The sequence below is a fragment of the Labrenzia sp. R5_0 genome (assembly GCF_017743835.1).
Taxonomy (GTDB): domain Bacteria; phylum Pseudomonadota; class Alphaproteobacteria; order Rhizobiales; family Stappiaceae; genus Roseibium; species Roseibium algicola.
In genome coordinates this window covers 402062-458086 of sequence record NZ_JAGHRK010000004.1, presented here as the reverse complement: position 1 = coordinate 458086, position 56025 = coordinate 402062, and the positions used below count along the sequence as shown (strand labels likewise).

Here is a 56025-nt window from a genome sequence, read left to right as displayed (position 1 = left end):
CGCCGCCGACGGCGTCAAACGCGTAAGGACCGAAGGAACCCATGAAACCGCCGTCAACGCCGGTGTACATCAGGTTGTAGCCGGTGATCCAGAACATCAGGCCAGCGATGGCGTAGAGCGTAATGTTCTTCAGGCACTGCATCGAAACGTTCTTGGAGCGGACGAGACCTGCTTCAAGCATTGCGAAGCCGGCGGCCATCCACATGACCAGGAAACCACCGATGAGGAACAGCAGCGTATTGAAGATATAGGCAACCTCGGGAGAGACTGCGGCTGGAGCTGCAGCGGCAGCCTCGGTATCCTGCGCAAGCACCGGCAGAGCCGTAAGGCTCAGCAGAGCCAGCGCCGTCGCGCCCTTAGCGACTAGTTTTTTCATGATACGTTTCCTTACCTAAATCACAGAGCTTCGGCGTCGGTTTCGCCGGTACGGATGCGCACGACCTGATCGATCGAATGAACGAAGATCTTCCCATCCCCGATCTGGCCGGTCTTGGCAGCGCCGGAAATCACTTCGACGACCTTGTCGACGGAGGCGGCATCCACAGCGACTTCAATCTTCAGCTTCGGCAGGAAGCTGACGGCATACTCGGTGCCGCGATAGATTTCGGTGTGCCCCTTCTGGCGGCCATAGCCCTTCACTTCAGTCACCGTCAGCCCCTGGATGCCGATGCTGGTCAAGGCATCGCGCACTTCGTCGAGCTTGAACGGCTTGATGATGGCCATCACTATTTTCATTGCTCGTTCCATTCCCCTTCTTAGCGCCCCTTCCCGTCGAAGAAGCTCGGCCTACCACCCCGGAAACTGCGCCTGGTTCTGTCCCCCTCTGGAAGGATCTTCTCAGGTCTTCGGCTTCACCACGTGTCGTGGCCCCGGGCCGGTGTCGGCTCTTACTAATCAAGGACCGTGCCAACTTGGCTTTTTCGGAGAGTCTTTCGCGGAATCCCGCGGTTTTGCAGTGCAAAAAACGCCAGAGCCAACTTTGTGACATAAATGGGATGGCGGCTTTTCAGGCAGTTTTTCTGCCCATTTTTTGCACATCGCATACTTTGAGGGTTAAAAATTGTGCACAAAAGACCGGCAATCGCTCCTCGCATAAAAATGCGGCACCTGACCCGGTCAACAAAGTTACGGCAGTGCAAATGGCCGTGCTTCGCCACTGCGGCGGCAGCCCGCCGCGAAAGCAGCTACTGCCTTAGTGCGGAGGCACAATCCGTATCTCAAGTTCCAGGTGGAGAATTGGCGCTGCACGCCTGTTTCCCCCCTCCCCAGAGAAAAGGCCGCCACATCGAATAAGTTCGAGCTTGTTCGGGATCCTGGAGTATACTTTTCAGACGCAACCCTGGCAGATGCAGCCATTAGTTGCTTTGCCATTTTCAATGACCCCATCCCAACGGACCAACCGGCAGAGGCTGAAATGAGACACAGTGCCAAGCTAGCGGCCATCGCCCTTTCGTTCTTGCCGGGTCTTGCGAACGCGCAGGACGTGGCCGACACCATCTATTCCGGCGGTCCCATCCTGACCATCAATGACGGCCAGCCCAAGGTTGAAGCCGTCGCGGTGAAAGACGGGCGAATACTGGCGGCAGGAACGTTGGCCGATATTTCGACCTTTAAGGGCGAAACGACGGAGGCGTTCGATTTGAACGGCCGGACGATGCTACCGGGGTTCGTAGATAGCCACGGACACGTGGTCATGGGCGGAATTCAGGCCCTTTCGGCGAACTTGCTTGCGCCGCCGGATGGCAACGTCACGGATATCGCCAGCTTGCAGGCAACGCTGAAAGCCTGGGCGGAGAAGAACGCTGCGACAGTCGACAAGGTGAAGATGATCATCGGCTTCGGCTACGACAACGCACAACTGGCCGAACTCCGCCATCCGACACGTGAGGATCTCGACGCGGTCTCGACGGAAGTCCCGATCGTGATCGTGCATCAGTCAGGCCACCTCGGTGTTGCCAATTCCAAGGCGCTCGAACTCGCAGGGATCACCGCTTCGACCGAAAATCCGGAAGGCGGTGTCATTCAGCGCTCTTCGGATGGAACTCCCAATGGCGTTCTTGAAGAATATGCCTTTTTCAATGTGCTCATCCCGCTGCTCGGAACTCTGGGGCCGGAAGGACTGTCTGCTTTCGCAGAAGCCGGAGCAGACCTCTGGATGCGCTACGGATATACGACCGCACAGGATGGCCGCTCTTCCGGGGCGGTGGTCGAAGCCTTGAAGGCGGTGGACGCGGACAAGGGCCTTCCGGTGGACGTTATCGCCTATCCCGACGTGCTCGAAGCGAAGGAATACATCGCCCAGCATGTTTCGCGCGACTACGAAGGCAAAGTGCGCGTGGGCGGATGCAAGCTGACAATCGATGGCTCGCCACAAGGCTTTACCGCCTTGCGAGACCGGCCTTACTACGATCCCGTCGGCGATTATCCTCCCGGTTATGCCGGTTATGCGTCGGTGACGATGGAAAAGGTTCAGGACGCCGTGAACTGGTGCTACGAAAACGGCATCCAGATTATCACGCATGCCAATGGCGAAGGCGCCTCCGACATGCTGATTGCCGCCATTGGCGCGGCCCAGAAAAAATATGGAGACCCCGGCAACCGGCCGGTGCTCATCCACGGCCAGTTTCTGCGTGAAGACCAGGTGGACAGCTACAAGCGGCTTGGCGTCTTCATGTCCCTGTTTCCCATGCACACCTTCTACTGGGGCGATTGGCACCGAGACCACACGGTTGGCCCGGTGAACGCGGACAATATTTCGCCAACTGGCTGGGTGCGCGAACGCGGCATGAAGTTCGGCTCCCATCACGATGCTCCCGTCGCCTTCCCGGACAGCATGCGTATTCTCTCAGCGACGGTCACACGGCGCACCCGTTCGGGCGACATCCTCGGCCCGAGCCAGCGGGTAGACGTCATGACCGCCTTGAAAGCCATGACCATCTGGCCCGCGTGGCAACAATTCGAGGAAAACGACAAGGGGTCGATCGAAGTCGGCAAGCTGGCCGATTTCGTTCTGCTGTCCGAAGACCCGACGGCGATCGATCCGGAGAAGCTGGCCGGGATAAAGATCGAAGGGACAGTGAAAGGCGGCAATCTGGTCTATGACGCACAGAAAGACAGCCGTCGGGGCGACCTCTCCCCGCAATTTCCGGTCTTCGGTAATCCGGAGGCCGCGCATCATCTGATGCATGCAATGTATGACGGCTTGAGCGGTGCTTCCAATCAGTAAGCAGACCGCATGCTGCGTCGGGACGGCTTCCGAAGGCCGTCCTGAAGACATGGCAACTCGGTCAATGCCTCAACCGCAGAAGCAGCTCCCGGGCAGATCCTCAGGCTGAGAAGCCGCCGCTTTCCAGATAGGCGATTTCTTCCGGTGTCGATTGCCGGCCGAGAACGGCATTGCGATGCGGAAAGCGGCCGAAGCGGCGGATGACGTCGAGGTGGATCAGCGCGTAGTGATAGAGTTCCGTGTCGCCAAGGACGCGGCACAGGTCAACAGACCTTTCCTGGTGCGCCATGTCTTCTGCGTGCTCGAACGGCAGGTAGAAAAAGCCGCGCGCCTCCTTGGGAAACGCCCTGTCAAAACCACGATCAAGCGCTTTTTCGGCGACCTCTACGGCCTTCGGGTCCGCCCGGAAAGCCTTGGGGCTGCCGCGGAAGACATTGCGCGGAAACTGGTCAAGCAGGATCAGGAGCGCGAGCGCACCATCGGCCGTATCCGCCCAACCATCGAGCTTGCCCTCAGCCGCATTCTCGATAGCGGCCAGGAACCTGTCCCGGCACAACTTGTCGAACTTGTCGTCCTTTGCGAACCATTTCGCCGGCCCGGCGTTCCACCAGAAATCGAGAACGTCGAGGGAGGTGATCGGCTGGTCTGTCATGGCGGCAATTTCCGGAGATGAAGGAGTGGAAGGGGTGCGATCCGTTCCTGCCAGCTTCACTTGCCCGCTGTCAACGCGCCGCAGGCCAATGTCTGCCAGTTGACCTGGTGTTGCCGTGTCTGGGCATCCAGAAAGCCACTGTCCTTCAGGGCGGTCATTTCCTGCCTGAACGCCTCGACCAGCGCGGGATCCGTCCCCTGGCTGAACACGGCCCACAGCGGGTTGGCAAGTGCTTCGACAAAGACCACCGGCTGCAGCAGGCTGCCGTCATATCCCTGCTTGCAGGCGCTCGCCTCTGCCAGGAACCCAGTCAGCGGCAGCACATCGATCCGCTCCAGGTAAAGCATCTCGATACCTTGGTGAAAATCGGTGATCGGCATCAGGTTCCCGGTTTTCTCGAACCCGAGCTGTTTGAGGTGGGACAGAAGATTGGAGCCGTCCTGAACACCGATCCGCACCTTCTGATCACGCAGGTCCTCGACCGTGTCGGCTTCGATCCTCGGTCTGGTCGAGAGCTGGTAGAAATTCTGCCCATAGGGCGAGACCTCGCCCAGCCAGATGAATTTATCTTCTCGCTCCGGCGTTCGCGACAGCGAGAAAAAAAGCACATTCGGCATGGTTTCGGCCAGGAGCATTGCCCGCTTCCAAGGCAGGAATTCGTAAGCGCCGATCTTCAGCGGGATTGTTTCCCCGACCCGCCTGGCAACTTCGAGCATATAGGCCGTGACATAACCGTCCGGCTTGCCCGCGTTGTCCCATTGCAGCGGTGCGAAACTCTGGGTGACGAACTGGATTTCGGCTGGGTCTGCCTTTGCCGGGCCGGCAACAAGCGACAGGGCCGCGGCCGCAAGCATGATTGCGCTCCGGAGTCCTGCTTTCATTCCTGCACCATGCAATCGTCCCGCACCTTTGAAAAAGCCGTTTCTCGCAGTTAAACCCTGCCGGCGGATTGCGGGTGCGCTATTGCGACAGCCGTCAATCCGGAACCGGACCTACCTGGCCTCAAGTCTGGAACGGTTTTCATCCCTGTACCCCGATGACACCGGCAAATCAGGCTAGTTTTGACTTCCTAATCTTGTATGAATGGCCAACAAAGGGAAGAAATTTCGACCCGCCACCGGCGCCCCTGAAACGGAGACTTTGTTGACGACCGGAACGACACTCGATCTGAAGGGCCTGAAATGCCCGCTGCCCGTGCTCAAGACCCGCAAGGCCCTCACCCGGTTATCCAGCGGCGAGCAACTGACCGTTTTGACCACGGACCCGATGGCGGAAATCGACATTCCCCATTTCTGCAACGAGCAGGGCCATACCTTGCTGGAAGCAGAGCGCATAGAGGGCGGCCACCGTTTCGTGCTGACCAAGGGCGGCTAGATCAACAAACGATCAGCACCCGGCTTGAAGCGTCACTGCATCTTGCCGGCAATCTTGTCGATATCCGCCGCAAGCTGGAGGTCCAGTTTGCTGAGACCGCCAACGTCATGGGTCGACAGGGTGATATCGACACTGCGATAGACATTGAACCATTCGGGATGGTGGTTCATCTTTTCCGCCACCAGCGCGATCTGGGTCATGAAGGCAAAGGCTTCGCGGAAGTTGTGAAACTTGAAGGATTTCGATATCGCCTCCCGGTCTTCGCACATGTGCCAGCCCGGCAGATCGTTCAATCCGGCGGCGCGGTCTTCCGGCTTCAGTCGTTCAACCATCTGGTCCTCCTGTTTTGCGTAACGGCCCGGCTCGAAAACGAGCCGTCTGCCTGCCGTGCACCTAATCCAGTTCTGTGTCAGCCCAATGGCGGGCTGCCAGCATCCGCTTGGCGCCTGTTTCAAGGATAACCCGCTTGCCCCACGCCGTCCTCTTCGTTTGCCTTGGCAACATCTGCCGGTCGCCACTTGCGGAAGGCGTCTTCCGGGACATTGTGCAGGAGGCTGGACTGGCAGACAGTTTCGTGGTCGATAGCGCGGGAACCGGTGCCTGGCACATCGGCAATCCACCGGACCCACGCTCCATCGAGATAGCCGCGCGGCATGAGGTCGATATCTCCGCCCAAAGGGCACGGCAGGTGCGGGCAGATGATTTCCGCCGCTTCGACACCATCGTCGCCATGGACAGGGACAATCTCGCGGCCCTCAAGCGCATGGGCGGAGCGAGCAGCCCCCGGCTACGATTGCTTTTGAACAGACCGCCGCAGGATGTTCCCGATCCCTATTACGGCGGCCCGGACGGCTTTGAACAGGTGTACCAGCTCGTGCGCACTGGTGGTCAACGTCTCTTTCAGGACCTGATGACGAGCGCCTGACAAAGCCAGGCACGCTGCTTGACCACACGACAAGCCGGGGATTGCCGGGCACGGGTTCATAAATCCGTCTCAGACACCGGTGTATGGGTGTCTGATCTGCACGACTTCCTTGGCACCAAAATGAAAATTCTGTGGTGGTCTCTTGCGGCCGCGCTGATCCTGGCCGGGCTGGTAACGGTCTGGCTGCCGATCCCGACCGGCGTCCCCCTGCTTGCGCTCGGCATGATTGTCATTGTCGGCACGAACCGGAGTGCGGCACGCATGCTGCGCAGCCGAAGACGCAAGACGCCGCCGCTCAACGATGCCATTACCTGGGTGGAAGACCGCTCGCCCTTGCGCTTTGCCCGCATCCTGAAACGCACAAGACCACGCAAGAAGTAGGGTGTTTGTCAGCGTTCGGCAAAAACGCGACCGATGCCGCGAAGTGCCCGTCGGACCCGAACCGCCAGCCGTTGCAACACCCGCTGCAAGCGCCGCCCCTTCACGGTGAACCACTCGTCAAGCTGGCGATCGCTCACCAGCGGTGGGGTCTTGCGATAAAGCAGATGGTGGATCGCCAGGATCAGGAGCAGCGTCACGCCCCAGGACAACAGCGTATCGGACAGGAAGTGCCCGCCGAAAGCCACCCGATTGGCTGACAGGATCAGGCCGAGCGGGATCAGAAAGACGAGTGCGCCTTTGCGCCAGGTTGCGGGCACCAGCAAGGTAATTGCCGCCACCAGCCACATGGCAGCCGACCCTTCCCCGGACACAAACGAACAGTTGCTGTCGCAATAGTTCGAGATTTTCCAGACCGGCTGGTACGGCAGATCCCCACCGAAGATCTCGACATTGCGGGGCCGCGGGCGGCCCCAGTTGTCTTTCAGGATCAGGTTGACCAGAACCCCTGGTCCAAGGATCAGCGTCGACAGCAGGAACACCGGCTGACGCAGTGGCATTAGCGGCTGACGGCCCGGCACCAGCAGCTTGATGAGCAGAACCGCCACGCAGACGATCGCGATCACCCGGACAAGAAACGGTCCAAGGTGCCGGACATCGCGCAAGAACGCGACGTTCTCGGCCTTGAAGCCCTCATCGCCAAAATGGAAAAGCCCGCTCGCCCAGAGATCGACGCCGGGAAAGGCCAGAAAGAACAGGGACACAAGGCAGATATAGAGCCCAACGCACACCATCGAATGGTTAATGCACCAGATGGATAGTTTGCTCAGTCCGGTCTTGGGATTATGCTGCTGGGGCTGGGTTTGCATCATGGCTGCTCTTTAACGCATCCAATTGCCCGATCCAATCCCTTCCTGAAACCGGCCGGTTCAGATTTTGCGGAGATGCGGAATGTGAAAAACAGTCAGCCGCCTGCGGCCCCTACCGGCACGAATATAGTGTCATTGCGGCAGGACCGGAAACCGGTGGTGGAATTCTGGTACGAGTTTGCATCCACCTACAGCTATCTCTCGGCCATGCGGATCGAAACGCTTGCAAGCGACTATGGCGTTGAGATCGCCTGGCGGCCATTTTTGCTCGGTCCGATATTCAAGAAGCAGGGCTGGCCAACCTCTCCCTTCAACCTGTATCCCGCCAAGGGCCACTACATGTGGCGCGACATGGAAAGGCTTTGCAGACAATACGGCCTGCCGTTCACCTTGCCGTCTCCCTTTCCCCAGGACGCACTGCTGGCCGCCAGGATCGCACACGCAGCACAGAACCAGCCCTGGATAGGGGCCTTTACCCGTGCGGTCTTCATCGCTGAATTCGGACAGGGACTGAACATCGCCGACGAAAGCCTGATGGCCGAACTGCTGCTGGAAATCGGCGCTCCGGCCCGGACGGCCCTGTCGACCGCCCACAGCCGGGAAAACAAGATAAGTCTGCGCGCAGCCGTTACCGAAGCCGAGAAACTCGGCATCTTCGGCGCACCGAGTTTCGTCATTCCAGGCGGAGACCTCTACTGGGGCGACGATCGGCTGGAACAGGCCCTCGAGGCAGCCGGAAACCTGGTTGAAACAGACGCCTGAAGACCGCCTCGCATTCATCCGACATCCCAACTCAAAACCCGGCTTGCGGGACCCGAGATCGAAGGCTATATACGAAACATATACGTTTCATATAACCAGCCATTTCGGGAGACAGTCATGGGCATCGTCAAGATCGACGAGGGTCTGCACGAGGAAATCCGCCGAGCCAGCACCGTCATGTGCCGCTCCATCAATGCGCAGGCCGAATTCTGGATGAAGATCGGCATGCTCGCCGAGGCAAACCCGACCCTGTCCTTCAGCGACATCATCAAGATGCAGCTCGAAGCAGCGCAGGCTCCCTCGGCAGATGCGGCGGTTGCCTGACATGGTCAAGACCCCGGACGAACTGGAACTCATGCGCAACTCGGGCAGGTTGCTTGCCTCCGTCTTCGAGATGCTCGATGGCGTTGACCTTGCCGGAATGTCGACACTCGCCGTCAACGACATGGTGGAGCGTTTCATAACCGAGGACCTTGCCGCCCGTCCGGCCAGCAAGGGTCAATACGGCTTTGAATTTGTGCTGAATTGCTCGATCAACCAGGTCGTCTGCCACGGCATTCCGGACCGGAACGAGATCATCCGCGACGGCGACATCATCAATCTGGATATCACGCTCGAAAAGGATGGCTTCATTGCCGATTCCAGCAAGACCTATGTCGTCGGAAACGCCAGTGCGGCCGCAAGGCGGCTGGTGCGTGTTGCCCAGAAAGCGATGTGGAAAGGGATCGAGCAGGTAAAGCCGGGCGCCTATCTGGGCGATATCGGCCATGCAATCGAAAAACACGCCAAGAAGAACGGCTACTCGGTGGTGCGCGACTATTGCGGGCACGGCATCGGCCGTGAAATGCACGAGGAGCCCAACGTGCTGAATTTCGGACGGCGCGGTACGGGCATGAGATTGCGCGAAGGCATGGTCTTCACCGTCGAGCCGATGATCAACCAGGGCACCAGCCGAGTTTCAACCGAAGAGGACGGCTGGAAGGTTGTGACCAAAGACGGCAAGCTGTCGGCGCAGTTCGAACACACGGTCGCCGTTACCGCCGATGGCGTCGAGGTTCTGACCTTGCGCCGAGATGAAACAGTCCTGACAGCATAGAGGCCGTAAGGTGTGGCCCTCAGCCCGCTCTGCGTCCGCTCGCCAGTTTCATCGCCTCGAAAAGGGCGGCAGGTGACAGGGGCTTTGTCAGGATTTCCCGGAACCCTGCATCCCGCAAACGCGTGTCGCCAACAGACTCCAGAGCCGCCGTCACGGCGATCAGCGGCAGGTCCGGGCGCAGAGAGCGGAGTGCCTCGGCCGTTTCGACACCGCTCATGCCGGGCATGTGCAGATCGAGCAACGCGGCATCGAAGTCGCTCTTTTGAACGAGACCGACAGCCTGCTCGCCCGATCTGGCGGCCTCCGACGAAATGCCGAAGGATTCCAGCAGCGCTGCCAGCAGACGGCAATTGGTCTCGTTGTCATCAACAATAAGCACATGCGCCGACAAGGGCCCGGTGACAGACGCATCCTCGGATGTTTCCGACGTTCCATGCTGGTCTGCCTCGGCCTGCAACAGGCCGTCATCGCCCTCACCGAGCGGAATTTCCACGTTGAACCGGCTGCCGCCGGTCTCGGAACGCGCCAGTGTCAACCGGCCATTCATGTCCCGGACGAACTGCGCCGTCCCCCAAAGACCAAGACCCGTTCCAGGCGCGGTTTCCCGGCCGTGCCGGCCCCGGACGAAGGGCCGGAACAGCCGTGCACCTTCCTCAGGCTCGATGCCGGGGCCGCTGTCTGCAACGGAAATCAGGATGGAGGACGGATCACCCTGACCGGATGCATCCTCCGATTTGTGGCCGGCTGCGCGAACCTCAACCGTGACCCCGCCCTCAGCAGTGTATTTGACGGCATTGTCCAGCAATGTTGTGATCACCCGGCGCAGTGTCCCACCACTCGATGTAACCGCCTCGCGGGCCTCGTCGTCTATTTTCAGCGTCAAGGTCAGGTTTTTTGCTTCGGCCGCGACCTGGAAAAGGTCGGCGATTTCCGAAACGACATCTGCGATCCGACTGGGTCTTGTTTCCGCTTGCGATCCCGGTTCGGCAGCCGTGACAAGTTCGCCCGTCATCTGCGTAAGTGCATCGATGGAGCGAATGAGGATCGACAGTTGATCTTTTTGTGTCCCGTTCAGCGGACCGGTGCCGATCAGCTCCGCCGTCAGGCGCATGGCGGCAAGCGGCGTTCTGAGATCGTGGGCCAGAAGCGCAAGTTTGACGCTGTCCTCGTCATGATTTGCCATGCGGCCGGAGATCCTTCGCCTGAATGGGTCTCAACCGGGCTTGCCAGACACGCGCCAAAAAGCCAAGTTGGTCGAAATTCTGCTTACCTTGCCGTGTGGCCGCTGTCCATCCAGACCGGCATCCACCTGCACCCAGTCCCAAATCAACCGGAAACAGCCTTTGGGTTGCCGCATAGATGCTTGCTCAAACACTTACGATCGTCGCCCCGGTTTTCCTGCTGATCGGCATTGGCTACTGTCTCGCCAAAACCCGCATTCTGAACCAGAGCATCAGCGAAGCACTCGGGCAGTTCGTCTATATCGTGGCGATCCCGGTTCTGATCTTCCGATCGCTGATCGGCGCTGACCTCAGCGCGGGTGTTCCGCTGGCGCTCTGGGCAACCTACTTTATCGGCGTCGGCTTTGCCTGGCTGCTCGGATCGCTGATCATTCGCAAGGGTTTCGGCCGCGATGCCCGGGCAAGCGCAATCGGCGGGATATCCGCCGCCTTCGCCAACACGATTCTGGTCGGCCTGCCACTGGTCGCCTCGGTATACGGCGACGAAGGCCTGGCCCCGCTGCTGCTGATCATCTCGATCCACCTGGCCACGATGACAGTGCTGATGGCGGTGATGATGGAGAGGGCAGCTGCGATCGACAACGGCACGGCCTCCCCTCCCATTTCCCAACTGTTGATGGGAGCCGGAAAAAGCCTGGTGAAGAACCCCCTCGTCGTCACCATCGTCGCCGCCTTTATCTGGCGGCAGACAGGCCTGGAGCTGCCGGAGATCGGTCTCGACGTTATCAGCCGCATCGCCGCCACGGCGCTGCCGTTGTCACTGCTGTCACTGGGCATGAGCCTCGTGCAATACGGCATGCGCGGCAATATCGTGCCAGGACTGATCCTCAGCATCATCAAGATGCTGCTCATGCCGATCGTCGTTTTTAGTTTCGGGGCTTTCGTGTTCCACCTGCCGCCTCTGTGGACAGCCGTTGCGACCTTGACGGCCAGCTGCCCGACAGGTGTGAACGCCTATATTTTCGCCAACCGCTACGGCACTGGCCATTCCATGTCCGCAAATGCGATTACCATGACCACGCTCTGCGCCATCGTTACAGCCAGCTTGTGGATCTGGTTCCTGGATCATTGGTTCGGCATGAGCCTGCGCTAATCCCTGAACGCGCTAGAGCCCGATCCTCTTGCGCAGTTCGGCATGGGTCATGCCGGCCTCACGCAACGACCGGAGACTGGTGTCCTTACTGGACTTCGAGAGCTTGCGTCCGTCCGCCCCCAGGACGAGCCTGTGATGCCGGTAGACCGGTGACGGCAGGCCGAGCAGTTCCTGCAGGACCCTGTGCACGCTGGTTGCGTGATAAAGGTCCTGTCCGCGCAGCACATCGGTGATGCCCTGCCTGGCATCATCGACCACCACCGACAGATGATAGCTCGTCGGCGTGTCCTTGCGGGCAAGGATCACATCACCCCACGCTGCCGCCTCGACAGGCACCGCGACAGGTTCGGCAAACAGGCTTACGCCTTCCGCCCCCGTTTCCTGCCACGACAGCGCCCTTCCGATCTGCGCGAGGGCGCGCTGCATGTCGAGACGCAGTGAGAACGGCGCATCGCTGGCCGCCCGGCTCCTGAGCTCTTCCGCCGAAAGAACCGCGGCATCGCCAGGATAAAGCGGCGCACCGTCAGGATCCCGCGGCCAGCTTTCTCCATTAGCTTCCTTGGCAGACACGAACGCCTTGATTTCAGCACGCGTCAGATAGGCGGGATAAACCAGGCCCATGTCCTGCAACTTTTCCAGGGCTGCCCGGTATTGCGAAAAATTTTCCGATTGGCGCAACACGGGCTCATCGAGCGGCACACCCAACCAGGCGAGATCCTCGAACATCTCCCGTTCCAGGTCCGGTGTGCACCGGGTCTGGTCGATGTCTTCCACCCGCACGAGAAACCGGCCACTGAGCGCAACAGCTGCACGCGCATTCAGGAGAGCCGAAAGCGCATGCCCCAGATGCAAGTGCCCATTGGGTGAAGGAGCAAAGCGGAATACGGGCTGGGTCATGAGATCGGCAAAGGCTGTTGACGCGGAGCAGGCTGATGAGTGAAGTCCTACCTATCATTCCCCAGCCGCCGCGCAAGAGACAGTATCGCCCGGCAGTTCAAGACATATCCGGACAAGCCCCGCCGACATGACCCCGATTGCCACCGAAGAAGACATAGAAGCCGGTCTCAAGGCACTGATCCGTCTCGACCCGCGCCTGCAGGAAATTGCTGGAACAGCAGGCCCGATCCCCTTGCGCCGACGCGCGGCCGATTTTGAAGGTCTTGCACAGATTGTCACCGGACAGCAGGTGTCGGTTGCCAGCGCGGCTGCCATCTTCGCACGCCTTCAGGTGCTGATTGCGCCGCTGACGGCAGAAAACCTGGCAACCTTCACCGACGAGGAACTGGCAGGCGCCGGCCTGTCCCGGCCGAAAATCCGGACCTTGCGCGCGCTGACGGAAGCTTGCGGCAATGGTCTCGACCTGGCTCATCTGGCACAGGCGCCGGCGGATGAAGCCCACCGCGCATTATGCGAGATAAAGGGTATCGGCCGCTGGACCGCGGATATCTTCCTGCTGTTTTGCGCGGGACATCCTGATGTCTTCCCGAGCGGTGACCTGGCCTTGCAAGTCGCGGTTCAGGAGTCCCTCGGCCTCGCAGAACGTCCGGTACCAAAAGAGCTCGACGTCATCGCCGAGGCCTGGACACCGCACCGCGCCGTTGCCGCCCGTCTCTTCTGGGCTTGGTACAAGGTGAAAAAACAGGGCCGGGAAACCCTGCCGGTCTAGGGTGTGGCCCCTATCGGGCCGACATGTCCGCAACGGCCCGCAACAGAAGATCGATGTCCTCCGGCCGGGACAGACGATGATCGCCATCCGGCACCAGCGAAAAGGTGACATCGTCCAGCGGCAAGGCCTCAACCAGTCGGCGTGCATGGCTTTCCGGCACATCCAGGTCCTGCGCGCCCTGCAGGATCGTGATGGGAGCGCCGAGATGAAGCGGCGCCCCTAAAAGAAGGTGATTGCGGCCATCTTCGATCAGCTTGCGCGTGATCACATAGGGCGCGTCGCTATAGGCTGAAGGCTGCTCCCAGCGGCCATCGGCAAGAATAGCGGCACGGATCTCATCGCTAAAGCGCTGCTTCCACATCAGCTCTTCGGTAAAATCAACCGCGGGAGCGATCAGAACCAGCCCCTTGATGCGGCCTGTGTCCTTGCGGGCGAGCGCCAGCAACAAGGCGAGCCAGCCGCCCATGGAGGAGCCGACCAACACGGTTTCGCCCGGGCAACAAGCATCGAAAACGGCTAGCGCTTCCTCCAGCCAGTCGGAAACGCAGGCATCTTCGAAATCGCCGCCCGACAGGCCGTGGCCGGAATAGTCGAACCGCACCACACCCTGCCCGTTTCGTGCCCCTTCCTCGGCCAATGCCTCGGCTTTTGTCCCGGACATGTCCGACTTGAACCCGGACAACCACAAGATGCCGGGTAACGAACTTGCCCCGGAACCCGGCGCGTTCCGCACGGCAATCCGGCGTTTCACGTCGTTTTTTCCGATCTGGATGAATTGCGGTTCGGAATCACCCATATTAAGGCTCTCGTTCTGATAGATGTTTTCTGTTCATGCCATTTGGCACAGACGCCCCGCCTTGACCAGTTCACCGGAGATCCGATTTGGTTCATCTGCCTTCTGAGACCACGATTTTGCAAGTGATCCCGGATCTCAACTCCGGTGGTGCCGAGCGCACGACGCTGGACGTTGCCAAAGCGGTGGTGGAAGCCGGCGGAAAGGCTCTCGTTGCAAGCCAGGGCGGCCAGATGGTGCCGGAACTGGAAGCCCTTGGCGCGGAGCACATTGTCCTGCCCGTCAAGTCGAAGAACCCGGCAACCCTCTGGAAGAATGCAGCCAGGCTGGCGGACATCGTGACCACACGCAAGGTCAGCCTGCTTCACGCTCGCAGCCGGGCTCCGGCATGGTCGTGCCTTTGGGCCGCACGGCGCACCAGAACCCCTTTCGTGACCACCTACCACGGCACCTATAACCAGTCGAATGCACTGAAGAGCTGGTACAATTCGGTCATGGCGCGGGGGGATGCGGTGATTGCCAATTCGCATTTCATATGCGGGCTGATCGAAGACCGGCACCCGTTCGCAAAAGGCAAGATCACCGTCATCCAGCGCGGATCCGATCTGAAAGGCCTGCTACCCGACAATGTCAGCGCCCTGCGGCTGCAGGCATTGAAGGACCAGTGGGGCATCCCGACGGGACGGCCGATACTCCTCAACATGGCCCGGCTGACTGCCTGGAAGGGACAGCGCGTCGTGATCGAGGCGATGGCGCTTCTGCAAGACAGGCTGCCGTCCGACCCGATCGCCATTCTGGCGGGCGACGCCCAGGGTCGTGACGGATATCTGGCGGAGTTGAAAAAGCTGATTGCAGACAACGGCCTGCAGGACAAGGTCCGCATCGTCGGTCACTGCGCCGACGTTCCCGCCGCCATGGCATTGGCCGATATTGCGATTGTTGCTTCTGTCGAACCGGAAGCCTTCGGCCGGGCGGCAGTTGAAGCACAGGCCGCAAGGGTGCCTGTAATCGTCTCCAACCTCGGGGCGGTACCTGAAACCGTCCTTTCCCCGCCCGATGCGGCCGAAAGCGAACGCACCGGCTGGCGGGTGACACCGGGCGACCCTCAGGCTCTGGCGGATGCCATTGTCCGTGTGTTGGGCCAGGACGTGGACGAGAAAAACAAAATGGCGGACCGGGCTCTCGCCCATGTCCGCCAGAATTTCTCGGTCGAAACCATGTGCGCCCGCACGCTGGGTGTTTATGCCGGCCTGCTGGGCACCTGATCTCAGCCGGCGCGTACGCGTGCCAGGAAGCCGTCGACCTCGGCCTGAAGCGCCCGGGCATTGCTCGCAAGCGTGCCAGACGCCGCCTGCAGCTCTTCCGCCGCATGCCCAGACTGGGTGGCTGCTTCGCTGACGCTGCTGATGTTGCGGGTCACATCGCGTGTACCGGTGGAAGCTTCGTGCACATTGCGCGCGATCTCGGTGGTTGCCGCGCCCTGCTCTTCGACAGCCGCCGCGATCCCGCCGGCAATCTCATTGATCTCGAAGATCGTCTTGGTGATGCCGTCGATGGCAGAGACCGCGTCACGGGTCGCCGACTGGACACCGGAAATCTGCTGGGAGATTTCCTCGGTCGCCTTGGTCGTCTGGCTGGCCAGTTCCTTCACTTCCGACGCAACGACGGCAAATCCCTTGCCGGCCTCTCCCGCACGGGCCGCTTCGATTGTGGCATTGAGCGCCAGAAGATTGGTCTGCTCGGCGATATCGGAAATGAGCTTCACCACTTCACCGATGCGCGAGGCGGCTTCGGCGAGCCCCTGAACCTGGTCGTTGGTCTTCTTGGCTTCCGCCGTTGCCGTCGCAGCAACATTTGAAGACTGGGCGACCTGTCGGGAAATTTCCGAAACCGTCGACGACAGCTCTTCGGCTGCGGAGGCAACGGTCTGAACGTTGGCAGATGCCTGCTCGGCTGCCGCGGCAACGTTCGAAGATTGTTGCTGGGTCTGCTCGGCGGTGGCGCTCATGGAACTTGCGCTCGATTCCAGCTGGGACGACGAGGACGATACCGCCTGGACGATTTCACCAACGGAGCTTTCGAAACTGTCGGCAAGCTCCATCATCATCCGCTTCTGCTCGGCGGCGGTTCTTGCTGCCTGTTCCTTCTGCTCCGCTTCCAGTTCGCGGGTCCGGACGGCATTGGCGCGGAAAACTTCCACGGCGCGGGCCATGCTGCCGATCTCGCTCTTGCGGTCGGTGTACTGGACGTCGATGTCGATGGATCCGCCAGCGAGCGTTCCCATGGTTCCGGTAAGCGTTTTCACCGGCCTGGTAATGCTGCGGCCGATCAGCCAGCCAAGCCCGATGGACAGCACCAGCGCGATGGCGGAGACGGTCAGGAATGTTGTTTTGGAGAAGGCCTGGGCAGTGTCCAGCGTTTCCCCGGCGGCCAGCTTGCCCGCATAGGCAGCTTCAGACATCACCGCCCATTCCGGAGCGACCTGGGCGTAGATTGCCTCGATCTCGGCCAGGTCGGCAGCAATCTTCAGGGACAATTCGGCATAAGCCTGGAAGGAGGCCTGATAGGTATCCAGCAGCTTGCCGATTTCAGCCTGTTCGGCGTCGGGCAACCCGCTTTTCGGCAGCAGATCTGCGAATTCAGCCCGCCGTTCGCTGATCCTGCCGATATATTTCTCGTCACCGCGCAGCATGAAATCTTTTTCATGACGGCGCATCATCAGCATCTTGACGGTCAAGGCATCCAGATTGGCGGCATCCAGCTTGCTTTCCACGTCATGCACGGCAGTGCGAAGAGACCCCTGCAGCCCGGTGCTTTCATCAAGCCCCATTCGGGTAAGCTCACTGGTCAGAGCGTCGAACTTTGCCTTGTGCTGGTCAAGAACATCACGAAGCTTGGCGATGTTATCCTTGATGGAAGCCGATTGCGGCTTCGTATCGACATCGTTCAGGTTGCTCTGGGCTTTCTCGAACTCGGCCTTGTATTCCTCGACAAAGGCCAGGTCCTTGTTCAAAAGAAAGTCCTTCTGGCTGCGCTGCATGTTCTGGGCATGAGCCTGAACCTGCGACACCTTGAAGTCCATTTGCGAATATTCAGCCAGATTGTCGATTTCGTGCGACACGATTTGCTGGCTGTAAAGCGCCGTGCCAAGCAATACGCCAATGGCAACCACGGCGATTGCGGACAGCGCTCCGACACGCACCGCGATGGGCAGATCTGCAAAGAACTTCATAATGGTCTCGTTTTTTGGGGCAGCTCTTGTCGAGCCTTGCACAGTGCGCCCAGAAAACGCTCAAGCCATTAATTTTCCTTTACGCAACTTGAATACTGAGCCGACTAATCTTCTAAACCAGAGGTTTATACTTCTACCCACTCAATCATTCAGAGAATTCATTCAACTTATTATTTAGGCAAAACAGCCTTTTTCACTGCCCTGGAATTCCGGCCTGCCCAAAAACCGCACAGTTTCTCGCCCCCCTCCTGTCACTTTTGACCATCAAAAAAAGGAGCGCGGACGCCAGCGTGCGTCATTTTTTCGCGTCGGGTCGGTGCAATCTTTTTCAGGGTTTCAGCCAAAAACGACCCCAAACCGGCAAAGGCTTGGGTTCATTCTGCCGATACGCAAATCCTGTGGTCTCGCTGCACGCCATCAGAACGCGGGCGTCACGCGGCCAGCGGATAGGCCTCTTCCACCAGATAGGGACCGCCACCAACACTCGATTTCGCCGAGAACAGCACAAAACGTCCGGCAATGAAGGGCTGCGCCTGAAAGTTGCCGCGCTCGCTCAGCCACTTGGCCACGTCCTCGTTGGTCGAGGTCCTGCAACGGGCAAGGGTGACATGCGGAACATACTTGCGCCGCTCGGCCGGCAGATGCAGACGCTGGATGATGCGTTCCTGCTCCGCCTGCAATTCGGCAAGTTGAGCGGTCGGCTCAACCCGGGCCCAGACCGCATGCGGCTTGCCGTTGCCGAAAGAACCAAGTCCGTTGAGGCGGATTTCCACCGGATCCCTGCGGACACGATCAAGCGCGGCGGCGATCTCGTCGGCCGTACGGTCGTCGATGTCGCCAATGAAGCGCAAGGTGATGTGGTAGTTCTCCGGATCAATCCAGCGGGCGCCCCGAAGGCCTCCCCGGAGCATCGAAAGCATGAGTGCCGTCTGGGACGGAATCTCAAGGCCTGTAAATAGGCGCGGCATGGGTGTTCCCTCCGCTGTCGCTGATGAATCCCATGAGGAATCAACTTCATGAAAATCGCAAGACAAAAAGCTAAGTTTTTGAGCGCGTTCAAAAATTCAGCGCCGCACTCAAATGAAAACCGGGCTGGTTCATAACCAGCCCGGTCTCCGATCTGCAGATGATTCTCTAAAAAGATTTATCGATCAGGAAGTTACACCCGTTACGGCGCCGGATTGCCGAATTCCTGATGCAGCGCATCGATTTTCTCCAGAACATCGGCACTCAGCGTAACGTCCGCAGCTCCGATGTCGGTATCCAGCTGCTCAATGGTCGTCGCACCCAGGATGACCGATGTCATGAAAGACCGCGACATGGCAAAGGCAAGTGCCATCTGCGACGGATCAAGTCCCGCCTCCTGCGCCAGGTCCAGATAGGCATCGACCGCCTCGATGGCGCGCGGGTGCTCATAGCGCTGCAGGCGGTTGAACAGCGTCTTGCGGGCACCTGCCGGAAGGGCGCCATTGCGGTATTTGCCCGTCAGATATCCCTGGGCCAGTGCCGAATATCCCAGAAGACCGACATCTTCCCGGCGGGCAACTTCCGCAAGGCCGGTTTCGAAAGTACGGTTGACCAGGGAATAGGCGTTCTGGATCGAGACCACCCGCGGCACGTCATACATTTCGGACGCGGCGACGTAGCGCATCGTGCCCCAGGCACTTTCGTTGGAGACACCGACGTGACGGATTTTGCCGGCCTTGACCAGATCCCCAAGGATTTCCAGCGTCGACTGGATGCTGTTTTCGTCCGGAGCCGGTTCGACATCCGCCCAGCGCGTCGGGTTTGAACCGAAGCCGCCGACGTTCCGGTCCGGCCAGTGGATCTGGTAGAGGTCGATATAGTCTGTTTCCAGGTTCTTCAGGCTGCGGTCGACCGCAAATTCGATCTCTTCGCGAACCAGTTTCGCCTTCGCACCATTTTCACGGAACCAGTCCATGTCGGTCCGCCCGACCACCTTGGTGGCCATGACGATCTTGTCCCGCATGCCGGTTTTCTTGAACCACGTGCCGATGATGCGCTCGGTCCGGCCCTGGGTCTCTTTCTTCGGCGGGATCGGATAAAGTTCTGCCGCGTCAAAGAAATTGATGCCCTTTTCCACGGCGTGGTCCATCTGGGCGTGACCTTCCGCCTCGGAGTTCTGCTCCCCGAAGGTCATGGTACCGAGGCAAAGGGCGCTGACCTGTATATCCGTGCGGCCAAGACGGCGCTTTTCCATAAGACTATCCTTCAAATTTTGAAAACGGGGCGTCCCGGAAGCCGGATCGGCTTCCACCCCAGGTCCAGAGCAAAGCCCCTAGGATCGGGCTTTGGCCAAAAGCTCTTCCACTTTCGGCAGAATGTTTTCGACGATGACTTCCACCCCTTTGGCGTTGGGATGCATACCGTCGGAAAGGTTGAGATCGGGATTGAGGGCGGCACCCTCGAGGAAGAAGGGATAAAACAACGCATCGTGCGCCTTGGCAACATCGGAGTAGATCGGATCGAATGCCTCGGCATATTCCGGACCAAGATTGCGTGGAGCCAGCATGCCCGCGACAAGCACGGCAACGCCGCGTTCCGTCAGACGTCGGACGATTTCGTCGATGTTCTTGCGCGTCAGCTCCGGAGAGATCCCCCGCAACGCGTCGTTTGCCCCAAGCTCCACGATGACGGCACTGGTGTCCGGTCCCACCGACCAGTCCAGCCGCGACAGCCCGCCGCTTGACGTGTCGCCAGACACGCCGGCATTGACGACCTCGACCGATTGCCCCTTCGCATCAAGCGCTTTCTGGAGCTGATCCGTGAAGCCCTCTCCTGCCGACAGCTGATAGCCGGCGGACAGACTGTCGCCCAGCACCACCAGTTTCAGATCGGCCGACTGAGCGGCCATTGGCAGGAAAGACAGGATGATTATCGTCAGGCAGGCAATAAACCGGTTCACGTGAACACTCTTTTGGGACTGGAAGACGCTCTTCAACAGGCCCATATGGTCGCAGAGCGTCCAATTGTCGAGGGCTTGTGACTGTCAGGAAGACGATCACACGCCCATTGTAAAGGCCAGAGAATGACAAATTCGCCCGCGATCGCCCTGAAAGACGTCCACCTGACCCTCGGCGAAGGCGCCGGGCGGGTGCATATCCTGAAGGGGATCGACCTTCAGATCGAGAAGGGGGCCTCCGTCGGCCTTGTCGGCCCGTCAGGGTCCGGAAAATCGACATTGCTGATGGTCATGGCGGGGCTGGAACGCGCCGATGAAGGCTCGGTCAACGTGGCCGGATCCGAACTCGGCCCCCTGTCTGAAGACCAGCTGGCCCGGTTTCGCGGCCGCAATGTCGGTATCATTTTCCAGTCGTTTCACCTCGTGCCCAACATGACCGCCTTGGAAAACGTGGCCGTGCCGCTGGAACTTGCTGGGGATACCGCCGCCTTCGACAAGGCCAAGGCGGAACTGGATGCCGTCGGGCTCGGTCACCGCATGCACCACTACCCGGCGCAACTGTCCGGCGGCGAACAGCAGCGTGTCGCCGTGGCAAGGGCGCTGGTCGTCGAACCCGCGATCCTGATCGCAGACGAACCGACAGGCAACCTCGATGAAAGCACCGGTGCACAGATTGTCGACCTGATGTTCACCGCCCAGAAGAACCGGGGCACGACGCTGGTTCTGGTCACCCACGACCCGAGCCTTGCCGCCCGCTGCGACCGCATGATCCGCGTGCGCTCCGGAGAAATCGAAGAAGAAACGTCTGACCGCGCCCGCCGCGAGGTGTCTGCATGAGCGCGTTTGTCCCGGGCAGCACACCGGCAAACCACCAGACGATGCGCCTTGCTGCCCGGTTCGCCTTTCGTGAACTGCGCGGCGGCCTCAAGGGCTTTTACATTTTCATTGCCTGTATCGCGCTCGGCGTAGCGGCAATCGCAGGCGTCACGTCTGTCTCACGGGCTCTTACAGAAGGAATTTCGCGCGAAGGTCAGTCCATCCTGGGCGGTGATCTCGATTTTTCCTTGATCCACCGGCAGGCCGACGCCGATCAACTTGCCTATCTGAACGGCCTTGGTGACCTGTCCCGCGTTGCGACCACGCGGGCAATGGCAAGAAGACCGGAGACCGGCGATCAGGCATTGGTAGAGCTGAAAGCCGTCGACGGTCCCTATCCCCTTTACGGCACATTTGAACTTGCCTCCGGCGAGGCCCTGGAAACGGCCCTGGCCCGGAAAGACGGGACCTGGGGCGCCGTTGTGGACCCTTCCCTGCTGGCGCGGCTTGGTGCGAATGTTGGCGATAAGCTGTCCCTAGGGCGAGCCACCATCCGAATTGCCGACACCATTGCCAATGAACCGGACAAACTGGCCGGGGGCATGGAATTCGGTCCGCGCCTTCTGATTTCCGATGCCGCCCTGCCTGAAACCGGCCTGATCCAGCCCGGCAGCCTGGTCCGCTGGCATTACCGCGTTCGAATGGCCCCGGCTCCCAATCTGGAAGCAATGGAAGGGATCGTCGAGGAGGCCAAATCCGCCCAGCCGGACGCGGGATGGCGTATCCGCTCCCGCGCCAATGCATCCCCGGGCCTTCAACGCAGCATTGATCGCTTCGCACAATTCCTGACACTGGTCGGCCTCACCGCGCTGGTGGTTGGGGGTGTTGGCGTGGCCAATGCCATCCGCGCCTATCTGGAAACCAAGCGCGAGGTTATCGCCAGCTTCAAGTGCCTGGGCTCGACGGGCGGGTTCGTCTTCAAGATCTATCTGGTTCAGATGCTGGTGCTTGCGCTGCTCGGCATCGTCGTCGGCCTCGTGCTGGGTGCCCTGATCCCCTTTGCCGCAGCTGCCGCACTGGCGCCGGTTCTGCCGGTCAAGCTCGCGGCCAGCATCTATCCGACCGAGCTTGCCCTTGGCCTCGTCTACGGCCTCCTGACCGCTCTTGCCTTTGCAATCTGGCCGTTGGGGCGGGCTCATGACGTACCGCCGACGGCCCTTTTCCGGGATATCGTAACCGGTGGTGCCAAGCTGCCGCGCAAACGCTATCTGTTTGCCACCGCGGCAACAGTGCTTGCCCTTGCCGCCATCGCCATTCTGCTTGCCCACGACCAGCGCATGGCCGGCACCTACATCGCCGCATCCGCCGGTGCGTTCGTTTTGCTGGTGCTGGTCGCACGCGGGATCATGGCCATAGCCAGGCGCCTGCCCAGTGTCCGCTCGACCGAGCTCAGGCTGGCGATTGCAAACATTCACCGTCCCGGAGCGCTGACCCCGTCAGTCGTGTTGTCGCTGGGACTTGGCCTGTCGCTGCTGGTCGCGCTTGCCCTCATCGACGGAAACCTGCGGCGCGAGCTGACCGCAACCATTGCCGACAAGGCTCCGAGCTTCTTCTTCATCGATATCCAGAGCCATGAACGCGATGCCTTCGAGGCCTTGCTGAATGCTGAAGCATCCGACGCCAACCTGCAAAGCGTCCCGATGCTGCGCGGGCGCATTGTCTCGCTGAACGGTATTGCAGCCGACAAGTTCGTCCCCGCCCAGGAAGGCTCTGGCTGGGTGCTGCGCGGTGACCGCGGCATTACCTATGACGCAAGCTTGCCCAAGAACTCGAAGCTGGAAGAAGGCTCCTGGTGGCCGGAGGACTACACAGGCATTCCTCTGGTGTCCTTCGATGAAGAGGCCGCCACCGATCTCGGCCTCAAGATCGGAGACCGGATCACGGTCAATGTGCTCGGCAGGGAAATCACGGCGGAAATTGCCAACACGCGTACGGTGGAATGGCAGTCCCTTGCGATTAATTTCGTAATGGTGTTTTCGCCGAACACTTTTGCCGGTGCCCCGCATGCCCATCTGATGACCCTTGGCTGGGACGATGACGTACCGGAAGAGACGGAACTTGCCTTGTTGAAGACTGTCTCGAACGCCTTTCCGACAGTGACGGCAATCCGGGTGAAGGACGCGATCTCTCAGGTTAACGATCTGGTGGCACAGCTCGCCTGGGCCATCCGCGGCGCAAGCTCGATCACGCTGATCGCCAGTGTTCTGGTTCTGGCAGGTGCACTTGCCGCCGGTCATCGCAGCCGGATCTACGATGCGGTCATTCTGAAAACCATTGGTGCGACACGGGCCCGCCTGATCTTCGCCTATGCACTCGAATACGCCATTCTGGGCCTTGCAACGGCGGTGTTCGCCCTGCTGGCCGGAGGGGTCGCCGCCTGGTACGTGATAACGCAGATCATGGACGGGTCGTTCGTTATGATGCCGGTGACCGCAGCAGGTGCCGCGCTGGTCGCGCTGGTGCTGACGGTGGGTTTCGGCCTCATCGGCACATGGCGCGTGCTGGGTGAAAAGCCCGCACCTGTCCTGCGAAATCTCTAGCGCAAAATGCGGTCAGCTGCTGTAGCGGCCAACGTGCACACAGGAAATAGCGGATCAAAGGACGTTTGCCGGCTTCGGTCGCACTTCCTTTGATCAGCAAGGCTATTTCCGGTGAACCGGTAGACTTCCGAAAACAAGATCGAACGAATTCTTGACGAGCGCTGATCTATTTCGATCCGGCGCCCACAGCTCTTGGCAAACTTCGTTCAGGAAAAAATCCTGAAGTACAACCAAATCGCGACAAACTTCAGCTCCACACAACTTGCATACTGAATTGATCTTGGCTATCCGGTTCAGCTCCGGGCAGTTTGTTAAGAAGGGGCCATTCCATGTTCAAGTTTCTCCCGAAAATTCGTTTGAAGACCATTGCCGGGGCCGCAGCCCTGTCCGCAGTTGCCGCTATGGCTTTCGCCCCTGCCGCGTCGGCGGAAAGCCCGTTTCATACCGGGGTCTGGCAATTGAACACGCCGGAAGGCCCGCGCGGTCTCGTCGTCAGTGACTGGCTGGTCTTCGAAAACGGTTTGCCGAAGCGCTGGCTCTATCGCCGGGCCGGCACCAACGACGCCAACCAGTTCGATTTCTTCACCCGTTCGATGAATGATTCCGGCTATACGCCGGTCGGCATCCGGGTGTACCGGACCGGCGACAATGCGATGAAATACACGCTGGCGCCCAAGGGCGAGGATCCGATCGAGGTTTCCGCCGTCCGTCTTTCCATCCCGAATTTCGAGAACTCCTGCCTTTCCGTCGAGAAAAAAGGCAAGCGCTTCTACGGTAACTGGGTCGGCACTGAAGGCTCCAAGCTGAAGAAACTGAACGTGTCGAAAAACCGGCTGACCATCGACGGCGAAGCGCGCAAGGTATCGATTGCGGAAGTCCGCGTCGGCCGCATGGGCATCACCGAAAATGGCAAGCCGATCGCTTTCCTCACCGATGCCGGCGGCGACTATGCGGTTCTGCAGTGGTTCAAACCCGGTGTGACTGTCGAGCAGATGCAGGATCCGGAAAAGGAAATCCTCGATTTCGCGTCGGAAGAAATCGTTCGCAACCCCGGCGGCACCTGCGACCGGCAGATCGAATCCCGACTGAAAGCCATGAAATAATACGACTGAATCTGAGCCTGTTTTTAAGGATAGGTTCAAATAATACGTCCTGAGCGCAAAGATTACGAATTTTTCATCGAATTCGACTTGTGCTCGGGATAGGCTTTTCCCATATGTTGAGGGAGTTGTGTTGCATGCGCGATTGCATGCGCACGTCTATCTAGAAGGGGATTTTTACGACCATGTCGACCTATGACCGTCAATCTCAAGGCGCGTATACCGTCGCCGGCGCACGCGCCGAGGCCGGCATCGATCAGGGCCTGCGCTCCTACATGCTGGGCGTCTATAATTACATGACCATCGGCCTTGCGCTGACCGGCTTTCTTGCGCTGGCAACGGTCATGCTTGCAACTACCACCGATCCGAACTCTGCTGTCGCCAGCCTTGGCAACGGCCGCATGCTCACCCAGCTGGGTGTTGCCATCTACGGCAGCCCGCTGAAATGGGTTGTCATGCTCGCACCGCTCGGAATGGTGTTCTGGCTGTCCTTCCGCATTCAGTCCATGAGTGCCGGCGCAGCGCGGACCCTTTTCCTGGTCTACGCATCCGTAATGGGTATCTCCCTGTCCTCGATCTTCCTGGTCTACACCCCGGGCTCGATCGCTCAGGTCTTCTTCATCACCGCCGGTACCTTCGGTGCGCTGAGCCTGTTCGGCTACACCACGAAGAAGGACCTCTCCGGCTGGGGCTCGTTCCTGTTCATCGGCCTGATCGGTATCGTGATCGCGTCGCTGGTCAACATCTTCATGGCATCTTCCGCCCTGCAGTTCGCCATCTCCGTGATCGGTGTTCTGGTGTTCGCCGGCCTGACCGCCTACGACACCCAGCAGATCAAGGAAATGTACTACGAAGGCGACAGCGGTGAAGTCGCTACGAAGAAGTCCGTCATGGGCGCGCTGCGTCTGTACCTCGACTTCATCAACCTGTTCATCATGCTGCTGCAGCTGTTCGGCAACCGCGACTAAGCGCAGCCAAACTGAACAAACGGAAAAGCCCGGCCTTGTGCCGGGCTTTTTTGTGGCCGAACGACTGTCCGACACATCGCACGCCGACACTTGCGCCAATGGGCGTCAACGCAAGCCTTGCGCAAATCAATGGAATGAAGCGGCAGAACACTGCGCTGCCAGGCTTGGCCGAACCAATCGTCTGGTCCGCGGCCAGCGGGTAACCGACCAGCATCAGCCGGTCATTGATGCGACTATCAAGGAAATGCCTGTGACCGGATCAACGCAGGGGAAATGAACCTCACCCGGTCATCAGCTAACTGACCGAATGCCTGGTCAGGCGTCGACCACCCGAAGATGTTTTTTCTTCTCCAGAACCCTCAGCACCTGCGCCAGATCGTGGCCACGCTTCAGGATCATGCCCCCGGTCGCCACGACCGAATAAGCGCCCTGGCGGCGGGCCAGCTTCGGGTCCTTCTCGATCCTGTAAAGCGGCATTTCGGAAGATCTGCGAAACACGGAGAAGATTGCCCGGTCCTTCAGGAGGTCGATGGCATAGTCTCGCCACTCGCCGTCGGCGACCATGCGCCCGTAGAGCCTCAGAATGACATCGAGTTCGCGCCTGTTGAATGCAACAATGGGTTTGGGAGGGGGAGCCGGTTGATGTTGTGGCGACGGGCTTGCACCCGCACCACGCTGAAACGCGCTGTCGTCGGCTTCGCTCATTCCGCCTCCATTCCGTTCGCGGTTTCGCTGCTGACAGGTAACCGACAAGAGAATCGTCGGGAGACGCCTGTCACCTGGCTGTCATGATGCGTCTTCTTTAGCCATTCTGGCAAGCCCGCAACGTCATATTGACAGACAGAGGTCCGAAACCAGAGTAATTTTGCCAATAAGTTTTACGGGAAGAAGTGCAAAAACGAACGCAACGGCACTTTGCCAAGAAAGAATGCATAAATTTCCTTGATTTTGCCGCATTCCAGCCCTTGGCCAGCCATTTTAGACACCCATATTAGGATCATACCCTGATGGGTATGGCCCGTAGAAGCCGCGGAATGCATTAGCCCCCCAGCCCCCCGGGGTTTTTACTGGCCAACCAGATTTAGTGAGTCAAACATCAGGGCAACTGAAGGGCCGGCATTATGCCGGCCCTTTTCATTTGTGGACCTGCCTGTTCTTCTGCTTTCAAACTACTTCAGAAAATCCCTGAGGAACGACAGGAACCGCGCATCGGTTCCATAGGCGACATTGACCCGCATTGCCGGCTTCTGCCGGGTCTCGCGGTTCGGATAAAAGACGGCGCCCGGCGCAATGAAGATGCTTTGCTTGCTGGCAGCGGCGCACAGTTCCCTTTCATCCACATCATCGGGAAACTCCACCCAGAGATAGAACCCGGGTATGGAGCACTCACGCACAGACAACCCGATCGCCTCCAGCGTCCCGAAGGATGCCTTGTAGGCGTCTTCCACCCGGCTCCTGAGACGCCGCAGATGTCTCAGATAATGGCCGGCCTGCATCAGATTGAACACAAAGCGTTCGACGTGGTCGGATGAATTGACCACCGTCAGCATCTTGATATCGGCAAGTTGGCGGATGATGTCCGGATTTCCAGCCACGTAACCGCATCTGAGACTGGCCGACAGCGTCTTGGAAAAGGTGCCGAGATAAAGCACCCGCTCCAGCTGGTCCAGCGCTGCCAGCCTTGGCAGCGTGGCCGGAAGAATGTCGGCAAGCGCATCGTTTTCAACGAGGAGAAACCCCCAGCGCTCGGCAAGCTGCATCAACCCGAATGACCGCGAAGGTGACAGGGAACCGCCGGTCGGATTGTGGCCATGGGACTGGGTGACGAACATCTTCGGCCGGTAAAGAGCGAGTTTGGCGGTCAGGTCTTCCAGGTCCGGACCGTCCCTGTCCCGCCGGATACCGACAATCTGCACCTTGGCGAAGGTCAGCTTGGAAAAGAGCGGATAATAGCCCGGCTCATCGACAAAAACCGTATCGCCAGGCTCCGTCAGATGCCGGATGATCAGATCCAGTCCATGGTTGACGCCATGGGTCAAAAGAAGCCCTTGCGGATCGGCCGGGATCGACCGCTCCAGCAATTGCATCCGCAGCCGGTCCCTCAGCGGGCCATATCCCCACGAACTGCCGTAGCCGAATTCGATCGCTTCGGGAAAGGGCGTCTTGGCGTTAGCGAAATGGCGGCGCAGCTCCGCCCCCTCCATCCACGACGGCGGCGGGCGCCCATCTCCCGGACGCACTTCATAATGCTGTTCCAGCTGCTCCCGCAGCAACGACATGCCGTCGACAGCAGCCGTGACATGTGGCGCTGGCGGGGTCTTGGAAGCCGGTCCGACCTGTGACATGTAGTATCCGGAGCCGGCCCGCGCTTCCAGTAGCCCTCGGGCGACCAGCCGGTCGTAAGCTTCCGCCATCGTGTTTTTCGAAACGCCGTTCTCCCGCGCGGCCTGACGAATGGAAGGCAACCGCTCAAACGTCTTGTACGCCCCTGCCTCCAGCATCAGCGCGACTTTCTCGACGATCTGATCGACGCGAGACAGTTTCCGACCGCTACCCGTAACCCTCATTGTCCCTCAAAATTTACTGGGACAGTGCTGCCCATAAATCCGACAACTGTCCCTTGATTGTCCCAATCATTTTTATGACAGTTTGCCCCATTACGCCAGCAAATGGCAATTTCCTTGGGAGGGAAAAATGACCAAAGTAAGTAGACGCAGCCTTCTTGCAGGTGCAGCCGTTGGCGGCACCGCCCTCGCAGCACCGATTGCGGCCAAGGCACAGGATGCGGTTGAGTGGCGCATGCAGGCTCTCTGGGACGCCGGCACCACACCTTTCGAATTCGAGAAGAAGTTTGTCGAGCGCGTCAGCGAACTGACCGACGGCAACTTCAAGATCACGCTGTTCTCCGCCGGCCAGCTCGTGCCTGCCAACCAGGCATTCGATGCCGTTCGCGCCGGCGCCTTCCAGCTGATGAAGACCTTCGACGGCTACGAAGCCGGCAAGATCCCGGCATTTGCCTTCACGTCCACCATCCCGTTCGGCTTCCCCGAGTCCGACCAGTATGAAGCCTGGTTCTACGAAAAGGGTGGTCTGGATCTCGCCCGCGAAGCCTATGCAAGGGCCGGTCTCTTCTACATTGCCCCCACCGTCTATGGCGAAGAGCCGATCCACTCGACCGTCAAGATGGAAACCATCGCCGACATGGCCGGCAAGAAAGGCCGCTTTGTCGGGCTCGCTTCCGCTGTCATGGCCGACCAGGGCGTTTCCGTGACCCCGCTGCCGACGGCGGAAGTCTATACAGCGCTTGAAAAAGGCCTGATCGATTTTGCCGACCGCGGCGATCTCACCGCCAACTACGAAGCAGGCCTTGGCGAAGTCGCCAAGTTCATCATCCTGCCGGGCGTGCACCAGCCGACCACCGCCACCAGCTATGTCGCCAACCAGGGCGCCTATGACGCGCTGCCGGACGACTACAAGGCAGCGCTTGCCGTTGCGGCTCGGGAGATCTCCGGATCGCTGCGCCAGCACATCATGGTGCAGAATGTCGATGTCCTGAAGAAATACGGCGAACAAGGCGTCGAGATCATCCAGCTCGACCCGGCCGATGTCGCGGCCAACCGGTCCAAGGCTGTCGAGTCCTGGAAAAAGGCTACCAAGGAAGACGATCTGGCGAATCGCGTGCTCGCGAGCCAGATTGAGTTCATGACAGCCCTCGGGCTGATCTGACCCTTCCTCCCACCGGACGGTAGACGGCACCTCCCTGCCGTCTACCGTCCGGTCGTCCTTTCGATCGGCAAATGCTCAGCTTCATGAAATCCGTCAGTTCCATCGTCACCGGCGTCAACCGGTTGTTCTTCCTCCTTGCGGCGGCGCTCATCTTCGCGGTGGTGCCGATCCTGCTTTTCGAAGTGGTCGCAAGATACCTGTTCGATGCGCCGACGGTGTGGGCCATGGAAGCCAGCACGTTGATCTTCGGCCCGCATTTCATGCTGGCCGGACCTTACCTTCTGCACCTGAAGGGCCACGTCGCCGTCGACATCTTCAGCGAAAAACTGACGGGATTGCCAAAAGTGGTTCTCGACGTGTTCTCCTATGCCGTCATTGCGGTGTTTGCAGGCGTTTTTGCCTGGGTCAGCTGGCCGCTTGCAATCAACGCCTACTCCCTCGGCGAAACCAGCTTTTCCGCCTGGAACCCACCCGTCTGGTGGCTGAAATTCGTCGTGCCGCTGTCCTTTGCGCTCCTGTTTTTGCAGGCCCTTGTTGAAGCCTACAACGCAACGCGCCCGGCGCAGGAACAGACGGGAGCAAGCGCATGAGCTCCGAATTCGTTCTTGCCATCATGTTCGCCAGCCTGGTGGGTCTGCTGCTCACCGGCCTGCCGCTTGCCTTCACGCTTGGCGCACTTGCGCTCGTTTTCACGCTAACGCTGTGGGGCCCCGCCGCCCTCTCCGTTACCGTCCTCAACCTCTACTCCACCATGACGTCGGAATCGCTCCTCGCGATCCCGCTTTATGTGATGATGGCCAGTATCCTTCAGCGTTCCGGCGTCATCGAAAGCCTTTACCGGGCCATGGAGCTCTGGTCGCGGCGGTTACCGGGTGGCCTTGCGGTGGGCACCATCGCCATCTGCACGATCATCGCCGCCATGACGGGCATCGTCGGTGCCGCGGTTGCCGCCATGGGCATGCTGGCCCTGCCCTCCATGCTGAAGCGCAAATATAGTCCGGAGCTCGCGATCGGGACGATCTGCGCCGGCGGAACGCTCGGCATCCTGATCCCGCCCTCGGTGATCACCATCGTCTATGCCGTGACCGCACAGGCCTCTATCGGCCAGATGTTCATCGCCGGCGTGGTGCCGGGCCTGCTGCTCGCCTCGCTCTATATCGGCTATATCGTTCTGCGGTCCGCGCTCAACCCGTCCATCGCCCCGCGTCCGGACAACGACGCCCCGGCCAGCTGGGAAGAGCGCATTGCCTCGCTGAAATCCCTCATCCTGCCGCTGCTGATCATCGTCGGCGTCCTGGGCACGATCTACATGGGTATCGCAACACCCACGGAAGCAGCCGCCGTCGGCGTCTTCCTGGCGTTCCTGTCTTCGCTCATCGAGCGCCGGTTCGGTTGGGAGCTCATATCCGGCGTTGCCCTCGACGTGGTCAAGGTGACGGCCATGATCCTCTGGATCACCATCGGTGCGCGGGCCTTCGTCGCGATCTTCACCGGCACCGGCGGCGCGGACTTCCTCCTGTCCTTCATTCAGGATCTCGATGCCAACCGCTGGATCGTTCTCGCCATCATGCTGGGCATTCTGTTCTTCCTCGGCATGTTCCTGGACGAAATGGGCATCATCCTCTTGTGCGTGCCAGTTTTCCTGCCGGTGATCGACTTCCTCGAGTTCGACCGGCTCTGGTTCGGCATCCTGTTCCTCGTTTCGGCGCAGATGGCCTACATCTCCCCGCCCTTCGGCTACACGCTCTTCTACATGAAGGGCGTCCTGCCCGCCGGCATCGGCATGGGCACGGTCTACCGTGCCATCGTTCCCTTCATCCTGCTGCAAGCCATCGGTATCTTCATCTGCGCCCTGTTTCCGGAGCTGGTGTTGTGGCTGCCGCAATCCATGATCAATTGACAGACAGGTTTCCCCCGATGAGTGACGTCACTTCGTCCCGTATTGAAGGTTTTCACAAGCTGGACCCGGCCGGCCGGCTCCAGGCGGTCCAGCGCCAGGCGAATCTCGACAACAAGTCCGTCTCCGACCTTGTGGAAGCGGCATCCGGAAACATCGAACTGGCCGACCGCCTTGTCGAAAACGCCATTTCTTCCATGTCCATTCCTGTCGGCATCGCGACCAACATGACCGTGGACGGACGGGACGTTCTGGTGCCGATGGCCAGCGAGGAATCCTCCGTCATCGCCGCCGTGTGCAACTCGGCCAAGCGCTGCCGGCCGACCGGTGGCTTCAAGACCTCCACAAGCGGCCCGCTGATGGCAGCCCAGATCCAGCTTCTGGGCGCCAGCGACCCTGAAAACGTCCGCCTGCAGGTTTTTGAACGCATCGACGACATCCGCACCATCTGCGAAGAGATCGATCCGCTTCTGGTGAAGCTCGGCGGCGGTTTCCGTGACCTCGACATAAGGGTCATCGACACTGCCGAAGGACCGATGACCATCGTTCACATCATCGTCGACACGCGCGACGCGATGGGCGCCAACGCCGTCAACAGCATGGCCGAGGCCCTTGCACCCAAGCTGGAGGAATGGACCGGCGCCCGCAGTCTCCTGCGGATCCTGACCAACCTCGCCGACCGCCGCGTGGCACGCGTGCGGGCTGTCTGGCCACTGGAGGAAATCGGAGGCGAAAAGGTTCGGGACAACATGCTGTCGGCCTATCACTTTGCCGATGCCGACCCTTATCGGGCAGCCACCCATAACAAGGGCATCATGAACGGCATCAGCGCGGTGGTTCTGGCAACCGGCAACGATACCAGAGCCGTGGAGGCAGGTGCCCATGCCTTCGCGTCGAAAGACGGCCGCTACCGCTCGATGTCCCGCTGGGAAAAGGACGGCGACGGCAATCTTGTCGGCATCCTGGAACTGCCGATGGCTGTCGGACTGGTCGGTGGCGCAACCAAGATCCACCCCACCGCGCAGGCCAACCTGAAAATTCTCGGCGTGACCACGGCAGACGAACTGGCCCGGATCATCGTTGCCGTCGGCCTGGCGCAGAATTTCGGCGCATTGCGCGCGCTTGCCACCACCGGCATCCAGAAAGGCCACATGGCCCTGCACGCCCAGAACGTTGCCCTGATGGTGGGCGCGACCGGCGAGGAAATCGACCTGGTGGCCAACGAGCTGAAATCGCTTGGCAAGGTGCGGCAGGATCTGGCCGAGGAAATTCTCGCCCGGCTGCGGCAGGGCGCCAACGCCTGAGGCCTTTTGACAAGGTTCGACCGGAGGGGTCTCGGCACTATTACCGTGTTGCCCCTCCGGCCGATCAACTCCCGGATGCCGAAGGCAATGAAATCGGCATAATTGGCGTTTCTACGACGCGATTGCCTCTTTTCCGTCGGATTGCTTGTTGTATCTTTCTAAAAGCATGACAACCGACCTGATAGATCTGCGCGCGGCCCGGACCGCCGATTGTGAGGCACTCGCCGGCATCCATAGCGAAGCCTGGCTGGGCGCCTATCGCGGCGTCTTGCACGGTGTCGATCTTCAGAAGATGATTTCGCGCCGAGGCAGCAGCTGGTGGCGCGGTGCCCTTGCGAGGGGCGTCGACATCAAGATCCTCAGCATCGCCGAAATTCCCGCCGGTTACGCGACCTATGGGCCGTGCCGACTGCGGGATACCGGCATGGATGGCGAAATCTACGAGCTTTACCTGAAGCCGGAATATCAGGGCCTCGGGTTCGGCCGGGCCCTTTTCCAGAATGTGCGGGAAACGCTGTCGGCGAAGAGCATGCCCGGTGTCGCGGTGCAGGTCCTGAGCGCCAACGAGCCCGCGCGCGCTTTCTACAAGGCAGTCGGTGGCAAGCTTGCGGCAAAGTCCTGGTACAGGATCGGCGGCCGCAGGCTGGAGCTCAGCATCTACGCCTGGCCGCAAATCAGCACCTGAGCCACAGGGCACTTGCCTAGTAGAGAATTCCGGGATTACCGATGATCTGCGGCGGCTGCGTGCAATCGAAAGAACCGGCCATGGTATCAGCGGCCTGGCGCGCCAAATCGTTGGCGTTCTTGTTGGCCTGGGCATCGATCCGGGCAATCTGACAGGTACCGCCGCCGGGCTGCAATTGGGTCACGATCAGCACGCTGCCGGTCTTGGCCCCCTCATCGAGGCTCGGAAACCAGCGCAGGATGGTCGCAAACGGAACACCGCCCCTGAGGCGCCATTCCAGCGTTTCGTTGACCGTGTTGAAATTGGGCAGGGTCTGGCCTGCCGCAGGCTCGTTGGCGGCGTCGGGACCGAAGGAGACGAACATGCGCAGGTCGCCCTCGGCAACATAGACACCCTCTCCCTTGTAGCCGGGGCACTGCCAGGCACCGCCGAAGGTGCCTTCTTCCTCGTCCCCGGCCTCGATCAGCGGGCAGCTGTCCAGCAGGATCTTGGTATAGGCGCTGTCGACCGACGCCGCCCCTGCAGCCTGCAGAGACACAAGCAATCCGCCGAGCATCAAAAGGGAAACAGTAAGCCGTTTCATAAATCTATCTCCTCCAGAGCCTGCCGCGCGAATAGACGCATGTTAATCAATTAGGTGCAATGCAAAAATAAAGGACTTGAACTTCTTCGGCGGGATTGCGATAGACGCAGCAACGAATAACAGGAGTTTCCTAAATGCGTATCGACGCTGTGCCGATTGGCAAGAATCCGCCGGAAGACATCAACGTCATTATCGAGGTCTCCGTTGGCGGCGAGCCGATCAAATACGAGATGGATAAAGAAGCCGGTGCGATGTACGTCGACCGCTTCCTGTACACTCCGATGCGGTACCCGGGCAACTACGGCTTCGTTCCCCACACCCTGTGCGGCGATGGCGACCCGATCGACGTGATCGTGGTCAATCAGCGCCCGATCGTTCCGGGCGCCATCATGAGCTGCCGTCCGATCGGCGTACTGCTGATGGAAGACGAATCCGGCCAGGACGAAAAGATCCTCGCGGTTCCGTCCCGCAAGCTCAGCAAGCGCTACGACAACATCAACGACGTGACCGACCTTCCGGAAATCACCGTTGCCCAGGTGAAGCATTTCTTTGAACACTACAAGGATCTGGAGCCGGGCAAGTGGGTGAAGATCACCGGTGTTGAAGGTGTCGAATCCGCAAAGCGGCTGATCGTTGAATCGATCGCACGCGCCCAGAAGGAAGCCGCTGAATAAGCGCTTCCAAACGGACGAAAACAAAAAGGCCTCCCGAGTGTCGCAAGACGCGGGAGGCCTTTTTCGTTGCAAGGGTCAGAATTAGCGTTCCGCTGCCGCCTCGATGCGCTCCATATCCTGGTCGGACAGGCCGAAATGATGCCCGATCTCGTGGATCAGCACATGCGCAACCACATCGCCCAGCGTCTCGTCCATCGCGGCCCAGTAGTCGAGGATCGGCCGGCGGAAGAGCCAGATGCGGTTGGGCATCTGCCCGGTCATCACGGTCTCTTCGCCTTCGCTCAGCCCCTGGCCTTCGAACAGGCCCAGAAGGTCGTGCGGATCCTCGATGCGAAGTTCATCCAGAACGTCGTCGGGCGCATAGTCCGCAAGGCTGATCTGCAGGTGACCACAGCGCAGCAGAAGATCATCCGGAAGCCCGGAGAGGATCTCGCTCGCCATCGCCTCGAAGTCTTCCAGGTCAGGTGCTTTGCGTTCGGTCCAGCTGCTGTGGCTGACCGGCCGGACGGATGCCATATCGGTTCCTTTGACGGATCGGTTCATTCAGGTGTTGGGCAGTACGTAGGTGACCAGTAGATAAATCGCCAGTCCGATTGCGAACACAAGCCCGAGACCTCGGCCGATCCGGCTGCCCCAAACCTCGATCCGGTCGTCTTCGTCCTTGTCGGCGGCGCTCAGGTGATCCTTTGCCCGGTCGGCCATGCGGACGAAGGTAGAACCGGCAACGGTCTCACTCTCCGCATTCACCCGGTCGAGTGTGCGGAGCGCTTCATCGCGCAGTTTTTCCTTCGGGTGCTTGTTCTCGCTCATGCACCTACACTGGCCGTGTTGCCACGGCGTTTCAACCCGAAAGCGGCCAAAAGCGCCAGAAGGGCAAGCCCGCCGGATGCAACCGCGTTCCAGCCGGCAAAGGACAGGCCGAACATGCGCCAGCTAGCCTCGGTGCAGCTGACGACGCGCGTCGATTTCAACGCCTGCAGCATGTTGGCGGCAGACGTTGGTGTCGAGGTGCCGCCTCCGCAATCGCTCGGGCCGTCCCAGAACTGCCACTCGGCACCGGACTGATAGATACCGAGTCCGGAACCATAGGCAAACACAGCCGCAACGACCAGAAGCAGAGCCAACGCCAACCCGGTCCGCCTGGCCTGCATCAGGAAAAGCGCTAGCAAGGCCAGGGGAAGGCCGACGTAATAGGGAATGCGCTGCTCGAGGCACAACTTGCAGGGCACATAGCCGCCAATCAGCTGAAAGCCCCAGGCGGTCGCGATTGCCGCCAGGCCGCCCACCAGCAAGAGCCCCGTCAGATTGCGCGAAATCCGGTCGGCTGTCATCTCACCCTCTTATTGTCAGATATACCTAAGCACAACAAATCCGCCGACCAGCAGCACCACAAATATGGTGAACATGAGACCAAGCCGCTTTTCGATGAAATCGCGGATCGGCGGGCCGAACAGATAGAGCAATCCGGCGACGACAAAGAACCGGATCCCCCGAGAAACAATACTCGCGGCAATGAACACCGGCAGGCTGAGCCCCAGCGCACCGGAGGCAATGGTGATCACCTTGTAGGGAAACGGCGTCAGCCCGGCGATAAAGACGAACCACCAGCCGTACTGATGATAGATGTCTTTGAACTCGTCGACGAACCCCATCTTGCCGTAGAAAGTCAGGATCGGCACCGCCACCTGTTCGAACAGGAAGAGGCCGATCAGATATCCCAGGATACCACCGGCGACCGACGTCAGCGTGCACAGCAGCGCGTACCACCAGGCTTTCTCGCGCCGGGCGATCACCATTGGGATCAGCAGGATGTCCGGCGGGATCGGAAACACCGAGCTTTCGACAAAGGATACGGTGCCGAGTGCGGCAGGCGCACGCGGTCCGGCGGCAAGGGACAAGGTCCAGTCGTAGAGGCGTCTGATCATGGCGCTTCCCTTAGCCGCTGCGCTGCAAAAAGTCACCTAGGGAAATGCGCACCGCCAGCAGCACGTTGTCGCGTAGCCACCGGCACAAACGATCCCAGCCTGATGTGAAGCCACTTCAAAAACGCGCATCAAGACACTAGGCAGACTTTTCGCCCGTATCTGTTAGCATTGACGCCTCGCCAGGTTTCGCACGACGTTGGGAGGGGGACATGAACGGAACGGCCTCAAGCATCGCCAGACTGGCACTGGTTCTCGCGATGAGCGCGCCAGCTGCGGCAGTTGCCCAGCAGGTCGAGCTGGAAGGATCGGTCAAGCTGACGCCTTTTGAAGCCCAGGGCGTAACCCTGTCGACGATCTACACGGTGGATGCGGCGTTCGGCGCAAAACACGATGTGGAGGTTCCCGTCCCTTTCAGTCTTGCCGCACCCCGGCGCGAGGCACAGCAAATTCTGGCCCAGGCGAAACCGGCCGGCGGCGGTCCGATCAAGATCTACTTCACCACCGACGACGAAACCAAGCGCATCTATTCGTCCCTGCAGGTCGTCACCTACACCATGAAGACCGATGATCCGCAAAAGCGCCTCGAGGTGGGCGACTATATTGCCATCGAGCTCTTGAAACAGCTCGGCACCACAGACGATACACGCCTGAATATCCGCCGCCAGATCACACTGGGTGATCTGCCTGCATCCGAAATCGTCGGCAACTTCATCAACAAGGAAGGCGACCAGCTCCTCGTGCGGCTGGTCGCGCTGGCAAAGCCCGACAGCCAGAGAGGCATCGTCGGCATTGCAATCGGCCACCCGCGTCAGGGCCGCATCAAGAAAGTGGAAGACATCTACCAGACCAGCGCTTCCCTGGCCTTCGACACGGTGACGTTGAAGTAGCTGGTTACCTGTGCGGGTGGGAGGCAAGCCTCGAACCACTCCGGCGCATTCCTGCAGCAATTCAAACCGCTGGAGATGGTGCCCCCCGCCGGAATCGAACCGGCACTCCCGAAGGAACCGGATTTTGAATCCGGCGCGTCTACCAGTTCCGCCAGGGGGGCAATCCGGTATCGGATTGGGTGCCTATCATGGGGCCTTGTCCGATGCAAGCGGTTCCAGCGCGCCGCGGCTTTCCGCCAGCAAGTACGCCGGGCGCCGTATTTGATCGAATTTGAGCTTCTCCCTTTACGCCCCCTTAACCCTGAGCTGCGATTTCGCCTGCCACACAGCCTCAGAGGGTGAAATCCGGCGCATATTTAAGCTGTTTGCAACTGCTGCTCGCGCAAGTGGACAGTCAGACAAGTTTGGGAGAAACGGATGACACTGGCTGGCGGCCTTCAAGAGGCGAAACGCACGAAAACTTCTGCTGTGAACGAAGCCGCTCGGCACGGGCAGGCCTTCACACAGTCCTTCGTTGACAAATCACAGTTGATGCCAGCGCCGATCCGACCCGAATGGGTGCTTGAAGGCGACCCGAAAGCCATGTGCGCCGTGCTGGCCAGACACAAGTTCGGCTGGGGCGATGCCTGCCACTGGTCGTGCACTGCCGGCAAGTTCCGCTGGCACTACGGCTGGGATGAGTCGGTCATGTTTCTGGAAGGCGGAGTCCGGATCACCGACGAGGCCGGCCATGTCTATGAAGGCAAGCCCGGCGTGACCCTGTTCTTCCCGGCAGGCACCTCCGCCGTTTGGGAAGTGCCGACCTACATCCGCAAGCTTGCGTTCAATCAGAAGCCGGTTCCCTGGTATCTGCATTATCAGTCCCGCATCCTTGAGAGATTGAAAGGCGTCGGGAAGAAACTTTTCGGCTAAAATATCGGGCTCGCGTTGCCGAATGAGGTCTTGAAAGAAAGGCGCCCTGCGCCGTTCGGCGGGCGAATTTGTTAGCCTGCAAACAAAGGCGCAAATTGTGCGCTTTTTCTGGACAAGCAGAAATGGCTTGGCTAGAAATTCAGCATGAGCAAATCAGGACGTGAAATCGAGCTTAAGCTCGAGCTGGAAACGACGGCACAGGACGCTTTGAAACGTGCCGGTTCCATAGACGGATTCACTGCCAGCCGCGCCGTGAACAAGACGTTGCAGTCGATCTATTTCGACACGCCGGACCAGGCGCTTCGCAAGGCCAGGATTTCCCTTCGCGTGCGCAAGTCCGGCAACAGCTGGGTTCAGACCGTCAAGCTCGGCACGGGCGTCATGGGCGGCCTGTCCTCGCCTGTGGAAGCCGAACATCCGGTCAAGGGCCGTGCGCTCGACTTTTCCGTCATCGAAGACCCCGCCGTCCACGACCGTCTTCTGGAAATCATCGGCGATGCCCCCCTGTCGGAGTGCTTTGAAACGGTGATGAAACGCACCGTGCGCAATCTGACCCGGGACAGTGACGGCACCTTCATCGAACTTGCCTTCGACAGCGGCAATATTCTGGCCGGCAGCGGCAGCCAGCCGCTGACAGAACTCGAAATGGAACTGAAGTCCGGTCCCAGCCTTGCCCTTTTCGAGGCCGCCAAGGCTCTTTTGAAAGACATCCCCTTCCGCTTTTCGCCCTATAGCAAGGCCGAGCGCGGGTACCGTTTTGCCGAGGGTACCGCGCCTGCGGAACAGGCACCCTATTTTGCCGAGAATGTTTCCTTCGACAGCGGCATCACCACCGAGCACGCCTTTCGCGACGTGCTGCGTTCTTGCCTGACCCAGATTTCCGAAAACCGGCTTGCAGTCCTGTCGTCGGACGATCCGGAAGGCCCGCATCAGCTACGGGTGGGCCTGCGCCGCCTGCGCAGTGCATTTCGCCTGTTCCGGCCAATCCTGAACCCGGCGACCATGGCACCGCTCGACAGGACCGCGAAGGTCATTGCCACCGAAGCCGGTTCCCTGCGGGACCTCGACGTCCTGGTCGATGAGATCGTTATGCCCCTGGTCGACAGGGCGCCCGGAACCCTGTCCTTTGACGCTCTTCTGGAAAATCTCAACGCCCTCCGGGACGAAAGCACCCGCACCACGCTGACGGATCACCTGAAATCGGAAGAGGTCAACGGTTTCCTGCTCGACCTTGCAGCCTACACGGAAGGGCGCGGCTGGCTGGACCCGGAAAACTTCGGCCAGACGCAGCTTCTGGCCCAACCTGTCGAGACTCACGCCGGCGAAGCTCTTGCCAAGCAGTGGAAGAAGGTTCTGAAATACGGCAAGCGACTGGAAGAACTTACCGTTCCCGAACGCCACGAAATGCGCAAGGCGATGAAGAAGATGCGCTACGGCATCGAATTTTTCGGCTGCCTCTATCCGAAAGACACCGTGAAGCCCTTCCTGAAGCGGATGAAGAAGCTGCAGGATATCTTCGGCTATCTCAATGATGTCGCCATGGCCGAACAACTGCCGGTGAAATGCAAGGTCAGCGGGGCAAATACCCTGGCAACCAACCAGGCCATCGGTTTTGTCATCGGCTGGCACGAGGCCCAATGCCAGGCCATGTGGCAGCACGCCAAGGGATATTGGGAAGCAACCCGGGAAACACCGAAATTCTGGACCTGACGCTTATCACCGGCCCGGTTCGATCGTCAGAATGTCCGGAAAGGAAACGGGGGCGAAGGCTCCGGTCAGCTTGAAGGTGGTCAGGTCTTCCTCGCGCGAGACCAGCTGGTCCTGACGGGCCAGCTCGGCGATGGTCTCCTTCAGGGTTTCGATCTCACGCAGGATGAACGCCCCCGTGTCCGGCAGCATGCGGCGGGAGAGCGTGAAGAACAGGGACTGATTTCCACCCGGATTGGCAATCACCTGCCCCAGAAAGCGCATGTTGATTTCTTTCAGCAGCGGGATCAACGGCCCGTCCGGACGGAACCTGAAGGGCTCCTTGCGTGTGATCTTGATGCGGTTGCCTGGATGCACTTCGGCCAGCCCCAGCGCCTCCAGCACCCGGCCCAGTCGGAACATGTCCTCTCCCGAGAGATCAAAACGGCGCTCGATTTCCTGTTGCGGGATCGGCTCACGCAGCAGGATGAAGAGATAGAACAGCGACGGATCCGCAGCGAGCCGTGCTTCCGTTGCCACCGGCAGGACGCTTGCCTCTTCCGAATTCCGCTCTGCCCGATGCAATACGTCCGCCAGCGGCACCTCCAGAATTTCGCAGATCTCCAGCAACCGGCTTAGCTTGCAATCGTGCCCGGCGAAGATCCGCTTGACCGTTGGCTCCGATATTTCCATCCGGCTTGCGAGATCCGCATAGGTCATGCCACGAGCCTTCAGCACGCCCTGCAAGATCTTGAAGGTATCACCGCGCATATTCCTGATCCCGAATTCGACAGTTTGAGTATCGTTTTTTGATACCAGAACATCATCAATTGCAAGAAAAGTTCGCCTTCTGCAGGAGAGGTCCAGTTCAACTTTGCGAAAGGACTTCCCATGCAGACCTTCAAACCCCTGGCCGCCGCGCTGCTGCTCGGCCTTTCAACGCTCCCCTCATCAGCCGGTTCACTCTGGTCAACGGACGGCTTCGACATGCCTGAATCCGTGGCCTTTGACGCTGCCGGCAACCGGCTCATCGTCAGTGTCATGGAAGGCGCGCCGAATGCGGTCGACGGCAACGGCCATCTGGCGCTTCTGTCCACGGACGGGAAAATCATCGACGCCAAATGGGCAACCGGAATGGACGCTCCCAAGGGACTGGCGCTGATGAACGGCAAGGTCTTCGCGGCCGATCTCACCAGTTTGCGGGTTGTCGACGCCCAGACCGGCAAATTGCTGCAGTCATTGCCTGCAGAAGGCTCGGTCTTCCTGAATGATGTGACCACCAGCGGCGACGAAATCTTCGTTTCAGACATGATGACGAACACCATCTGGCGCTACGCAGATGGCACTTTTGAAAAATGGCTGGAAAGCCCTGAGCTCAATCACCCCAATGGCCTTTACTGGGACAACGGCCGCCTGCTTGTCGGCGCCTGGGGCAAGGGCCTCAAGAACGATTTCACCACTGAAGCACCCGGCAGCCTGCTTGCCATTGATCCTGCCACCAAGGCTATCAGCGTCGTGGCGCGGGACATCGGCAACATCGATGGCATCGCACGGCTGAACGGCAAGCTCGTCCTCAACGACTGGATCAACGGCAAGCTCTTCGAGATTGATGCTGACGGTATATCGAACGAGATCATGAGCGAACCCGCCGGCCTTGCCGATATTTCCGCCCACAATGACGTCCTTTACCTGCCGCATATGCTGGAAGGCAGGATCGAAGCGGTCAGACTGGACTAGCACCAGCCCCTGCAAACGCTTCATCGCTCGGGTCAGACGGCAAAAACGGGTTGGGCATCAAATGCCCAACCCGCCCCTTGCCACCTTACGACGAGTGGCCCATCAATTCCTGATGTACGCACCTCAGTTTATGCTACCTTCCACGCAGATTGGCCCAGTGTTCGGCAAGTCGAACGCAGGATCAGCCGCCGGGCCAAGACCGGCAGTGCTGGGTCACACAGGGATCAAGATCGAGGGATAGCGTGATGGAAGCCTACAAGATCAAACTGGAGTTCGTCATTTCGGACGAGGAAACGCTCCGGAGCCACTATTCCGAGCTATCGCCGCTGGCAGCAAAAAAGTGCCTGAGCGCGCTGGACAAGCATGCTCGGGACTTCATTGCTCGCTCGCCGTTTCTGTGCCTCGGCACGCAGAACAAGGACGGCAAGGCGGATGTCAGCCCGCGTGGCGATCCGGTCGGCTTCGTCAAGGTTCTCGACCCGCAAACGCTTGCCATTCCGGACCGTCCGGGAAACAACCGCCTCGACAGTCTGGCCAATATTGTCGCCAACCCGAATGTCGGGCTTCTGTTCCTGGTTCCCGGGTTTGACGAGACCTTGCGCGTCAACGGCAGGGCAACGCTTGTAACCGATCCGGATCTTCTTCAAACCATGAGCGTGAAGGACCGTGCGCCCAAGCTCGCCATTGTCGTGAAGGTGAGCGAAGTCTTCCTGCATTGCGCCAAGGCGTTCCGGCGCTCACACTTCTGGGATCCCGAACACCAGCAGGACCGCAGCGAAATGCCGTCGCTTTCCAAGATCATTCTGGACCAGACGACCGGCGCGCCGGATGAAAAGGAAATGCAGAAGCTGGATGCTGCGCTGGAGGAGACCTATCGGCAAACGCTTTATTGAGCGGATCCCGCGCAGCGATTTCACCGGCAGAAGACAGACCGCGGAGGAGCGCTGACGCTCCCCTGCATCGCCACATAATACCCTAAGGGGCCATCTCAGGCCCGAGCCGCTTCAATCGCCGACGCCATGATGTCCAGCCCCTGATCGATCTCGTCATCCGAGATCGTCAATGGCGGGGCGATGCGGAAGACCGCGCCCATGGCTGGCAGTTTGACGATGTTCATGCTAAGCCCGCGTGCCATTGCCTCGGCGCCGATCCGGTCTGCCATCGCGAGATCCGGCTGGCGGCTGGCCCTGTCGGTCACGATCTCCAGCCCGAGCAGCAGCCCACGGCCGCGCACATCGCCAACACTCTCAAAACGCTGCTTCAAGCCTTCCAGTCCGGCTTGCAGGCGCTGGCCTGCCGACACCGCACGGCCGATCAATCCATCCCGTTCCACCACATCCATCACCGCCAGTCCGACAGCAGCGGGCAGAGGATCGGACACGTGGGTGGTCAGGAACACGAACCCTTTCCGGTGGGCTTCTTCCTCGATGGCACGGCTCGTCAGCACGGCGGAAAGCGGCAATCCGGCCCCCAAGGTCTTGGACAAGGTCAGGATGTCCGGTGTCACCCCGTCGCGCTGGAAGGCAAACATATGCCCCGTCCGGCCGATACCGGTCTGGGCCTCGTCCAGGATCAGCAGCATCCCGCGCTCGTCGCACTTCTGGCGCAGTGCCGCGAGATAGCCCTCCGGCAATTCGATGATGCCGCCTGACGACAGGATCGGCTCTGCAATGAAGGCTGCAAGATTGCCGGTGGACTGGCTGTCGACCAGCGCGAAGGCATCGTCCAGCTCGGTCTTCCAGTCCAGATTGCCGTTCGCATCGGTAAACCGCGGCCGGTAGGCATTGGGGGCGGGAATTGCAAACGACCCCGGATTGACCGGCCCGTAGCCCCGCCGGTTGTGACTGTAGGTGGCGGAAGCGGCTGCACCGGTCATGCCGTGCCAGCTCTTGGTAAAGGCCACGATCTCGTGCTTGCCGGTAACCAGCTTTGCCAGACGGATGGCGGCCTCGTTGGATTCCGCCCCGGTGGACAGGAGCAGCACCTTTTCCAGACCGGGCACGAGAGATCCGAGGCGCTTCGACAAGTCGACGACCGGGCGGGACAGCATTCCGCTGAACAGGTGGTCGAGCTGGCCGATCTGCTCGCGCACGGTGCGCACGATATCCGGATGGGAATGCCCCAGGATGGAACTCATCTGACCGGACGTGAAATCGAGGATTGGTGCGCCTGAGCTGTCGTAGACATAACTGCCTTCGGCACGTTCGATGACACGTTGTTCGAACACAGGGCCATACCGCAGGACGTGATCCGATACGTCGGACCAGAACCCGGTATCCGTGCTGTTGCTGGCGTTTTCCAATGCCATGATGCGTCTCCTGATCCGGCCGGCTGAATTGACTGCAGCAAGTTTAGGAGAAGCCTTGCATTCAATAAAATTCATAATTTAGATTATGATATTCAATTGGATTGATATCTCATGCCTGTTCTGGAAATCGCCTTGCTGCGCAGTTTCATGGAAGTCGCCCGCAGCGGCTCGATCAGCACCGCAGCGCGGCAGGTCGGGCGGACACAATCCGCCGTCAGCATGCAGATGAACCGGCTGGAGGCGATTGTCGGCCAGCAGATCCTGCGCCGCACACGCGGGGGTGTGGAACTGACGGCAGCAGGGGACAGATTTCTGGTCCAGGCGGAACGCATTCTTGCCGTCCACGACGAAGCACTTGCCACCCTGCCGGGGGCAGGCCTGCATGGCCTCATCAGCTTCGGCTGCCCGGAAGACTATCTGACCGCCTTCTTTCCCGATCTTCTGAAAGGGTTTGGCGCGCGGCATGGCGATGTCGAGATCGAGGTGGTCTGTGCTCCGACAACGGAATTGCACCTTCAGCTACAGCGCAGGCGGATCGATCTTGCGCTGATTTCCGTTCCCGGCGAAGACGCGTCCGCCCGCATCCTGAGGCCGGAAAGCTTTGTCTGGGTGGCCAATCGTCCCGATCCGGAGATCCTGCAAAAGGAAGTTGTGCCGCTTGCACTTTCGGCGCCGGACACATTGGACCATCGCGCCGCCCGCAGCGCCATGGACCAGGCAGGCAAGCCCTATCGCATCGCCTTTGCCAGCAATGGCCTCGCGGGCCTGCTGGCGATTGCCCGGTCCGGCCAGGCCATCAGTGTGGTGACCCGCTCCGCGGTGCCGCATGATCTCCACATCGTGAAGGCCGGCCTGCCGCCACTTCCCGGCATCGGTGTCACCCTGGCCTATGCGTCGCCAAATCCCTCGGCTGCAACGCAGGCATTCGGAGAATTCGTAGCGGACAAGCTGCGCAGTCCGGCGACGAACTGACATCACAACACCGGGCCGGGCAATATCCGGTCCATTCGGCCGGCCTCTCGGCCCGGGTCGCGCGCATTTACCAATTCCACCTGAAAAGCGTGCAGTTTTCAGATATACTTCCTAGAGTGGAATTGCATTCCGTTTCGTTCCTTATTGCCTTGCGGGCGCCCGTTGTCGCGAAACCTATACGCAGCGGTCCGTACCCCGCCATTTCACTGCATTGACCGGCCTTGAACCCATGGAGTGGTCTGATGAAGAAACCCGGCATTTTTTCAACTTTCTTGATGCTTCCGGCGATGGCAGCAGGTTGTCTTGCAATCGGCGACGCCCTGGCAGCCGACGGCCCCATTGGAGCAGAGGATGGACAGGTTACCCTTCCCTATGCGGAGCAGAAGTTTCGCGGTGATGTGGGCACGACCTATCTGAACGCAGCACCGGCCGAGTTTCCTGCGGCCGTATCAGCTCCCGAAGGAGCTCCCAACGTGCTCCTGATCCTGCTGGATGATGTCGGTTTCGGGCAGTTCTCCGCCACTGGCGGCGGAGTGCCGTCACCGGCGATGGACAAGCTTGCCGAGGAAGGCCTGACCTTCACCCGCTTTCATACAACAGCGCTTTGTTCCCCCACCCGGGCAGCACTTTTGACCGGGCGAAACCACAACGTTGCCGGCACCGGTGTCATCACCGAACTTGCCACAGGCTATGACGGCTATACCGGCATCATTCCGAAAGACACCGCCTCGGTTGCCGAGATCCTGCGCCAGAACGGTTATGCGACAGCCTGGATCGGCAAGAACCACAACACGCCGATCTACGAGACAAGCGCGGCAGGCCCGTTCGACCGTTGGCCGAACGGCCTTGGCTTCGACTATTTCTACGGGTTCATGGCTGGCGACACCAATCAGGTCCGTCCTTATCTTTTCGAGAACCAGACGCCGATCGGAACGCCGGAAGGGGACGACTATTACCTCAGCACCGATCTCGCCGACCAGACGATCAACTGGCTGAAGACTCTGGAAGCCATTCAACCAGGCAAACCCTGGTTCGCCTATCTGGCACCGGCGGCTACCCATGCCCCGCACCAGGCTCCCAAGGAGCTGATCGACACATTCAAGGGCAAGTTCGACATGGGCTGGGACGCCTATCGCGAGCAGACCTTCCAGCGCCAGAAGGACATGGGGATCATTCCCGAAAACACGGAGCTGACCTCCCGCCCGGGCAGCCTGCCCGCCTGGGACAGCCTGAACGACGACCAGAAGAAGCTCTATACGCGTATGATGGAGGTCTTTGCCGCCTACGGCCAGCAGGTCGACCAGGAAGTCGGACGGGTGCTCGACTATGTGGCCACCTTGCCGGATGCCGAAAACACGATGATCATCTACATCGTCGGCGATAACGGGGCGTCCGCGGAAGGCGGCTTTGACGGCACCTTGAACGAGAATGCCTTCTTCAACGCCTATCTGATGACCACCGACGACATGCTGAGCCGGATGGACGAGATCGGAACGGAACTTCATTTCAACCACTTCCCGGCCGGCTGGGCCTGGGCGGTGGATGCGCCCTTCCAGTGGACGAAACAGGTAGCAAGCCACCTGGGCGGTGTACGCAACCCGATGATCGTGAAATGGCCTGCCCGCTTCTCCAGACAAGGCGAAACGCGGACGCAGTTCCTGCATGTCATCGACATTGCCCCGACCATCCTTGAAGCGGCCAGCATTCCCGAGCCGCGCAGCGTCAACGGAACAGCCCAGACACCCATCCAGGGCAAGAGCTTCCTGAGCACGCTGGACGATGCCGGGGCCGAAGAAGTCCGAACCAGCCAGTATTTCGAGATGTTCGTGAACCGGGGCATCTACAAGGATGGCTGGTGGGCCGCTTCCCTGGCGTTTGAACCCTGGGATCCTGTGCGCGGCGCGTTCGATCCCTTCAAGGCCAAATGGGAGCTTTACAATCTCGATGAAGATTTCAGCCAGGCACGAGACATTGCTGCGGACAACCCGGACAAGCTTGAAGAGCTGAAAGCCCTCTGGTGGGCGGAAGCTTCCGCCAACAAGGCTCTGCCGCTGGACTGGCGCGGGGCTGAACGTTTCAGCGCGGAGGAAACCGGCAAGCCGAACCTTGCCGGCGATCGTACGAGCTTCACCTACGCGGGCGTTCTTGCAGGACTGCCGGAATCCTCGGCGCCAGACCTGAAGAACAAATCCTTTTCTGTAACCGCCCGCGTCAACATCGAGGACAACGCCAACGGCATGATCTTCACCCAGGGCGGGAACACCGGAGGCTGGGCGTTTTATCTCAAGGACGGCAAACTGAAGGCGGCCCACAACTATATCGATGTTGCCGTCTATTCCGTTGAAAGCGATGGCACGGTTCCGGCCGGCGAGCGCGAGCTGAAGATGGACTTCACCTATGAGGGCGGCGAGGAAATGGGCAAGAGCGGCACCTTGACCCTTTCCGTCGACGGTAGCCCTGTCGGCACGGGTCAGATCGCACAGACCACTCCGTTCAAATACTCGCTGTCGGAAAACCAGGATGTGGGAACAGACACCGGAACGGCGGTCACGACCGACTATCAGGCGCCATTCGATTTTCAGGGAGAGCTTGAAGAGGTTGTCGTGGACCTGAAAAAATAGCGTTTCGGCGGCTCCGACCGATTGTCATCAACGTCCGGATGCCAGGCCGGCGGGGATCAAGTGCCGGGCATCCAGACGTAGACGGTGTCCAATGCGTCCTGCGAGACGAACCGGAACCCGCAAGCGAGGTAAAAATCATTGGCGGGACTACCGTTGAGGGCCATCAGCCGGATCGGCAGTCCCATCGCTTCTGCCTCAGCCTTCAGGCCCTCGACGCTATCTCGGCCAAGCCCAAGCCCCTGATAGGCCGGGCTGACATAGAGATGGTCGAGATAGAAATGGTCGACGCGCCTGCGCACGACAAAAAAGCCGGCAATGTCTTCTTCCACCAGGATGATCCTTGTGTCTGTGGCAACAAAGCTGCCCAGGAATCGGTCCCTGGCCCGGAGAGGGTCAAACCGCCCGACGGCTTCGAGGCTCGGCCGCATTGCCTCGACGCGAATGTCGGCAAGCCTTTCCGCATCGGCCTCAGCTGCCGCTTCAATCCGGTAGATTTTTCGAGACATTCATTTCCTCGCCAGCGGGAGACAGACGCAACCTGCCGCATCTGATCACCTTCACGGCGCGGGCAGTCTTGCAGACAGGCGCTCGACCAGTGCCTCTCCGGCAGCCTCGATATGACGCCTCAGGAGTTCGCAGGCTTCCGCGCCGTCCCGGCGGCGGCAGGCTTCAAGCAGGTCCCGGTGTTCCTGATGAGAGCGCCGGGTGTAGTCGAGCTGCGCCGCCGCAAGCCTCAAGTACCGGTCGCCGGCCTCATTGAGCGCGGCAATCTGTGCCAGCAGCCGCGGCCTTGCGCAGGGTTCATACAGCGCGAAATGAAACGCCTTGTTCAAGGCTCCGAAGTTTTCCAGGTCCGACGCCTCGGCCTTGTCCTGAATGGCTGCGGCCCGGTCGATCTGGCTGTTGGTCAGCTCCGGAATGGCAAGGCGCAAGGCCAGTGTCTCCAGCGCCGCCCGCATTTCATAAACTTCCCTGAATTCCTCCGGATCAAGCGGGGCAACGATGGCGCCCTTGTTCGGCGGCATCTGCACCAGTCCTTCGGCCTCCAGCAGGCGCAGCGCATCGCGAACAGGCATCCGGCTGGTCTCGAACAATACCGCCAGCCGTTCCTGACGCAGCGCCTCGCCCGGTTTCAGCTCGCCCGAGACGATCTTTTCCCGCAGGGCATCAGCCACCCGAATGGCCTGATCTCCGGTTCTTTTTGCGCTTGTCCGCTCTGTCATCTGTCCGTCCGGCTGGGTCCTTCCGCCTTCGTAGACAATCAGCGACTTGACTGCAATCCAGCAAATATGTATCCAGTTTTTAAATTTGGATACAAAAAAGGATATTGCAGATGACCGTCTCGCGATTGAAGGACATTCCGGGAATTGGCGTGGACAAGATGGGACAGGCCGCCGATGACGTCGGAAATTCCGACATGCTTCGGCTGGAGAACCTGGATACGGACCTTCGCCCGCCAGAGGAGGCGCTGGAAGCAACGCTGGCTGCCATCGGCCGGGATGACGCCAACAGCTATCTGCCGTTCCTGGGCACGAATGACATCCGCAGGGCCGCAACCAGCCGGATATCGGCCACCACCGGCCAGCCTTACGACTGGAATACCCAATGCGTCATTTCGGCGGGCGGCCTGTCCGGCATCCTCAATGCCCTGCTGGCAATTCTGGAGCCGGGCGACGAGGTCATCATCACCGATCCCGCCTATGCGGGCCTGCTCAACCGCATCCGCCTGGCCGGCGGCGTTCCGAAGCTGGTTCCGCTAAGGGTGGTCGACGGCGGCTGGCGTCTTGATCTGGAAGAACTGCGCCGCGCAGCCAGCGACAGAACCCGGGCCGTTTTGACCATGAGCCCGTCCATGCCGACTGGCATCGTCCACACGGCCGAGGAATGGAACGCCATTGCGGAAGTCGTGATGCACACCGGCGCCTTCCTGCTGCACGACGCCGCCATGGAGCGGATTCTTTACACCGGCAGCGCAGTGCTCCACCCGGCCAGCCTGGATGGCATGGCGGAGCGCACGATAACGGTGGGCTGCGTTTCCAAGGAATACCGGATGATCGGCTGGCGGGTCGGCTGGACGGTCGGCCCCGCCCCGATCATGGCGGACATCGGCCTTGTCAGCCTCACCAACGTCGTCTGCCAGGTTGGCATCGCTATGCCGGGCGCTGCGGCCGCCATCACCGCGAAAGACGACGGCATCGCCGCTGCAACGGCAACCTGGAAAGCCCGCCGGGACATCATCCTGCAGGCACTGTCGGACCTGCCCGTCGTGCGCCCGGATGGCGGCTGGTCGCTGCTGATCGACACCGCCGAGCTTGGCTACTCCCCGGTGGAAGCCTCCCGATTGCTGTTCGAAAAGGGGCGGATCGCGGCAACACCGATGGCCGGCTGGGGCAGCGAGGACATCGCCGGACGCTACCTGCGTTTCGTCTTCGCCAACGAGCCGGCAGAAAGGCTCGGCGATATCCGCGAGCGGTTGCGCCTCGCCTGGCAGGTCTGACGGCACCTCCCCAGCATCGACACCTCAGGAAAGCCCTGCCCGGGCTTTCTTCCTCCCTCACGCTCTACCCCCGGTCCGCACCGGTTTCATCACCCCGCTTGTGCCCAAAGGCGCAGCCTTCCTCGAAAGGACGAAAGACTTGACCACCCGCATCCCAACCCTGGCCGCCTGGCTGTTCCGGCTTGCCGCTCTCTGGATGCTGATCGGACTGGTGCTCGGCATCGTCATGGCGGCAAGCCATGACCACGCGCTCTCGCCGGTTCATGTGCACACCAACCTTCTCGGCTGGGCAACCCTGGCCCTGACCGGCCTCCTCTACACGGCAATCCCGGCCATGGCGGACAACAGGTTTGCCCGCCTGCACTTCTGGCTTCATGCGCTTGGTCTGCCGGTGATGATGGCGGCGCTGGCCGCCTATGCGCTTGGCCATACGGCGATGGAACCCGTCATCGCGGTTGGTGCGATCGCGGTCACCGCCGGGCTTGCCTTTTTCACGGTCAACCTGTTCCGGACGCTTTGACCGGACGGGTTTCACCCAACTCGCCCAAGTTCCGTGTCCGGGGCCCGCAGTGGCAACACTGCGGGCCAATTTCGTTTGCCGACGAACCGGCACACAATCGCCGGCCTGTCTTGACAGCGTCACACCTGGCCGTCCCTATATCACCAGTTGTGCCGGGGGCGACTCGGCACCCCATCGGCAAACCGCAAGGAGACGGCGCATGAAGATCGGCAAGACCACGGTAACGGCAGCCTGCGCATTGGCCATCGCCTCGTCTGGCCTGCTGGCGCCACGCCTTGCGGATGCCTGCACCCGGGTGGTCTATCTCGGTGCCAGCGAGCAGGTGATCACCGCCCGCTCGATGGACTGGAAAACCGATGTCGGCACGAACCTCTGGCTGTTTCCGCGCGGCATGAAGCGCAACGGCGAGGCCGGTGAAAACTCCCTGGAATGGACCTCGAAATACGGCAGCGTCATTGCCTCCGGCTACGACATTTCAACGACCGACGGCATGAACGAAGCCGGGCTTGTCGCCAATGTGCTGTGGCTGGTGGAATCCGAGTATCCAGAATACGACAGCTCCAAACCCGGCCTGACGATCGCCGCCTGGGCGCAATATGTGCTCGACAATTTCGCGACCGTTGAAGAGGCCGTCCGCGCGCTGGAGGCCGAACCCTTCACGCTCTTCAGCGACAATGTTCCAGGCGAAGAACGCCTCGCCACCCTGCACCTGTCCCTGTCGGATGCAAGCGGCGACAGCGCCATCGTGGAATATATCGACGGCAAGCAGGTGATCCACCACAGCCGCGCCTACCAGGTGATGACCAACTCGCCGACCTTCGAAGAGCAGTTGGCCCTGAACCAGTACTGGAAGGAAATCGGCGGCACCGTCATGCTGCCGGGCACCAACCGTGCGGCGGACCGCTTTGCCCGCGCATCGTTCTATGTCGACGCCATCCCGAGAACCGAAAGCCCGGTCGAGACAATTGCCAGCGTCTTCGGCGTCATCCGCAATGTCTCCGTGCCGCTCGGCATCACCACGCCCGACCAGCCGAATATCTCCTCCACCCGCTGGCGCACCGTCGCCGACCAGAAGCGCAAGCTCTACTTCTTCGAATCCGTGGTGACCCCGAACATCTTCTGGATCGATTTCAACCAGGCCGACTTTTCACCGGAAACCGGCAAGGTCATGAAACTAGACCTCGGCCCCAACCAGACCAACATCTACTCCGGCATGGCCAACGCGCACTTCCAGGAAGCAGAACCGTTCCGGTTTCTGGGGCGATAGGACGCGGGAAGGGCTGCTTGGGGTTGCCACTTCAGACGTTCGCAGGATTTCGACCTGATTTGCCAAGCCGGCGTTCGTTGCGCTACGCAAGAAGGTTCATAGAGGGCGGGGAGCGGACGTTCGCTGCGGTCGGAACGACCGGACCGAGGCCGGGAGCGGACTGGCGGGTTTCGGCTTACCGCCCGAACGAAGCGGACATTCTGGCCTTCAAGCCTCAAGAGGCTGATGGACGGTTCTGGGCCACAGTGAGAAAAGATCCCACCGACTCAAGGCCAAATTCTTCAAAAAGATAAAATTCTCAGTGAGCGGCGGTCTGTTGCTATTCCTGCGTCCGCTGTTGGACTTGAACAGGTTCCGGAACCCGGATCCGGCCCTAACCGAAAACGGCATCCCCGCCTGCAATCCTGCCAAGGACGCCTACCAGAAGCGCCGCCAGAAAAAGGCTCAAACCCAGGAAGGCCCAACTCAGGTAGGCGCGCAACGAAGTCAACCATGGTCGGAAGGGATCACTTGTCGAATCGACTGAGAGGTCAAGAAGTGCCCCGGCCCGTTCCACATGTCGGTAGATCCCAAACAACCACGCCGCCCCGAGCGCGAAGATCAAGCTGACCGTCAGCGAGACGGCTATGGTCATCGTGTTGGACGCGGGGGCAAGATACAGGCTTCCAGAAATCAAACCAGCCAGCCCGAGGCAGGCAAGGCAACAGATCAGTGACAAGATACGAAAGATCGTCATCTCCACGGGCTTGGCTCTTCACTTTGCTAGCTGACAGGATTTTTCGGCGCCATAAGGGTCCGAAAAGATAGCCTGGTCCCCCGTGAAAGAGACGTTCCCCGCATTCGCCAAATAGAATTCCTGGGGCTTGTCGTGTGACAGTAACGCACCGGAGGCAACCGTATCCCCTCGTTCAAGGCGGATTGCGGTCAGTTCCGTGTCGAACAGATAGGCGACGAACTCATCTGCACGAGATCCTTCGCAGAAATAGGTTTGCACACTGACAGGCTCTTGAAGCAGATATCTTGCAACCAGCTCCGCTTCCCGGCGCAAATAGGACTGGTGCACGCAGGCTTCGAGATCCGGCTCTTTCCAACATTCATCGCGACCCGAAATCCAGCCTCTTTGCGTGGCGCGCAGAAAGTTTTCAGCTTCTGTGCCTTCCTCATCCTGCGACCGGGCGACTGCAAGTGCCGCGCTGAACCTCTTCGCTAGGCGTTGATTAAGCAGGCCGAGTTCCAGATCGTTGCAAATGAGTTTTTCCGCAGAGTTCTCTGCCTTTGTGCAGTCATATGTGGCTGTTCCTTGAGCCAGGGCACTCAACGGAAACACGACGAAAAACAAAGCAGAAACGCAAAATACCTGCCTCAACTGGAATACTCCTCGGTGGACATCAAACCACTAGCCTGCTGGGTGAATAGATCGGGCTTCGTAACATCCTCATGGCCGGAAAACGCGCAGCCTATGCGATCCTGAAACACGCAAGAGTAGACAAATTCATCCCCGTGACATTTATAAGTGAATATACATATGATCTAATATTCCTGATACCGCACCACATTGCATTTGTTCGTTACGGAGGGCCTGATATTGAGTAAGCAAACCGCCGGAGAGCCTTTTTCTTTTTTTTCCAAACGTTTGAAAATGACGTTAGCCCTGGTCTGCCTATTGCCAGTTCTGGCAATCATAAATGCACCTCATGCCCTCGCCCAAATGGGGCCTGACTATTGGCAGGTCACGGGCGTTGCGGCCAACGACCATCTGAATGTGCGAAGTGGCCCGGGTGCCCGGAACCCGATCGTTGCCACCGCTCCGAACGGTTTCAAGTTTAGAAATCTCGGTTGCCAGGGCAGCGGCAACAGCCGCTGGTGTCACGTGGAAACGCCCGACGGAAGAACCTCGGGTTGGGTATCCGGCCGCTTTCTCCGGGAGGCAGGAACGCCGGTCGCTGCCCCCCAGCCGCAGGACGACATTCCGGAACTGCATGTCCGCGGGAGCGGGGAGATTGAGGTGCGCTTCCGAAGCGGATGCACGGTGCTTTTCAATCCTGTCGGGCGGCGGATCACCGCCGGGGCCTCCTGCGCACGCGGGCAGCTCAACCGCGCCCACAGCGCTGTTGAAAGCTACATGCGGGAAAACTCCCCGGCGGCGACTCACGGACCGGACCGGACCTCGCAGAACGTGAACCTGTCCGGAACCGGAACCTTTTATGGCGGCGACGCCCTGCGCGGTACGATCACGGGGCACAGGGAAGGAGCTTACGCTCTTACCTTCCAGTCGACGCAGGGCTCGCTCTTGTGTACTGCCCTGATCAAGCATGTTCCCGGAACCGTGAAGAGCGAAGCGGCGGCGGTTCATTGCACGAACGGTGCCGCCGGCACCGCCGTTCTGGCGAGAAACCGGTCTGGCAACGGTCTGACCATGTCCTTCACGCTCAATGACGGCCAAGGTGGGTACGTCCTGTTCTAAAGCCTGTTTGTGCTGAAACTGTACGCACTGGGCTGCGAGACACTGTCAAGTCTGCTTGCACCGCCGTCGCATCGGCGGTGCAGGGCCTGAAACGACGTCGCTGGCTAGTCGCCAGACACCAGACAAGAAATCCGCAGCAGGAGAAACTGAATATGCCCGCTGGATCGCCCGTTCCGCTCACTGTTGCGTTTTTGCTTTTCCTTGCTCCGTCCTTCGCTGCCGATGCGGCGCCTCCAGAGGTCGAATGGCTGCGCTATCCTGCGATTTCACCGGATGGACAGCAGATTGCGTTTTCCTATGCGGGTCAGATCTGGACCGTAAGCAGCGACGGCGGCGCAGCCCGATCGTTGACCGGTGGGCCGTGGCACGCAACCCATCCGGTGTGGTCCCCGGATGGTCAATCGATCGCCTTCGCGGCGGACCGGCATGGTCAGAATGATGTGTTCGTGATGCCCGCATCGGGCGGAGCGATTACCCGTCTGACCTATCATTCGGCAAACGACCTTCCGATGAGCTTCACACCAGACGGCACGGATGTGGTCTTCACGTCCGCCCGTCTGGGCGATCCGAAGGCTGACGCCACGAATGCGGTCTATGGTCTGGCGGGACTCTACGAGAGGCCCTACCGCGTCTCCGCGACAGGCGGCCGAACCAGACCACTGCTGCCGACGACTGCCTTCAACATCGACTATGGTCCACACGGCCAGATGCTCTATGAGGACAGTCCTGCAATCGTCGAGAACCAGTGGCGCAAGCACCACGTCTCCGACGCCACACGGGACATCTGGCGCTATGATCCGGACAGCGGTCTTCATGAACAACTGACCGATTACAGAGGCGAGGACCGAAACCCAAGCTGGAACAACGACGGTAAAACCGCTTACTGGCTCAGCGAAAGGGGTGGAAATTTCAACGTCTGGAAGCAGGAGCTGGCATCGGGTGCCCCTGTTCAGGTGACCCATCATGCTCGTTGGCCTGTCCGCTTTCTGTCCTCCGCCAATGACGGCACGCTCGCCTATGCTTGGGATGGTGGATTATGGCGCCTCGATCCTGACGCCTCGGAGCCAGTCCGGCTGGGTGTAACGCTTGGTCAGGGCAGCCTGATCAACACAAACGCGACCCGACAGGTCACTGCCGAAGTCTCCGAGGTTGCGGTCGCGCCAGGGGGCAAGCATATCGCCTTTATTGCCCGCGGCGAGGTCTTCGTGACCGGATGGAATAGCAAGGTGACGCGGCGCCTCACCGACACGACCGCGCAAGAGCGGGATCTGGCCTTCTCCTCGGACGGACGGCGCCTGGCATACGCAAGCGAACGCAGCGGCGATTGGGATATCTACGAGACCGTCATTCCTGACGGCAGTGGCGATGACTTTTCCGCCCCGGTCGCTCTGGAGGAAAAACTCCTTATTGATGAGGATGCTGATCTCTTCAGACCGCGATACGCACCTGACGGAACACACTTGGCCTATCTTCGAAACCGCGCTGAGCTAAGAGTTCATGACCTTGAAGCCGGCACATCCGTTCAGGCCCTCCCTGGAGACCAGACCTACTCCTATACCGATGGCGATCTCAATTACGAATGGAGCCCGGACGGTGAATGGCTGCTCATCCGGACAGGTTACTTCAGCTCCTCCGAGATCGCACTG

Annotated in this window: 58 protein-coding genes and 1 tRNA gene (2 of these 59 only partly in view); 32 read left to right on the top strand and 27 right to left on the bottom strand. The window is 60.0% G+C overall.

Annotated elements, in window-relative coordinates; all coding sequences use genetic code 11:
* Together J7447_RS22070 and J7447_RS22065 are read right to left on the bottom strand one after the other, a co-directional pair.
* Window positions 1-376: the start of an ammonium transporter gene (locus tag J7447_RS22070; RefSeq protein WP_055659930.1), read on the bottom strand. The gene continues 989 nt to the left of window position 1, outside the view; 376 of the gene's 1365 nt are visible here — the first part of the coding sequence; the start codon lies at window positions 374-376; its stop codon lies off the left edge, out of view.
* A gap of 20 nt (window positions 377-396) precedes the next feature.
* Window positions 397-735, bottom strand: coding sequence for a P-II family nitrogen regulator (locus J7447_RS22065; RefSeq protein WP_006938248.1), 339 nt, complete (start codon window positions 733-735; stop codon window positions 397-399).
* Between the two features lie 679 nt (window positions 736-1414).
* Between J7447_RS22065 and J7447_RS22060 the strand changes: the two genes are divergently transcribed.
* The gene (locus tag J7447_RS22060) at window positions 1415-3226 is read left to right on the top strand and encodes an amidohydrolase family protein (RefSeq protein ID WP_209170985.1); all 1812 of its coding nucleotides are present in this window, start codon (window positions 1415-1417) and stop codon (window positions 3224-3226) included.
* A gap of 100 nt (window positions 3227-3326) precedes the next feature.
* Here the strand turns inward: J7447_RS22060 and J7447_RS22055 are convergent, their stop codons facing one another.
* Complete coding sequence (locus J7447_RS22055; RefSeq protein WP_209170984.1) at window positions 3327-3878, bottom strand: DUF924 family protein; 552 nt, start codon at window positions 3876-3878, stop codon at window positions 3327-3329.
* Between the two features lie 56 nt (window positions 3879-3934).
* Window positions 3935-4732, bottom strand: a complete 798-nt coding sequence (locus tag J7447_RS22050; protein WP_209170983.1) for an ABC transporter substrate-binding protein — start codon at window positions 4730-4732, stop codon at window positions 3935-3937.
* A gap of 286 nt (window positions 4733-5018) precedes the next feature.
* On the opposite strand from J7447_RS22050, the gene J7447_RS22045 reads away from it, so the two are divergent.
* Entirely contained in the window at window positions 5019-5252 is a 234-nt protein-coding gene (locus J7447_RS22045; RefSeq protein ID WP_055660494.1) for a sulfurtransferase TusA family protein, read from the top strand.
* Between the two features lie 32 nt (window positions 5253-5284).
* On the opposite strand, the gene J7447_RS22040 is transcribed toward J7447_RS22045, so the two are convergent.
* Entirely contained in the window at window positions 5285-5584 is a 300-nt protein-coding gene (locus J7447_RS22040; protein WP_023002719.1) for a 4a-hydroxytetrahydrobiopterin dehydratase, read from the bottom strand.
* Window positions 5585-5709: 125 nt separating this feature from the next.
* Between J7447_RS22040 and J7447_RS22035 the strand changes: the two genes are divergently transcribed.
* Window positions 5710-6177 carry a low molecular weight protein-tyrosine-phosphatase gene (locus tag J7447_RS22035; protein ID WP_208993542.1) on the top strand — a complete coding sequence of 156 codons (468 nt, stop codon included), beginning with the start codon at window positions 5710-5712 and terminating at the stop codon, window positions 6175-6177.
* 120 nt (window positions 6178-6297) lie between these two features.
* The gene (locus J7447_RS22030) at window positions 6298-6558 is read left to right on the top strand and encodes a hypothetical protein (protein WP_023002717.1); all 261 of its coding nucleotides are present in this window, start codon (window positions 6298-6300) and stop codon (window positions 6556-6558) included.
* 8 nt (window positions 6559-6566) lie between these two features.
* Here the strand turns inward: J7447_RS22030 and J7447_RS22025 are convergent, their stop codons facing one another.
* Window positions 6567-7427 (bottom strand): phosphatase PAP2 family protein, encoded by an 861-nt coding sequence (locus J7447_RS22025; protein ID WP_209170982.1) that lies wholly within the window; start codon window positions 7425-7427, stop codon window positions 6567-6569.
* A gap of 156 nt (window positions 7428-7583) precedes the next feature.
* Here J7447_RS22025 and J7447_RS22020 point away from each other — a divergent pair, with 156 nt between their 5' ends.
* From J7447_RS22020 to map, 3 genes are all read left to right on the top strand, one after another.
* Entirely contained in the window at window positions 7584-8186 is a 603-nt protein-coding gene (locus tag J7447_RS22020; RefSeq protein ID WP_230057619.1) for a 2-hydroxychromene-2-carboxylate isomerase, read from the top strand.
* Window positions 8187-8303: 117 nt separating this feature from the next.
* Window positions 8304-8510 carry a ParD-like family protein gene (locus J7447_RS22015; RefSeq protein ID WP_023002714.1) on the top strand — a complete coding sequence of 69 codons (207 nt, stop codon included), beginning with the start codon at window positions 8304-8306 and terminating at the stop codon, window positions 8508-8510.
* 1 nt (window position 8511) lies between these two features.
* On the top strand, window positions 8512-9282 hold the full coding sequence (map, locus tag J7447_RS22010) for a type I methionyl aminopeptidase (RefSeq protein ID WP_209170981.1): 771 nt from the start codon (window positions 8512-8514) through the stop codon (window positions 9280-9282).
* A 19-nt stretch (window positions 9283-9301) separates the two neighbouring features.
* Here map and J7447_RS22005 read toward each other — a convergent pair whose 3' ends face one another.
* Window positions 9302-10465 carry a response regulator gene (locus J7447_RS22005; RefSeq protein ID WP_209170980.1) on the bottom strand — a complete coding sequence of 388 codons (1164 nt, stop codon included), beginning with the start codon at window positions 10463-10465 and terminating at the stop codon, window positions 9302-9304.
* Between the two features lie 176 nt (window positions 10466-10641).
* Between J7447_RS22005 and J7447_RS22000 the strand changes: the two genes are divergently transcribed.
* A complete protein-coding gene (locus tag J7447_RS22000; protein WP_023002711.1) occupies window positions 10642-11616 on the top strand; it encodes an AEC family transporter in 975 nt (324 codons plus the stop codon).
* A gap of 12 nt (window positions 11617-11628) precedes the next feature.
* Here the strand turns inward: J7447_RS22000 and gluQRS are convergent, their stop codons facing one another.
* Complete coding sequence (gluQRS, locus tag J7447_RS21995; protein ID WP_209170979.1) at window positions 11629-12513, bottom strand: tRNA glutamyl-Q(34) synthetase GluQRS; 885 nt, start codon at window positions 12511-12513, stop codon at window positions 11629-11631.
* A 127-nt stretch (window positions 12514-12640) separates the two neighbouring features.
* On the opposite strand from gluQRS, the gene J7447_RS21990 reads away from it, so the two are divergent.
* Entirely contained in the window at window positions 12641-13282 is a 642-nt protein-coding gene (locus tag J7447_RS21990; RefSeq protein WP_209170978.1) for a DNA-3-methyladenine glycosylase 2 family protein, read from the top strand.
* Between the two features lie 10 nt (window positions 13283-13292).
* Here J7447_RS21990 and J7447_RS21985 read toward each other — a convergent pair whose 3' ends face one another.
* Window positions 13293-14078, bottom strand: a complete 786-nt coding sequence (locus J7447_RS21985) for an alpha/beta hydrolase (protein WP_209170977.1) — start codon at window positions 14076-14078, stop codon at window positions 13293-13295.
* Between the two features lie 86 nt (window positions 14079-14164).
* Between J7447_RS21985 and J7447_RS21980 the strand changes: the two genes are divergently transcribed.
* On the top strand, window positions 14165-15340 hold the full coding sequence (locus J7447_RS21980; protein ID WP_353653808.1) for a glycosyltransferase family 4 protein: 1176 nt from the start codon (window positions 14165-14167) through the stop codon (window positions 15338-15340).
* A gap of 2 nt (window positions 15341-15342) precedes the next feature.
* Here J7447_RS21980 and J7447_RS21975 read toward each other — a convergent pair whose 3' ends face one another.
* From J7447_RS21975 to J7447_RS21960, 4 genes are all read right to left on the bottom strand, one after another.
* Window positions 15343-17307 carry a methyl-accepting chemotaxis protein gene (locus J7447_RS21975; RefSeq protein WP_023002706.1) on the bottom strand — a complete coding sequence of 655 codons (1965 nt, stop codon included), beginning with the start codon at window positions 17305-17307 and terminating at the stop codon, window positions 15343-15345.
* A gap of 431 nt (window positions 17308-17738) precedes the next feature.
* Window positions 17739-18275: an RNA 2',3'-cyclic phosphodiesterase gene (thpR, locus tag J7447_RS21970; protein WP_023002705.1), complete on the bottom strand. Its 537-nt coding sequence runs from the start codon at window positions 18273-18275 to the stop codon at window positions 17739-17741.
* Window positions 18276-18475: 200 nt separating this feature from the next.
* The gene (locus tag J7447_RS21965; protein WP_209170976.1) at window positions 18476-19528 is read right to left on the bottom strand and encodes an NADP(H)-dependent aldo-keto reductase; all 1053 of its coding nucleotides are present in this window, start codon (window positions 19526-19528) and stop codon (window positions 18476-18478) included.
* 78 nt (window positions 19529-19606) lie between these two features.
* Complete coding sequence (locus tag J7447_RS21960; protein WP_031270103.1) at window positions 19607-20233, bottom strand: arylesterase; 627 nt, start codon at window positions 20231-20233, stop codon at window positions 19607-19609.
* Between the two features lie 123 nt (window positions 20234-20356).
* Between J7447_RS21960 and J7447_RS21955 the strand changes: the two genes are divergently transcribed.
* From J7447_RS21955 to J7447_RS21940, 4 genes are all read left to right on the top strand, one after another.
* Entirely contained in the window at window positions 20357-21067 is a 711-nt protein-coding gene (locus J7447_RS21955) for an ABC transporter ATP-binding protein (protein WP_023002702.1), read from the top strand.
* Window positions 21064-23646: an ABC transporter permease gene (locus tag J7447_RS21950; RefSeq protein ID WP_209170974.1), complete on the top strand. Its 2583-nt coding sequence runs from the start codon at window positions 21064-21066 to the stop codon at window positions 23644-23646. The genes J7447_RS21955 and J7447_RS21950 overlap by 4 nt, the downstream gene beginning before the upstream one ends.
* A gap of 329 nt (window positions 23647-23975) precedes the next feature.
* Window positions 23976-24749, top strand: a complete 774-nt coding sequence (locus tag J7447_RS21945; RefSeq protein WP_023002699.1) for a hypothetical protein — start codon at window positions 23976-23978, stop codon at window positions 24747-24749.
* Between the two features lie 182 nt (window positions 24750-24931).
* Window positions 24932-25714, top strand: coding sequence for a Bax inhibitor-1/YccA family protein (locus J7447_RS21940; protein WP_023002698.1), 783 nt, complete (start codon window positions 24932-24934; stop codon window positions 25712-25714).
* 315 nt (window positions 25715-26029) lie between these two features.
* On the opposite strand, the gene J7447_RS21935 is transcribed toward J7447_RS21940, so the two are convergent.
* Entirely contained in the window at window positions 26030-26419 is a 390-nt protein-coding gene (locus tag J7447_RS21935; RefSeq protein ID WP_023002696.1) for a DUF2794 domain-containing protein, read from the bottom strand.
* Between the two features lie 464 nt (window positions 26420-26883).
* Entirely contained in the window at window positions 26884-28281 is a 1398-nt protein-coding gene (locus J7447_RS21930) for a PLP-dependent aminotransferase family protein (protein ID WP_023002694.1), read from the bottom strand.
* 127 nt (window positions 28282-28408) lie between these two features.
* Between J7447_RS21930 and dctP the strand changes: the two genes are divergently transcribed.
* The 5 genes from dctP to J7447_RS21905 all read left to right on the top strand — a co-directional run bounded on the left by dctP (window position 28409) and on the right by J7447_RS21905 (window position 33326).
* Window positions 28409-29440, top strand: coding sequence for a TRAP transporter substrate-binding protein DctP (dctP, locus tag J7447_RS21925; protein WP_023002693.1), 1032 nt, complete (start codon window positions 28409-28411; stop codon window positions 29438-29440).
* An 83-nt stretch (window positions 29441-29523) separates the two neighbouring features.
* Window positions 29524-30030, top strand: a complete 507-nt coding sequence (locus J7447_RS21920; protein WP_208992231.1) for a TRAP transporter small permease subunit — start codon at window positions 29524-29526, stop codon at window positions 30028-30030.
* A complete protein-coding gene (locus J7447_RS21915; RefSeq protein ID WP_152505256.1) occupies window positions 30027-31340 on the top strand; it encodes a TRAP transporter large permease subunit in 1314 nt (437 codons plus the stop codon). Before J7447_RS21920 ends, J7447_RS21915 begins: the two co-directional genes overlap by 4 nt.
* Window positions 31341-31357: 17 nt before the next feature.
* The gene (locus J7447_RS21910; RefSeq protein ID WP_209170971.1) at window positions 31358-32641 is read left to right on the top strand and encodes a hydroxymethylglutaryl-CoA reductase, degradative; all 1284 of its coding nucleotides are present in this window, start codon (window positions 31358-31360) and stop codon (window positions 32639-32641) included.
* 148 nt (window positions 32642-32789) lie between these two features.
* A complete protein-coding gene (locus J7447_RS21905) occupies window positions 32790-33326 on the top strand; it encodes a GNAT family N-acetyltransferase (protein WP_208984635.1) in 537 nt (178 codons plus the stop codon).
* 16 nt (window positions 33327-33342) lie between these two features.
* Here the strand turns inward: J7447_RS21905 and J7447_RS21900 are convergent, their stop codons facing one another.
* Complete coding sequence (locus J7447_RS21900; RefSeq protein WP_209170969.1) at window positions 33343-33909, bottom strand: hypothetical protein; 567 nt, start codon at window positions 33907-33909, stop codon at window positions 33343-33345.
* A gap of 134 nt (window positions 33910-34043) precedes the next feature.
* On the opposite strand from J7447_RS21900, the gene ppa reads away from it, so the two are divergent.
* Window positions 34044-34583: an inorganic diphosphatase gene (gene ppa / locus J7447_RS21895; RefSeq protein ID WP_209170967.1), complete on the top strand. Its 540-nt coding sequence runs from the start codon at window positions 34044-34046 to the stop codon at window positions 34581-34583.
* 81 nt (window positions 34584-34664) lie between these two features.
* Here ppa and J7447_RS21890 read toward each other — a convergent pair whose 3' ends face one another.
* The 4 genes from J7447_RS21890 to J7447_RS21875 are packed head-to-tail and all read right to left on the bottom strand — an operon-like array spanning window position 34665 to window position 36508.
* Window positions 34665-35099, bottom strand: a complete 435-nt coding sequence (locus J7447_RS21890; RefSeq protein ID WP_031270101.1) for a metallopeptidase family protein — start codon at window positions 35097-35099, stop codon at window positions 34665-34667.
* Window positions 35100-35126: 27 nt separating this feature from the next.
* On the bottom strand, window positions 35127-35393 hold the full coding sequence (locus tag J7447_RS21885; protein WP_023002685.1) for a hypothetical protein: 267 nt from the start codon (window positions 35391-35393) through the stop codon (window positions 35127-35129).
* A complete protein-coding gene (locus tag J7447_RS21880; RefSeq protein ID WP_023002684.1) occupies window positions 35390-35914 on the bottom strand; it encodes a disulfide bond formation protein B in 525 nt (174 codons plus the stop codon). The genes J7447_RS21885 and J7447_RS21880 overlap by 4 nt, the downstream gene beginning before the upstream one ends.
* 15 nt (window positions 35915-35929) lie before the next feature.
* Window positions 35930-36508, bottom strand: a complete 579-nt coding sequence (locus tag J7447_RS21875; protein WP_023002683.1) for a YqaA family protein — start codon at window positions 36506-36508, stop codon at window positions 35930-35932.
* A 209-nt stretch (window positions 36509-36717) separates the two neighbouring features.
* Between J7447_RS21875 and J7447_RS21870 the strand changes: the two genes are divergently transcribed.
* Window positions 36718-37395 carry a hypothetical protein gene (locus tag J7447_RS21870; RefSeq protein WP_209170964.1) on the top strand — a complete coding sequence of 226 codons (678 nt, stop codon included), beginning with the start codon at window positions 36718-36720 and terminating at the stop codon, window positions 37393-37395.
* 76 nt (window positions 37396-37471) lie between these two features.
* On the opposite strand, the gene J7447_RS21865 is transcribed toward J7447_RS21870, so the two are convergent.
* A tRNA-Leu gene (locus tag J7447_RS21865) sits at window positions 37472-37556 on the bottom strand.
* A gap of 256 nt (window positions 37557-37812) precedes the next feature.
* Here J7447_RS21865 and J7447_RS21860 point away from each other — a divergent pair.
* Both J7447_RS21860 and J7447_RS21855 read left to right on the top strand, forming a co-directional pair.
* Window positions 37813-38307 (top strand): cupin domain-containing protein, encoded by a 495-nt coding sequence (locus tag J7447_RS21860; RefSeq protein WP_023002681.1) that lies wholly within the window; start codon window positions 37813-37815, stop codon window positions 38305-38307.
* A gap of 144 nt (window positions 38308-38451) precedes the next feature.
* On the top strand, window positions 38452-40017 hold the full coding sequence (locus J7447_RS21855; RefSeq protein WP_209170962.1) for a CYTH and CHAD domain-containing protein: 1566 nt from the start codon (window positions 38452-38454) through the stop codon (window positions 40015-40017).
* Between the two features lie 6 nt (window positions 40018-40023).
* On the opposite strand, the gene J7447_RS21850 is transcribed toward J7447_RS21855, so the two are convergent.
* Window positions 40024-40764 carry a helix-turn-helix transcriptional regulator gene (locus J7447_RS21850; RefSeq protein WP_023002679.1) on the bottom strand — a complete coding sequence of 247 codons (741 nt, stop codon included), beginning with the start codon at window positions 40762-40764 and terminating at the stop codon, window positions 40024-40026.
* A 120-nt stretch (window positions 40765-40884) separates the two neighbouring features.
* On the opposite strand from J7447_RS21850, the gene J7447_RS21845 reads away from it, so the two are divergent.
* Both J7447_RS21845 and J7447_RS21840 read left to right on the top strand, forming a co-directional pair.
* Entirely contained in the window at window positions 40885-41730 is an 846-nt protein-coding gene (locus J7447_RS21845) for an ATP/GTP-binding protein (RefSeq protein WP_209170960.1), read from the top strand.
* A gap of 245 nt (window positions 41731-41975) precedes the next feature.
* Entirely contained in the window at window positions 41976-42623 is a 648-nt protein-coding gene (locus J7447_RS21840; RefSeq protein ID WP_209170958.1) for a pyridoxamine 5'-phosphate oxidase family protein, read from the top strand.
* A gap of 95 nt (window positions 42624-42718) precedes the next feature.
* Here the strand turns inward: J7447_RS21840 and J7447_RS21835 are convergent, their stop codons facing one another.
* On the bottom strand, window positions 42719-44038 hold the full coding sequence (locus J7447_RS21835; RefSeq protein ID WP_209170955.1) for an aspartate aminotransferase family protein: 1320 nt from the start codon (window positions 44036-44038) through the stop codon (window positions 42719-42721).
* 111 nt (window positions 44039-44149) lie between these two features.
* On the opposite strand from J7447_RS21835, the gene J7447_RS21830 reads away from it, so the two are divergent.
* The gene (locus tag J7447_RS21830) at window positions 44150-45010 is read left to right on the top strand and encodes a LysR family transcriptional regulator (RefSeq protein WP_209170953.1); all 861 of its coding nucleotides are present in this window, start codon (window positions 44150-44152) and stop codon (window positions 45008-45010) included.
* A gap of 242 nt (window positions 45011-45252) precedes the next feature.
* Window positions 45253-47631, top strand: a complete 2379-nt coding sequence (locus J7447_RS21825) for an arylsulfatase (protein ID WP_209170951.1) — start codon at window positions 45253-45255, stop codon at window positions 47629-47631.
* Between the two features lie 56 nt (window positions 47632-47687).
* Here the strand turns inward: J7447_RS21825 and J7447_RS21820 are convergent, their stop codons facing one another.
* Both J7447_RS21820 and J7447_RS21815 read right to left on the bottom strand, forming a co-directional pair.
* On the bottom strand, window positions 47688-48137 hold the full coding sequence (locus tag J7447_RS21820) for a GNAT family N-acetyltransferase (protein ID WP_209170949.1): 450 nt from the start codon (window positions 48135-48137) through the stop codon (window positions 47688-47690).
* Window positions 48138-48188: 51 nt separating this feature from the next.
* Window positions 48189-48854 carry a GntR family transcriptional regulator gene (locus J7447_RS21815; protein WP_209170947.1) on the bottom strand — a complete coding sequence of 222 codons (666 nt, stop codon included), beginning with the start codon at window positions 48852-48854 and terminating at the stop codon, window positions 48189-48191.
* A gap of 110 nt (window positions 48855-48964) precedes the next feature.
* Between J7447_RS21815 and J7447_RS21810 the strand changes: the two genes are divergently transcribed.
* The 3 genes from J7447_RS21810 (at window position 48965) to J7447_RS21800 (ending at window position 51915) form a co-directional block, all read left to right on the top strand.
* Complete coding sequence (locus J7447_RS21810; RefSeq protein ID WP_286189424.1) at window positions 48965-50128, top strand: pyridoxal phosphate-dependent aminotransferase; 1164 nt, start codon at window positions 48965-48967, stop codon at window positions 50126-50128.
* A gap of 139 nt (window positions 50129-50267) precedes the next feature.
* Complete coding sequence (locus tag J7447_RS21805; RefSeq protein ID WP_209170946.1) at window positions 50268-50648, top strand: hypothetical protein; 381 nt, start codon at window positions 50268-50270, stop codon at window positions 50646-50648.
* A 199-nt stretch (window positions 50649-50847) separates the two neighbouring features.
* Complete coding sequence (locus tag J7447_RS21800) at window positions 50848-51915, top strand: linear amide C-N hydrolase (protein ID WP_209170945.1); 1068 nt, start codon at window positions 50848-50850, stop codon at window positions 51913-51915.
* Window positions 51916-52288: 373 nt separating this feature from the next.
* Here the strand turns inward: J7447_RS21800 and J7447_RS21795 are convergent, their stop codons facing one another.
* Both J7447_RS21795 and J7447_RS31375 read right to left on the bottom strand, forming a co-directional pair.
* Window positions 52289-52657: a hypothetical protein gene (locus J7447_RS21795; protein WP_023002668.1), complete on the bottom strand. Its 369-nt coding sequence runs from the start codon at window positions 52655-52657 to the stop codon at window positions 52289-52291.
* 12 nt (window positions 52658-52669) lie between these two features.
* Window positions 52670-52978, bottom strand: a complete 309-nt coding sequence (locus tag J7447_RS31375) for a hypothetical protein (protein ID WP_286189423.1) — start codon at window positions 52976-52978, stop codon at window positions 52670-52672.
* Between the two features lie 576 nt (window positions 52979-53554).
* Between J7447_RS31375 and J7447_RS21785 the strand changes: the two genes are divergently transcribed.
* On the top strand, window positions 53555-54379 hold the full coding sequence (locus tag J7447_RS21785) for an SH3 domain-containing protein (protein WP_209170941.1): 825 nt from the start codon (window positions 53555-53557) through the stop codon (window positions 54377-54379).
* 152 nt (window positions 54380-54531) lie between these two features.
* Window positions 54532-56025: the start of a S41 family peptidase gene (locus J7447_RS21780; RefSeq protein WP_209170940.1), read on the top strand. The gene runs 1731 nt beyond the window's last position; 1494 of the gene's 3225 nt are visible here — the first part of the coding sequence; its start codon is at window positions 54532-54534; the stop codon falls past the right edge of the window.

Coding starts and splice junctions, on each gene's coding strand:
- J7447_RS22065 (WP_006938248.1), bottom strand. CDS start 735: ATGAAAATAGTGATGGCCATCATCAAGCCGTTCAAGCTCGACGAAGTG.
- J7447_RS22060 (WP_209170985.1), top strand. CDS start 1,415: ATGAGACACAGTGCCAAGCTAGCGGCCATCGCCCTTTCGTTCTTGCCG.
- J7447_RS22055 (WP_209170984.1), bottom strand. CDS start 3,878: ATGACAGACCAGCCGATCACCTCCCTCGACGTTCTCGATTTCTGGTGG.
- J7447_RS22050 (WP_209170983.1), bottom strand. CDS start 4,732: ATGCTTGCGGCCGCGGCCCTGTCGCTTGTTGCCGGCCCGGCAAAGGCA.
- J7447_RS22040 (WP_023002719.1), bottom strand. CDS start 5,584: ATGGTTGAACGACTGAAGCCGGAAGACCGCGCCGCCGGATTGAACGAT.
- J7447_RS22030 (WP_023002717.1), top strand. CDS start 6,298: ATGAAAATTCTGTGGTGGTCTCTTGCGGCCGCGCTGATCCTGGCCGGG.
- J7447_RS22025 (WP_209170982.1), bottom strand. CDS start 7,427: ATGATGCAAACCCAGCCCCAGCAGCATAATCCCAAGACCGGACTGAGC.
- J7447_RS22015 (WP_023002714.1), top strand. CDS start 8,304: ATGGGCATCGTCAAGATCGACGAGGGTCTGCACGAGGAAATCCGCCGA.
- map (WP_209170981.1), top strand. CDS start 8,512: ATGGTCAAGACCCCGGACGAACTGGAACTCATGCGCAACTCGGGCAGG.
- J7447_RS22005 (WP_209170980.1), bottom strand. CDS start 10,465: ATGGCAAATCATGACGAGGACAGCGTCAAACTTGCGCTTCTGGCCCAC.
- J7447_RS22000 (WP_023002711.1), top strand. CDS start 10,642: ATGCTTGCTCAAACACTTACGATCGTCGCCCCGGTTTTCCTGCTGATC.
- gluQRS (WP_209170979.1), bottom strand. CDS start 12,513: ATGACCCAGCCCGTATTCCGCTTTGCTCCTTCACCCAATGGGCACTTG.
- J7447_RS21990 (WP_209170978.1), top strand. CDS start 12,641: ATGACCCCGATTGCCACCGAAGAAGACATAGAAGCCGGTCTCAAGGCA.
- J7447_RS21985 (WP_209170977.1), bottom strand. CDS start 14,078: ATGGGTGATTCCGAACCGCAATTCATCCAGATCGGAAAAAACGACGTG.
- J7447_RS21975 (WP_023002706.1), bottom strand. CDS start 17,307: ATGAAGTTCTTTGCAGATCTGCCCATCGCGGTGCGTGTCGGAGCGCTG.
- thpR (WP_023002705.1), bottom strand. CDS start 18,275: ATGCCGCGCCTATTTACAGGCCTTGAGATTCCGTCCCAGACGGCACTC.
- J7447_RS21965 (WP_209170976.1), bottom strand. CDS start 19,528: ATGGAAAAGCGCCGTCTTGGCCGCACGGATATACAGGTCAGCGCCCTT.
- J7447_RS21955 (WP_023002702.1), top strand. CDS start 20,357: ATGACAAATTCGCCCGCGATCGCCCTGAAAGACGTCCACCTGACCCTC.
- J7447_RS21950 (WP_209170974.1), top strand. CDS start 21,064: ATGAGCGCGTTTGTCCCGGGCAGCACACCGGCAAACCACCAGACGATG.
- J7447_RS21945 (WP_023002699.1), top strand. CDS start 23,976: ATGTTCAAGTTTCTCCCGAAAATTCGTTTGAAGACCATTGCCGGGGCC.
- J7447_RS21940 (WP_023002698.1), top strand. CDS start 24,932: ATGTCGACCTATGACCGTCAATCTCAAGGCGCGTATACCGTCGCCGGC.
- J7447_RS21935 (WP_023002696.1), bottom strand. CDS start 26,419: ATGAGCGAAGCCGACGACAGCGCGTTTCAGCGTGGTGCGGGTGCAAGC.
- J7447_RS21930 (WP_023002694.1), bottom strand. CDS start 28,281: ATGAGGGTTACGGGTAGCGGTCGGAAACTGTCTCGCGTCGATCAGATC.
- dctP (WP_023002693.1), top strand. CDS start 28,409: ATGACCAAAGTAAGTAGACGCAGCCTTCTTGCAGGTGCAGCCGTTGGC.
- J7447_RS21920 (WP_208992231.1), top strand. CDS start 29,524: ATGAAATCCGTCAGTTCCATCGTCACCGGCGTCAACCGGTTGTTCTTC.
- J7447_RS21915 (WP_152505256.1), top strand. CDS start 30,027: ATGAGCTCCGAATTCGTTCTTGCCATCATGTTCGCCAGCCTGGTGGGT.
- J7447_RS21910 (WP_209170971.1), top strand. CDS start 31,358: ATGAGTGACGTCACTTCGTCCCGTATTGAAGGTTTTCACAAGCTGGAC.
- J7447_RS21900 (WP_209170969.1), bottom strand. CDS start 33,909: ATGAAACGGCTTACTGTTTCCCTTTTGATGCTCGGCGGATTGCTTGTG.
- ppa (WP_209170967.1), top strand. CDS start 34,044: ATGCGTATCGACGCTGTGCCGATTGGCAAGAATCCGCCGGAAGACATC.
- J7447_RS21890 (WP_031270101.1), bottom strand. CDS start 35,099: ATGGCATCCGTCCGGCCGGTCAGCCACAGCAGCTGGACCGAACGCAAA.
- J7447_RS21885 (WP_023002685.1), bottom strand. CDS start 35,393: ATGAGCGAGAACAAGCACCCGAAGGAAAAACTGCGCGATGAAGCGCTC.
- J7447_RS21880 (WP_023002684.1), bottom strand. CDS start 35,914: ATGACAGCCGACCGGATTTCGCGCAATCTGACGGGGCTCTTGCTGGTG.
- J7447_RS21875 (WP_023002683.1), bottom strand. CDS start 36,508: ATGATCAGACGCCTCTACGACTGGACCTTGTCCCTTGCCGCCGGACCG.
- J7447_RS21870 (WP_209170964.1), top strand. CDS start 36,718: ATGAACGGAACGGCCTCAAGCATCGCCAGACTGGCACTGGTTCTCGCG.
- J7447_RS21860 (WP_023002681.1), top strand. CDS start 37,813: ATGACACTGGCTGGCGGCCTTCAAGAGGCGAAACGCACGAAAACTTCT.
- J7447_RS21855 (WP_209170962.1), top strand. CDS start 38,452: ATGAGCAAATCAGGACGTGAAATCGAGCTTAAGCTCGAGCTGGAAACG.
- J7447_RS21850 (WP_023002679.1), bottom strand. CDS start 40,764: ATGCGCGGTGATACCTTCAAGATCTTGCAGGGCGTGCTGAAGGCTCGT.
- J7447_RS21845 (WP_209170960.1), top strand. CDS start 40,885: ATGCAGACCTTCAAACCCCTGGCCGCCGCGCTGCTGCTCGGCCTTTCA.
- J7447_RS21840 (WP_209170958.1), top strand. CDS start 41,976: ATGGAAGCCTACAAGATCAAACTGGAGTTCGTCATTTCGGACGAGGAA.
- J7447_RS21835 (WP_209170955.1), bottom strand. CDS start 44,038: ATGGCATTGGAAAACGCCAGCAACAGCACGGATACCGGGTTCTGGTCC.
- J7447_RS21830 (WP_209170953.1), top strand. CDS start 44,150: ATGCCTGTTCTGGAAATCGCCTTGCTGCGCAGTTTCATGGAAGTCGCC.
- J7447_RS21825 (WP_209170951.1), top strand. CDS start 45,253: ATGAAGAAACCCGGCATTTTTTCAACTTTCTTGATGCTTCCGGCGATG.
- J7447_RS21820 (WP_209170949.1), bottom strand. CDS start 48,137: ATGTCTCGAAAAATCTACCGGATTGAAGCGGCAGCTGAGGCCGATGCG.
- J7447_RS21815 (WP_209170947.1), bottom strand. CDS start 48,854: ATGACAGAGCGGACAAGCGCAAAAAGAACCGGAGATCAGGCCATTCGG.
- J7447_RS21810 (WP_286189424.1), top strand. CDS start 48,965: ATGACCGTCTCGCGATTGAAGGACATTCCGGGAATTGGCGTGGACAAG.
- J7447_RS21800 (WP_209170945.1), top strand. CDS start 50,848: ATGAAGATCGGCAAGACCACGGTAACGGCAGCCTGCGCATTGGCCATC.
- J7447_RS21785 (WP_209170941.1), top strand. CDS start 53,555: ATGACGTTAGCCCTGGTCTGCCTATTGCCAGTTCTGGCAATCATAAAT.